At 43.4% G+C, this 57,671-nt stretch carries 49 protein-coding genes (2 of these 49 cut by a window edge); 28 read left to right on the top strand and 21 right to left on the bottom strand.

Annotation, left to right across the window (positions count from 1 at the left end):
- From clpB to PSV17_RS13140, 6 genes are all read left to right on the top strand, one after another.
- Nucleotides 1–1,847 carry the 3' portion of an ATP-dependent chaperone ClpB gene (gene clpB / locus PSV17_RS13165; RefSeq protein ID WP_300483415.1) on the top strand. It extends 745 nt beyond the left edge of the window, so only the last 1,847 of its 2,592 coding nucleotides appear in the window; its start codon lies off the left edge, out of view; the stop codon is at nt 1,845–1,847.
- Nucleotides 1,848–1,871: 24 nt separating this feature from the next.
- The gene (locus PSV17_RS13160; protein ID WP_300483413.1) at nt 1,872–2,831 is read left to right on the top strand and encodes a transglycosylase SLT domain-containing protein; all 960 of its coding nucleotides are present in this window, start codon (nt 1,872–1,874) and stop codon (nt 2,829–2,831) included.
- A gap of 17 nt (nt 2,832–2,848) precedes the next feature.
- The gene (locus PSV17_RS13155; RefSeq protein WP_300483410.1) at nt 2,849–3,421 is read left to right on the top strand and encodes a hypothetical protein; all 573 of its coding nucleotides are present in this window, start codon (nt 2,849–2,851) and stop codon (nt 3,419–3,421) included.
- Between the two features lie 49 nt (nt 3,422–3,470).
- Entirely contained in the window at nt 3,471–3,890 is a 420-nt protein-coding gene (locus PSV17_RS13150) for a secondary thiamine-phosphate synthase enzyme YjbQ (protein WP_300483408.1), read from the top strand.
- A 4-nt stretch (nt 3,891–3,894) separates the two neighbouring features.
- The gene (locus PSV17_RS13145; RefSeq protein WP_300483405.1) at nt 3,895–4,257 is read left to right on the top strand and encodes a DUF4157 domain-containing protein; all 363 of its coding nucleotides are present in this window, start codon (nt 3,895–3,897) and stop codon (nt 4,255–4,257) included.
- Nucleotides 4,258–4,637: 380 nt separating this feature from the next.
- Nucleotides 4,638–4,910, top strand: a complete 273-nt coding sequence (locus PSV17_RS13140; RefSeq protein WP_300483403.1) for a hypothetical protein — start codon at nt 4,638–4,640, stop codon at nt 4,908–4,910.
- A gap of 114 nt (nt 4,911–5,024) precedes the next feature.
- Here the strand turns inward: PSV17_RS13140 and PSV17_RS13135 are convergent, their stop codons facing one another.
- Together PSV17_RS13135 and gpmI are read right to left on the bottom strand one after the other, a co-directional pair.
- Nucleotides 5,025–6,296, bottom strand: coding sequence for a peptidoglycan DD-metalloendopeptidase family protein (locus PSV17_RS13135; protein WP_300483401.1), 1,272 nt, complete (start codon nt 6,294–6,296; stop codon nt 5,025–5,027).
- A 1-nt stretch (nt 6,297) separates the two neighbouring features.
- Nucleotides 6,298–7,854: a 2,3-bisphosphoglycerate-independent phosphoglycerate mutase gene (gene gpmI, locus PSV17_RS13130; protein WP_300483398.1), complete on the bottom strand. Its 1,557-nt coding sequence runs from the start codon at nt 7,852–7,854 to the stop codon at nt 6,298–6,300.
- 208 nt (nt 7,855–8,062) lie between these two features.
- On the opposite strand from gpmI, the gene PSV17_RS13125 reads away from it, so the two are divergent.
- The 7 genes from PSV17_RS13125 to PSV17_RS13095 all read left to right on the top strand — a co-directional run bounded on the left by PSV17_RS13125 (nt 8,063) and on the right by PSV17_RS13095 (nt 11,995).
- Nucleotides 8,063–8,557: a rhodanese-like domain-containing protein gene (locus tag PSV17_RS13125; RefSeq protein ID WP_300483395.1), complete on the top strand. Its 495-nt coding sequence runs from the start codon at nt 8,063–8,065 to the stop codon at nt 8,555–8,557.
- Complete coding sequence (grxC, locus tag PSV17_RS13120) at nt 8,557–8,814, top strand: glutaredoxin 3 (protein ID WP_300483393.1); 258 nt, start codon at nt 8,557–8,559, stop codon at nt 8,812–8,814. The genes PSV17_RS13125 and grxC overlap by 1 nt, the downstream gene beginning before the upstream one ends.
- A gap of 76 nt (nt 8,815–8,890) precedes the next feature.
- Nucleotides 8,891–9,370, top strand: a complete 480-nt coding sequence (gene secB, locus PSV17_RS13115; RefSeq protein ID WP_300483392.1) for a protein-export chaperone SecB — start codon at nt 8,891–8,893, stop codon at nt 9,368–9,370.
- Between the two features lie 32 nt (nt 9,371–9,402).
- The gene (locus PSV17_RS13110) at nt 9,403–9,861 is read left to right on the top strand and encodes an SH3 domain-containing protein (protein ID WP_300483390.1); all 459 of its coding nucleotides are present in this window, start codon (nt 9,403–9,405) and stop codon (nt 9,859–9,861) included.
- A complete protein-coding gene (locus PSV17_RS13105) occupies nt 9,862–10,854 on the top strand; it encodes an NAD(P)H-dependent glycerol-3-phosphate dehydrogenase (RefSeq protein WP_300483388.1) in 993 nt (330 codons plus the stop codon).
- Complete coding sequence (locus PSV17_RS13100) at nt 10,854–11,372, top strand: metal-dependent hydrolase (RefSeq protein ID WP_300483386.1); 519 nt, start codon at nt 10,854–10,856, stop codon at nt 11,370–11,372. Before PSV17_RS13105 ends, PSV17_RS13100 begins: the two co-directional genes overlap by 1 nt.
- A gap of 158 nt (nt 11,373–11,530) precedes the next feature.
- Nucleotides 11,531–11,995, top strand: a complete 465-nt coding sequence (locus PSV17_RS13095) for a tRNA (cytidine(34)-2'-O)-methyltransferase (RefSeq protein WP_300483385.1) — start codon at nt 11,531–11,533, stop codon at nt 11,993–11,995.
- Between the two features lie 107 nt (nt 11,996–12,102).
- On the opposite strand, the gene PSV17_RS13090 is transcribed toward PSV17_RS13095, so the two are convergent.
- Both PSV17_RS13090 and PSV17_RS13085 read right to left on the bottom strand, forming a co-directional pair.
- Complete coding sequence (locus tag PSV17_RS13090; protein WP_300483384.1) at nt 12,103–14,511, bottom strand: catalase; 2,409 nt, start codon at nt 14,509–14,511, stop codon at nt 12,103–12,105.
- A 244-nt stretch (nt 14,512–14,755) separates the two neighbouring features.
- Nucleotides 14,756–15,826 carry an aldose epimerase family protein gene (locus PSV17_RS13085; RefSeq protein WP_300483382.1) on the bottom strand — a complete coding sequence of 357 codons (1,071 nt, stop codon included), beginning with the start codon at nt 15,824–15,826 and terminating at the stop codon, nt 14,756–14,758.
- Nucleotides 15,827–16,148: 322 nt separating this feature from the next.
- Here PSV17_RS13085 and PSV17_RS13080 point away from each other — a divergent pair, with 322 nt between their 5' ends.
- The 4 genes from PSV17_RS13080 to galK are packed head-to-tail and all read left to right on the top strand — an operon-like array spanning nt 16,149 to nt 24,341.
- The gene (locus tag PSV17_RS13080) at nt 16,149–20,222 is read left to right on the top strand and encodes an NAD(P)-binding protein (RefSeq protein WP_300483380.1); all 4,074 of its coding nucleotides are present in this window, start codon (nt 16,149–16,151) and stop codon (nt 20,220–20,222) included.
- 32 nt (nt 20,223–20,254) lie between these two features.
- Nucleotides 20,255–22,072 carry a glycoside hydrolase family 2 TIM barrel-domain containing protein gene (locus PSV17_RS13075; protein ID WP_300483379.1) on the top strand — a complete coding sequence of 606 codons (1,818 nt, stop codon included), beginning with the start codon at nt 20,255–20,257 and terminating at the stop codon, nt 22,070–22,072.
- Between the two features lie 33 nt (nt 22,073–22,105).
- A complete protein-coding gene (galT, locus tag PSV17_RS13070; protein ID WP_300483378.1) occupies nt 22,106–23,191 on the top strand; it encodes a galactose-1-phosphate uridylyltransferase in 1,086 nt (361 codons plus the stop codon).
- A 31-nt stretch (nt 23,192–23,222) separates the two neighbouring features.
- Nucleotides 23,223–24,341, top strand: a complete 1,119-nt coding sequence (gene galK / locus PSV17_RS13065) for a galactokinase (RefSeq protein WP_300483376.1) — start codon at nt 23,223–23,225, stop codon at nt 24,339–24,341.
- A gap of 14 nt (nt 24,342–24,355) precedes the next feature.
- Here the strand turns inward: galK and PSV17_RS13060 are convergent, their stop codons facing one another.
- The gene (locus tag PSV17_RS13060; RefSeq protein ID WP_300483374.1) at nt 24,356–25,078 is read right to left on the bottom strand and encodes a ComF family protein; all 723 of its coding nucleotides are present in this window, start codon (nt 25,076–25,078) and stop codon (nt 24,356–24,358) included.
- 70 nt (nt 25,079–25,148) lie between these two features.
- On the opposite strand from PSV17_RS13060, the gene bioB reads away from it, so the two are divergent.
- From bioB to bioD, 5 genes are all read left to right on the top strand, one after another.
- The gene (gene bioB / locus PSV17_RS13055) at nt 25,149–26,174 is read left to right on the top strand and encodes a biotin synthase BioB (RefSeq protein ID WP_300483371.1); all 1,026 of its coding nucleotides are present in this window, start codon (nt 25,149–25,151) and stop codon (nt 26,172–26,174) included.
- A 14-nt stretch (nt 26,175–26,188) separates the two neighbouring features.
- Nucleotides 26,189–27,346, top strand: a complete 1,158-nt coding sequence (gene bioF / locus PSV17_RS13050) for an 8-amino-7-oxononanoate synthase (protein WP_300483370.1) — start codon at nt 26,189–26,191, stop codon at nt 27,344–27,346.
- Entirely contained in the window at nt 27,343–28,149 is an 807-nt protein-coding gene (gene bioH, locus PSV17_RS13045; protein WP_300483368.1) for a pimeloyl-ACP methyl ester esterase BioH, read from the top strand. The genes bioF and bioH overlap by 4 nt, the downstream gene beginning before the upstream one ends.
- 1 nt (nt 28,150) lies before the next feature.
- Nucleotides 28,151–29,062, top strand: coding sequence for a malonyl-ACP O-methyltransferase BioC (gene bioC / locus PSV17_RS13040; protein WP_300483366.1), 912 nt, complete (start codon nt 28,151–28,153; stop codon nt 29,060–29,062).
- A 68-nt stretch (nt 29,063–29,130) separates the two neighbouring features.
- Entirely contained in the window at nt 29,131–29,775 is a 645-nt protein-coding gene (gene bioD, locus PSV17_RS13035) for a dethiobiotin synthase (protein ID WP_300483364.1), read from the top strand.
- Between the two features lie 184 nt (nt 29,776–29,959).
- Here bioD and PSV17_RS13030 read toward each other — a convergent pair whose 3' ends face one another.
- From PSV17_RS13030 to lptD, 14 genes are all read right to left on the bottom strand, one after another.
- The gene (locus PSV17_RS13030; protein WP_300483362.1) at nt 29,960–30,619 is read right to left on the bottom strand and encodes a PAS domain-containing protein; all 660 of its coding nucleotides are present in this window, start codon (nt 30,617–30,619) and stop codon (nt 29,960–29,962) included.
- Nucleotides 30,620–30,653: 34 nt separating this feature from the next.
- Nucleotides 30,654–32,720 carry a diguanylate cyclase gene (locus PSV17_RS13025; RefSeq protein WP_300483360.1) on the bottom strand — a complete coding sequence of 689 codons (2,067 nt, stop codon included), beginning with the start codon at nt 32,718–32,720 and terminating at the stop codon, nt 30,654–30,656.
- Nucleotides 32,721–33,146: 426 nt separating this feature from the next.
- Complete coding sequence (locus tag PSV17_RS13020; protein ID WP_300483358.1) at nt 33,147–34,721, bottom strand: M48 family metalloprotease; 1,575 nt, start codon at nt 34,719–34,721, stop codon at nt 33,147–33,149.
- Nucleotides 34,722–34,822: 101 nt separating this feature from the next.
- The gene (nadD, locus tag PSV17_RS13015) at nt 34,823–35,476 is read right to left on the bottom strand and encodes a nicotinate-nucleotide adenylyltransferase (protein WP_300483355.1); all 654 of its coding nucleotides are present in this window, start codon (nt 35,474–35,476) and stop codon (nt 34,823–34,825) included.
- A gap of 15 nt (nt 35,477–35,491) precedes the next feature.
- On the bottom strand, nt 35,492–36,748 hold the full coding sequence (locus PSV17_RS13010; RefSeq protein ID WP_300483352.1) for a glutamate-5-semialdehyde dehydrogenase: 1,257 nt from the start codon (nt 36,746–36,748) through the stop codon (nt 35,492–35,494).
- 32 nt (nt 36,749–36,780) lie between these two features.
- Entirely contained in the window at nt 36,781–37,794 is a 1,014-nt protein-coding gene (gene holA, locus PSV17_RS13005; RefSeq protein WP_300483349.1) for a DNA polymerase III subunit delta, read from the bottom strand.
- Nucleotides 37,795–37,800: 6 nt separating this feature from the next.
- Nucleotides 37,801–38,301, bottom strand: coding sequence for an LPS assembly lipoprotein LptE (gene lptE / locus PSV17_RS13000; protein WP_300483346.1), 501 nt, complete (start codon nt 38,299–38,301; stop codon nt 37,801–37,803).
- Nucleotides 38,302–38,304: 3 nt separating this feature from the next.
- Nucleotides 38,305–40,746 (bottom strand): leucine--tRNA ligase, encoded by a 2,442-nt coding sequence (leuS, locus tag PSV17_RS12995; protein ID WP_300483344.1) that lies wholly within the window; start codon nt 40,744–40,746, stop codon nt 38,305–38,307.
- A gap of 573 nt (nt 40,747–41,319) precedes the next feature.
- Nucleotides 41,320–41,718: a hypothetical protein gene (locus PSV17_RS12990; protein WP_300483342.1), complete on the bottom strand. Its 399-nt coding sequence runs from the start codon at nt 41,716–41,718 to the stop codon at nt 41,320–41,322.
- A 216-nt stretch (nt 41,719–41,934) separates the two neighbouring features.
- The gene (adk, locus tag PSV17_RS12985; protein WP_300483340.1) at nt 41,935–42,588 is read right to left on the bottom strand and encodes an adenylate kinase; all 654 of its coding nucleotides are present in this window, start codon (nt 42,586–42,588) and stop codon (nt 41,935–41,937) included.
- A gap of 156 nt (nt 42,589–42,744) precedes the next feature.
- Complete coding sequence (gene rsmA / locus PSV17_RS12980) at nt 42,745–43,530, bottom strand: 16S rRNA (adenine(1518)-N(6)/adenine(1519)-N(6))-dimethyltransferase RsmA (protein ID WP_300483339.1); 786 nt, start codon at nt 43,528–43,530, stop codon at nt 42,745–42,747.
- An 8-nt stretch (nt 43,531–43,538) separates the two neighbouring features.
- Nucleotides 43,539–44,537, bottom strand: a complete 999-nt coding sequence (gene pdxA / locus PSV17_RS12975) for a 4-hydroxythreonine-4-phosphate dehydrogenase PdxA (RefSeq protein ID WP_300483338.1) — start codon at nt 44,535–44,537, stop codon at nt 43,539–43,541.
- A 40-nt stretch (nt 44,538–44,577) separates the two neighbouring features.
- Nucleotides 44,578–45,942, bottom strand: coding sequence for a peptidylprolyl isomerase (locus PSV17_RS12970; RefSeq protein WP_300483443.1), 1,365 nt, complete (start codon nt 45,940–45,942; stop codon nt 44,578–44,580).
- Between the two features lie 61 nt (nt 45,943–46,003).
- On the bottom strand, nt 46,004–48,478 hold the full coding sequence (lptD, locus tag PSV17_RS12965; protein ID WP_300483335.1) for an LPS assembly protein LptD: 2,475 nt from the start codon (nt 48,476–48,478) through the stop codon (nt 46,004–46,006).
- A gap of 193 nt (nt 48,479–48,671) precedes the next feature.
- Between lptD and PSV17_RS12960 the strand changes: the two genes are divergently transcribed.
- The 6 genes from PSV17_RS12960 (at nt 48,672) to PSV17_RS12935 (ending at nt 54,952) form a co-directional block, all read left to right on the top strand.
- Nucleotides 48,672–49,685, top strand: a complete 1,014-nt coding sequence (locus PSV17_RS12960; protein WP_300483332.1) for a phosphotransferase — start codon at nt 48,672–48,674, stop codon at nt 49,683–49,685.
- A gap of 21 nt (nt 49,686–49,706) precedes the next feature.
- The gene (murU, locus tag PSV17_RS12955; protein WP_300483329.1) at nt 49,707–50,396 is read left to right on the top strand and encodes an N-acetylmuramate alpha-1-phosphate uridylyltransferase MurU; all 690 of its coding nucleotides are present in this window, start codon (nt 49,707–49,709) and stop codon (nt 50,394–50,396) included.
- Nucleotides 50,397–50,420: 24 nt separating this feature from the next.
- On the top strand, nt 50,421–51,743 hold the full coding sequence (locus PSV17_RS12950; protein WP_300483326.1) for an aminopeptidase P N-terminal domain-containing protein: 1,323 nt from the start codon (nt 50,421–50,423) through the stop codon (nt 51,741–51,743).
- Nucleotides 51,744–51,757: 14 nt separating this feature from the next.
- Entirely contained in the window at nt 51,758–52,939 is a 1,182-nt protein-coding gene (locus PSV17_RS12945; RefSeq protein WP_300483323.1) for an FAD-dependent oxidoreductase, read from the top strand.
- Nucleotides 52,936–54,144, top strand: coding sequence for an FAD-dependent monooxygenase (locus PSV17_RS12940; RefSeq protein WP_300483321.1), 1,209 nt, complete (start codon nt 52,936–52,938; stop codon nt 54,142–54,144). Before PSV17_RS12945 ends, PSV17_RS12940 begins: the two co-directional genes overlap by 4 nt.
- A gap of 73 nt (nt 54,145–54,217) precedes the next feature.
- A complete protein-coding gene (locus PSV17_RS12935; protein WP_300483319.1) occupies nt 54,218–54,952 on the top strand; it encodes a DsbC family protein in 735 nt (244 codons plus the stop codon).
- Between the two features lie 106 nt (nt 54,953–55,058).
- Here PSV17_RS12935 and PSV17_RS12930 read toward each other — a convergent pair whose 3' ends face one another.
- Nucleotides 55,059–56,282 (bottom strand): type II secretion system F family protein, encoded by a 1,224-nt coding sequence (locus PSV17_RS12930; protein WP_300483317.1) that lies wholly within the window; start codon nt 56,280–56,282, stop codon nt 55,059–55,061.
- A 14-nt stretch (nt 56,283–56,296) separates the two neighbouring features.
- Nucleotides 56,297–57,671: the 3' portion of a type IV-A pilus assembly ATPase PilB gene (pilB, locus tag PSV17_RS12925; protein WP_300483314.1), read on the bottom strand. It continues 344 nt past the right edge of the window; the window shows 1,375 of its 1,719 coding nt (coding positions 345–1,719); its start codon lies off the right edge, out of view — the gene reads right to left on this strand; its stop codon occupies nt 56,297–56,299.

Below are 57,671 nucleotides of genomic sequence, written 5' to 3'. Positions count from 1 at the left end.
CTAAATATCGTGGTGACTTTGAAGAGCGTTTGAAATCAGTGTTAAAAGAGTTGGCGCAAGATGAAGGCCAAACCATAGTCTTTATTGACGAAATTCATACCATGGTTGGTGCGGGTAAATCAGAAGGCGCGATGGATGCGGGCAATATGTTAAAACCCGCTTTAGCACGTGGTGAGTTACATTGCGTAGGCGCAACAACTTTAGATGAATACCGTAAATATATTGAAAAAGATGCCGCTTTGGAGCGCCGCTTTCAAAAAGTATTGGTGGATGAACCTACAGTAGAAGCCACTATTGCGATTTTACGTGGCTTACAAGAGAAATATGAGTTGCATCATGGCGTGGAGATTACCGATCCCGCAATCGTGGCAGCGGCTGAACTTAGCCATCGTTACATCACAGACCGATTCCTACCTGATAAAGCGATTGACTTGATTGATGAAGCGGCTTCTCGCATTAAGATGGAAATCGATTCCAAGCCAGAGGTGATGGATAAGCTTGAACGCCGCATGATTCAGCTCAAAATTGAGCGTGAAGCAGTGCGTCGCGAAAAAGATGAAGGAAGTAAAAAACGCTTTAGTCTAATTGAAGAGGAATTTGCTCGCCTAGAAAAAGAATATGCCGATTTAGAGGATATTTGGAAAGCCGAAAAAGCCCAAGTTCAAGGCTCTGCACACATTAAAGAAGCGATTGAAAAAATCAAGTTTGAGATGGAAGAAGCCACGCGCAACGGAGAATGGCAAAAAGTTTCTGAGTTGCAATATGGCAAATTGCCAGCGCTCGAGGATCAGTTAAAACAAGCTTCTAGCTCTGAAGCGACTACCACTCAAATTAAACACAAAATGTTGCGTACTGAAGTAGGTGCAGATGAAATCGCCGAGGTTGTGAGCCGCGCGACAGGTATCCCTGTTTCTAAAATGATGCAAGGAGAGCGCGGCAAACTGTTAACCATGGAAACCAAGTTGCATGAACGTGTAGTAGGACAAGATGAAGCGGTGCGCTTGGTATCGGATGCGATTCGTCGTTCGCGCTCTGGCTTAGGCGACCCTAATCGCCCTTACGGTAGTTTCTTATTTTTGGGCCCAACAGGTGTTGGTAAAACTGAGCTTTGCAAAGCATTAGCAGGCTTTTTGTTTGATTCTGAAGACCATTTAATTCGTATCGATATGAGTGAGTTTATGGAGAAACACTCCGTTGCTCGTATGATTGGTGCGCCCCCAGGATATGTGGGTTATGAAGAAGGCGGCACGTTAACAGAAGCTGTGCGTCGTAAACCATACAGCGTCATTCTGTTAGATGAGGTTGAAAAAGCCCACCCTGACGTATTCAACGTGTTGCTACAAGTGCTGGATGATGGACGCTTAACGGATGGTCAAGGTCGCACTGTGGATTTTAAAAACACAGTGATTATTATGACATCGAATTTAGGTTCTCAGATGATCCAAAGTATGGCCGATCAAGATTACCAAGTAGTTAAATTGGCTGTAATGGGTGAAGTGAAATCACACTTTAGACCTGAGTTCGTCAACCGTATCGATGAAGTAGTCGTTTTCCACGCATTGGGTGAAGATAATATTAAAGCGATTGCAGAAATTCAGTTGCAATACTTAGCAAAACGCCTAGCCGCGATGGATATGCAAATAGAATTTACCGATGCTGCGATAGCCGAAATTGCCAATGCGGGTTTTGATCCAGTCTATGGTGCGCGACCACTAAAACGTGCGATTCAGTCTGAGATTGAAAATCCACTCTCACGTGAAATTCTGACTGGAAATTTTGCGGCTAAAGATATTATCAAGGTGGATGTTAAAGCGGGTAAGATTGTCTTCGCAAAATCTGCAGTTTAATGTGTCATAATTTAAGGGCTTTATTTGTCAAAAGAGCGACTGAAACCTAGTTTTATCAGTGCAATGCTTGCTGTATGTTTAATGACAGCAAGCATTGCACATGCCGCATTTAGCGCGCAAGAGCTCCAGGTTTTTGACAATGAGCCACCTATTACTAAAGATTTACTAATGCACGCCAATGTGCTGGCCGGTGATGAAGTCGATCCAGATGGTGCGTGGAAAGCCGCTGATATGTACTGCCAAGCGGCTCGCTATGGCAGCGCAGAAGCGGTCTACAGATTAGGTATGCTTTATGCATTTGGGCGTGGCGTGCCAGAAAACCGTGATTATGCGGCTAATTTATTTGGTATCGCCTCTACACATGGGCATTTCGAAGCGCAGAAAATGCTTGAAACGATAGAGATTAAAACCTCGGCAACACCGCCCTGTGTGCTCGCTGATGTTGCGCCAGAAAAAGGACTTTCATCTAACATTGCACTCACTAAAGAAACGCCAGAAATCGATCAATACATTGCCAATTTGCCAAAAAACAAACGCTGGGTATTGCGCTTGGTGAATACAATTTCTAAATGGTACAAAGTCGATGAAAAGCTAGTGTTATCGATTATTTCAGTGGAATCGAACTTCAATAATGTGGCTACGTCAAACAAAGAGGCGCAAGGTTTGATGCAGTTAATCCCAGATACCGCCGAGCGGTTTAACGTTAAAAATGCCTACAACGCCACACAAAATATTAAAGGGGGCGTTGCCTATTTACGTTGGTTATTAGCTTACTTTAAGGGTGATGTTGCGCTCACCGTGGCGGCCTATAACGCAGGTGAGGGCGCTGTGAACAAGTATAAAGGTATTCCACCCTTTGCTGAAACCAAGCTGTATGTGAAAAAGGTGCAAGCACGTTACCCGTTTAAAACGCATGCTTATGATGCGCAAATAACCGAACCTTCACCAGTTTTAGACGCTATTCATGCAAAGCGCCGTTTATAACGCGAAGGAGATTGAAGATGACTAAACTGCTCTCTCGCTGCAAACCCGTTTTTATTTTTGCAGCATGTCTGGTGTTAGCCGCTTGCGCAAGTAATAACCAATACTCAGGTGCTAACTCACAGAAAATCGACAGAATTTCTGAGGAAGAGCTTGCCAGAATTATGCCCAAACCAATTGCCACTTTGAGTTTAGATGATTTGGTTAGCCTGACAAAAAGTGGTCTGACCGCCGATGAGCTTATAGAAAAAATTCGCCTCAGCAATTCTTCATATGACTTAACGCCAAGTCAGGTTGTTAATCTGAATAAAAGAGGCGTTGATAACAAAGTGCTAGATTACATTCATACCAGCCGTGAACTTGCGCTTAAAAACAATGTGGCTGAGGAAATCAATCAACGTGAAAAAAACAAACGTGTTGAGTTGGAAAAACTTAAACGGCAACAATGGCAAGAAAGGCAACAGCGCATGTATGATCCATTCTGTGGGTACGGCTATTATGGGCGTCCCTACGGCTATGGAGCATTTGGATCACGTTTTGGTTATCGCTCAGGATTTGGCGCCAGCTTTGGTTTTCCGTTAGGGTGTTGGTAAAATAATCAAGTAATGATTAATAATCTAAATAAAAACTAGTAGAGATTTTATGCAACAAATTACCCATCAAATTAACGTAAGTACTAAAGGTAGAAAGCTTTACGATATAACTCAAGAGGTGACTTCTTGGGCCGAGCAAAGTGGTTTTCATACAGGGCTTATCACGCTTTATATTCAACATACTTCTGCTAGCCTTTTGATTAATGAAAATTACGATGATGATGTGCTGGTTGATATGGAGGCCTTCTTTAAGCGCCTAGTACCAGATGGCGATCCATTGTTTATTCATACCGTTGAAGGGCCAGATGATATGCCTGCGCATGTGCGTACGGCACTGACACAAACTAGCTTATCGATACCACTTATTGATGGGAAAGCCGCTTTAGGCCAATGGCAAGGCATTTTTTTGTATGAACATAGGCATGTAGCCAGTTCACGTAAAGTCATTTTACATTTGATTGGCGAGTAGCTTAATGCGAGAGCAAGGGCGACCATTAAGTCTGGCTGAATTTCAGCTATATAAGCCTTACTTCAAACATGAAACATTAATAAAGGCACGTCTAATTGAAGGTTACACACCTTTTTGGTTACGCAAAAGCATGTGTGCAGTTGTATTAGGTCATCGTATTTATTTTCGTCAGCATGCTTATCAATGCAATACGACTCGAGGAGTAGAGTTGTTAGCGCATGAGCTCACCCATGTAGAGCAATATTTATCCGGCATGAACGTATTTAAATATCTCTGGGCAGCGCGTAGAGGATATCGACAAAATCCATATGAGCTTGAGGCTTATGCTAAAGGCGCCGCGGTGAGGGCGCAAATGCCGTCAGCTTAGTATTTCCTTTGTAACGGTGCAGCACTTGGGGATTTACTTAATTAACTTCTTTAGTATGAATAAAATTTCAATCTGAAGTGTGCATAATAGAAAATTTACAATTCCCATTAATGACTATTTAATCACTATTTTAATCTCTATGGATTCCGTTAAAAATGATAAAAAAATACCAAATTTGAGAATCTTAGGTAAAATCTACCTCGATGACCTTTACGCCTTCTAGTATAAATTACTTTAATATGTAATTATAGTTAAGTATTTAATTACAATGAATTAAAGTTGCGATAGAATGTTTAATTATGAATTCAATGCAATTTTAAGTATTGAAGTTTTTTGTTCCAGAATTTTTGATTTTTTTAAATATAAAAAAAGGAAATACTATGTCAGTACTTTTACGTTCTTTATTGGTAGCAAGTGTTACAGGTTTATTGTTGGTTGGTTGTGGTGAAAAAGCGGCTGATCCAGTTGAAGCTCCTGCACCTGTATCTAACCCAGCTGTTGAGGCGCCAGCTCCAGTAGAACCAGCGGCAGAAGCAACATCAGGCCCAGGCGGTTATGAGCCAACAGCTGAAGAGCGTGTACCTGGTATTACGCTTGATGCAGCGGCTGTTGATGCAGCAGCCACTACGGAAGCTGCACCTGCAGCTCAGTAATAAATTTAAAAGTAGCATTCTCGCTACCCATTAAAAAAGCACGCATTGGCGTGCTTTTTTAATGGGATTTTTTTAGGTTCATGAGATGGATTTCTCATCCAAGAATAAAACTTCCTAATTTACTTTACTCCAACTTAGCGGATCAAAAGGTCGGCTCTGACTGCGTAACTCGTAATAAAGCCCATTAGTTTGATTGCCACCACTATTACCAACGGATGCAATCACATCGCCTGGCCGCACGCTGTCTCCCACTTGTTTTAAAACTGCCTGATTATTGCCGTATAAGCTCATAAAGCCATTGCCATGGTCTAAAATAATTAAATTGCCAAAACCGCGCAACCAGTCGGCAAATACTACGCGACCCGTAGCGACTGATTTCACTTCAGCACCTTCGCTAGCTTTAATAAATAAACCTTTCCATGAAATGCCGGTGTCTTCGCGGCTAGAACCGAAACGATTCGTCACATCACCCCGCACAGGCAGGCGCAGCTTACCTTTAAGTGCCGCAAAGTTTGAGTCGGAAAACTCCTGACTAGGTTCAATATTGTTGGCCAACACTTCTTTAGGAGGCTTATTATTGTTCGAATTTTCTGGCTTATTCGCGACTGATGTAGGTTCACGTTTAGGGCGAGCTTTTTTAGGGGGTGGCGGAATAATTTTCGCCAAGCGCGCAACTAATTCAGACAGTCTTTTTTCATCGCGCGTTAATTTCTTAATTTCGCTACGTTGCGATGCAATTTGTTGAGACAAGCTGCTGACTACCTTAGACTTTTCTTTCTTTTGACTTTCTAAAGCGCGTTTTTCATCGACTTGTTTTTGCTTTAAATCCGCGACTTGTTTTAGTGTAGAGGCTGTTGCATTATTTAATTTGCTAATTTTATTTAAGTTGCCCTGCATCTGGTTAATGAGAGTTGCCCGCGCCTTGGCGACGTATGAGTAATATTGCACATCGCGGGCGATCTCACTTGGGCTCTCGTTCTGCAAAACCATTTGTAAATAGCTTTGCTGGCCTTGAATGTATTGCTGATAAAGCTGCGCACTTAACAATTTTTGCTGTTGCGAAAGCGCTTGATTGGCACTGAAAGATTCAGACTTTAATTGCGTCAGTGTTTTTTTATTTTGTTGTTGCTTTTGGTTGATTTCGTATAATTTTTTGTTGGCTGCGCTAATCGCCTGCTCACTTTCTTTTAGAGCGTCAGCCGCGTCTTTATGCGCTTCTTGCGAGTTATCTAATTTCTTTTTTAGCGCTTCCAAACGTTGTTGCACATCGTTCAAATTTTGTTTTGATTGTTCTTTCTTATTCGCATTTGCACAAGGTACGCAAGCTAACATCAGCATCAAAAGTGATGCCCAAGCTAACCTAGATTTAACATGCTTATACTTCATCTTAAATTGCAAAAGTAATGATGTTCTTACCTGTCATTTCACTAGGTTGAGCAACGCCCATCATGGTCAACAACGTGGGTGCGAGGTCTGATAATGCGCCATTGGCTGAAAGTGTTGCGTTACGTCCAACATAAATCAACGGTACTTTGTTGAGCGTATGTTGTGTGTGCGGCTGATTGTTTTCCACGTCAAACATAGTTTCTGCGTTACCGTGATCGGCCGTAATAATCACTTCGCCGCCTATGCTTTGCATGGCATTCACAATGCGCCCAATGCAGGTATCTAAAGTTTCAATCGCTTTGATGGCTGCTGCTAAATTGCCTGAATGACCGACCATATCGCCATTGGCATAGTTGCAAATAATGGCATTATATTTTTTGCTTAAAATCGCTTCTTCAAGCTTTTCGGTAACTTCAAAAGCGCTCATTTCAGGTTGTAAGTCGTAGGTTTCTACCTTTGGCGAAGGCACTAAAATGCGGTCTTCACCAGCAAACACTTTTTCTTCTCCGCCGTTAAAAAAGAAAGTCACATGCGGATATTTTTCAGTTTCGGCAATGCGCAGTTGCGTTAAACCTTGGTTAGAAATATATTCGCCAAAGGTATTATTCACATCCACTGGTGGAAAAATCACAGTTGCATTAGTTTCATTTTTATCGTACATGGTGAGCGTGAAATAGCCTGCTAACTTAGGTACATGGCGTCTATGAAAGCCATCAAAATGCTCGGCTAACAAGGCATGTGTCAATTGACGTGCACGGTCAGAGCGGAAATTCATGAAAACTACTAAGTCGCCGTCTTCTAAATGGATTGGGTTGTCATCTATATTATGAATAGCCGTGGTTTTTACAAATTCATCATTTTCGCCGCGTGCATAGGCGTCGTTTAATCCTGCCATTGCTGATTCGGCAGCAAACTCACCTATGCCTTCGGTAAATAATTGATAAGCGGCTTCAACGCGAGGCCAGCGTTTGTCTCTATCCATGCCGTAAAATCGGCCACTGATCGAGGCAATTTTACCTACGCCAAGCTCAGTACATTTGTTTTCTAAGGCTTCAACAAAAGGCGTAGCGCTAATAGGCGGCGTATCTCTGCCGTCTAAAAACGCATGAATGTAGACTTTGCTTAAACCTTGTTTTGCCGCCATTTCTATCATGGCATGAATATGGTCTTGATGGCTGTGAACGCCACCGTCAGAAAGCAAACCAAATATATGCAATGCTTTATCATTTTGTTTGATATTTTTTAAGGCATTAGATAACTCTGGATGATTAAAAAACTCACCGTTAGCGATGCTATTGTTGATACGCACGAAATCTTGAAATACTACGCGACCCGCACCAATATTTAGATGCCCCACTTCTGAGTTGCCCATTTGACCGTCAGGCAAACCCACAAAATGCTCAGAAGCGTCGATTAATGTGTGTGGAAACTGCTTCCATAAACTATCCCAATTGGGCTTGTTGGCTTGCACTATGGCATTGTCTGAAGCCTCTTCACGATAGCCAAAGCCATCTAAAATGAGTAAGCATACTGGGGTGATATTTTGTGGTGCTGACATATATATTAAACCTAAATATTTGTTTGAATAATGTGCATGGAATGTCACTATTTTAGCGCAATTACACGTAAAATTACTTTATAACTGTGAGTATAAATGTCAGTAAAAGTTAGTCCATAAATATAGTGTTCCAATGGCGTTGAATTTGGCGGTCATTAGCCCCATATTCTGAGTGTTAATATGTGGGTAAATAATTGAGAGGAAATACGTGGAATTTTTTAAAAGTAATATCTTATTAATTGGTTTGGCTATTGGTTCAGGCTTTATGTTGTTATTGCCATCGTTTAGAAAAGGCGCTGGTGGCGTGCCAAATTTAAGTCCAGCAGAAGCGGTGACGTTAATTAACCGTTCTAATGCATTTGTGTTGGATGTGCGTGATGAGGCGGAGTTCGCCAGTGGGCACATTGCTGATGCAACAAATATTCCTCTGGCTGGTTTAGAAGCAAGAATTGGTGAGCTTAAAAAATATCAAAATAAAACAGTGTTGGTTAACTGCCAAAAAGGCATGCGTTCAGCTAAAGCTTGTGACATTTTACGTAAAGCGGAATTTTCACAGGTGAATAATTTACAGGGAGGCCTGTCAGCTTGGCTTGAGGCTAAGTTGCCTGTTGTGACTAAAGCTGTTTCAAAGAAATCAGCCGTTAGTAAGGTTGCGAGTAACAAAAAGGCTGCTAATGACGATGTCGAAAAAGAGGTAAATTAATGGCAAAAGTAACTATGTATTCTACTGCTGTATGTCCTTATTGCATTAATGCAGAGCGATTGTTAACTAGCAAAGGTGTCACCGACATCAGTAAAATTCGCATTGATTTGCAACCTGAAATGCGCGATGAAATGATGCAAAAAACGGGACGTCGGACTGTGCCACAGATTTATATTGATGACCGCCATATCGGTGGTTTTGATGATTTGCGCGCGCTAGATTTGGCTGGTGGATTAGATCCGCTATTGGCGATATAAAGACTATTGTCTAAACTCTGTTAAAATACAAAAACTATTCATTTAACCTTTAATTTAATTAGAAACTAAGAAAATCATGGCTCAAGAAGATATCGCAGCACAAGAACAAGCTCAACCAGGCTTCAGCATCGAAAAAATCTATGTGAAAGATGCATCGTTAGAAATTCCTAATGCACCACAAATTTTTACTGATCGTACGCAACCAAAAGTTAGCATTGAACTTGGTAACTCTGCACAAATGCTTGAAGAAGGCGTGTTCGAAGTCGCAATTAAGGTGACTGTTACTTCAAAAATTGAAGATAAAACTGTATTTTTGGTTGAAGTCACACAAGCGGGTATTTTCCAAATTCGCAACGTGCCAGAAGATAGTATCGAGATGATTGCAGGTATCACTTGTCCAAATATTTTATTCCCATATGCACGCGAAGCAGTTTCTGATTTAGTGGTACGTGCTGGTTTCCCATCCGTATTGTTAAATCCAATCAATTTTGAAGCATTGTTCGCGCAACAAAAACAGCAACAAGCAGAAGCGGCTTTGTCTGCAACTAAACAATAGTTTAATCACTGCTTCACTCTATGATATTTTCTATGTTTAGAAGCAGCAAAAATTTACTGTTGGTTTTATCTATTCTAGCGCTCATGCCAGCAACGGCATCAGCGCTAGATTTTCGTTCAGTCGCGGTTTCTAAAGCGGTGCTTTATGATGCGCCATCAAATGCTGCTAAAAAAGTTTTGTTGTTAAGCCAAAATTATCCCGTAGAAGTGATCGTTAATTTGGGTGATTGGCTTAAAGTGCGGGATGCGCAAGGTGCGCTTAACTGGGTTGAAGCTAAGCAACTTTCTAATAAACGCACGGTAATGGTCACTGCAAGCAAAGCTGAAATCAGACAGTCTGCTGATGCGGCTTCTAATTTAATGGCAACGGTCGAAAAAGATGTATTGCTAGAAGTGGCTGATACGAAACTTAATAACGGCTGGCTTAAAGTAAAACATCGCGATGGTGTTACAGGTTTTATTTTGCTGTCTGCAACATGGGGTTTTGAATAAATGGCTAAAATTGCAGTCTTAGGTGCTGGCGCATGGGGAACAGCGTTGGCAATGAATATCAGCCAACGACATCAAGTTTCTCTTTGGGCACGAAATGCGGGTCATGTTTCTGGAATGCGTAAAGCACGCGCAAATCCGCTTTATTTAGGTGACTTTAAATTTAACGATCAACTTCAAGTTGAAGATGATTTAGCCACTGCACTGCATGGTGCAGACTTAATTTTGTCTGTAGTGCCAACGGCTGGCTTCAGAGGAATCCTTCAAGACATTAAAGCGCTTGGATGCAAGCTGCCGATTATTTGGGCGCATAAAGGTTTAGAACCATTATCCGCCAAACTTCCCTATGAAGTAGCTTTAGAGGAACTTGGCCGTGAGCAAAAGTGGGGTGCGCTTTCCGGTCCAAGTTTTGCTGCCGAGTTAGTACGTGGATTGCCTACAGCCGTTACACTTGCTGCCAATGATAAAGCCTTTGCTAATGAAGCTGCTTTGCTGATTCATGGCGCTAACTTGCGTGTATATCACACCACCGACGTGATTGGCGTTTCCGTCGGCGGAGCGGTGAAAAACGTGATGGCTATTGCCGCAGGTATTTCTGACGGCATGGGATTCGGCAATAACGCTCGCGCCGCCATGATTACCCGCGGTTTGGCTGAAATGACGCGTTTTGGCGTGGCTTTAGGCGCTAGTCATGAAACTTTCATGGGTCTAGCTGGCGCGGGCGATTTGATTTTAACCTGTACAGGCCAATACTCCAGAAACCGCGAAGTCGGTTTGCAGCTTGCGAGTGGTAAATCTTTAGCAGATATATTGCAAGGTTTAGGTCATGTGGCAGAAGGCGTAAATACGGCGCGTGAAGTGATGCGCCGCGCCAATACTATAAGTGTTGATATGCCAATCACTTATGAAGTCAATCAAGCGATTTCCAACGGTAAAAGTGCTAAAGATGCGGTGACCGACTTACTTGGACGCGGGCAAAAACAAGAGGCATTTTAGTGCCGACCATCTTTTCCCACGCAGTCGCTCCTATTGCAGCTAGTTTAGGTTTAGGTAAGGTTATTAGCCGCCGCTTATTAGTGCTTTCGGCATTTTGCGCAATAGTGCCAGACTTGGATACGCTAGCTTTTAAATTCGGCATTCCGTATTCATCACAATGGGGGCATAGAGGTTTTACACACTCAATTGCCTTTGCCCTGTTTGTTGCTGCTGTGGCGATGTGCTTTAACCGTAAGCTTAAAAGTAAAGCATGGCTAGTTGGTTTAATGGTCTTTCTGGCCACAGTGTCACACCCCTTATTAGATATGTTCACCAATGGTGGCTTAGGCGTGGCACTTTACTGGCCTTATTCTAATGAGAGCGTATTCTTTGATTTTCGGCCAATTGCTGTTTCGCCAATAGGTGTAAGTCACTTCTTTACCGAGCGTGGATTAACGGTCATGAAATCAGAATTCTTATGGGTATGGTTGCCATCTATAATTTTATTATTTACCTTGCGTGGTATACGGCGCAAATAAGGGTGGCTTAAGCGCTCCTTCACTTTGACATACTCCCCCCGAACTGAAAGCCAGTCTGTCCTGAAGCTTCATACAATAATGTTGCAGCAAACATAGATCGCTTAACGCTCCGGTGATTATTTAACGCATCGGTTTTCTGGAAATTACAAAAATAAATTATGTTTAATATTGCACTTTTTGAACCAAAAATCCCACAAAATACTGGCAATATTATTAGGCTGGTTGCTAATAATGGCTGTCATTTACATCTGATAGAACCTCTTGGTTTTGATTTAACGGATAAAAATCTTAAGCGCTCAGGTTTAGATTATTTCGATTTAGCGAATGTACATACCTATCCGAATTACGAAGCTTTTATCACTGCCATGGCGGGTAATCGAATATTTGCTTTTACCACAAAAGGTACAAAAGCTTACAATTCTGTGAAATACATCGCGGGTGACGTTTTGCTGTTTGGCTCCGAAACGGCAGGATTAACAGCCTCCATTCATGCGAGCTTGCCTTTTGAAAACCAATTGCGAGTACCAATGATGCCAGCTAATCGTAGTTTAAACCTTTCAAATACCGTGGCTATAGTGAGTTATGAAGCTTGGGCGCAACAGGGATTTGTAGGCGGTTTATAAGGTTTATTAATCACAAACTCAACTAACAAAAAATTAAAGCTGTTCATCTAAGTTACGATGAACAGCTTTGTTTTACTAGATGTTGATTTTCTCTATAGTTGAAGTTGTTAAACCATAGGAGGATCAGTCTCCCGTGTAAAATCACGTGGTTGACCTAAGGCCGTAATAAATTTCATGATTCCGGCATCCCAGTCATTGGTAACAATCAGTGATGTATCTACTTCACCATTCGGTAAGGTTAAGTTGATATCAGCCTTTTCTAGTAAGATGTGGGCATCTCCCAATAGTAAGATGGGTTTGCAATGGCGATACTGGTCACGGAGAAATTCAACTGTGCGGGCTGATAATCCCAAAATCGCCATTGAATCAACGCCACTAGGAATTATCATGCCATCATAAAGAACTGATGGAGTAGTCTCCATTGTGGCTTCTACATCCAATTCCTCTCCATCTGCACTGAACACTTTACCTAAACGAACTCCAACTAAACGAGGTACGCCGCCTTCTAAAAGGATTGATTCATAAATACTCATCACGTTGTCAGCTTCAATGCCATCTGCAACAAGAATAGCGACCCGTTTGGTTTTGATAGAGCCACCTCCAGGATAATGCATTTCAGATAAGGCTAGGCTTGGTTGTAAATCTGGAAATACTCTGTCACTGGCCAGCGGGGCTGCCTCGGGCAGATCTAGACCCAAGTCGTCCGCTACAGTTTGAGCCAATACCTCATCAACATTCAGCAATAGAGATACCATGCGCTCACGAATGGCTGTAGTTTGTACACGTGTTAATTCAAACCGAAAAGCACCCATGATGTGATTTTTTTCAGCTAGCGATTGGCTATTCCAAAATAAGCGTGCTTGAGAGTAATGGTCGGCAAATTTTTCTGCTTTTCCACGTACCTTATCCTCAGTGTTGGCTTGCGATGACACAACTTCTGGAAAAGAGCTAAATCCATTTAACCCAGCTTGAAAAGGGCAGCCGCCTGCCAGTGAGTTTGGTTCATAAGCCACCCGGCCACGCGGTATAGCTTGCCGATGAAGGCCATCGCGTTGGTTATTATGCACTTCTTTTAGTGGGGCATTGATTGGAATTTCATGAAAATTAACGCCACCAAGTCGCGTGATTTGTGTGTCTAAATAAGAATGTATACGGCCTTGTAACAAGGGATCGTTTGTAAAATCTATGCCTGGAATAATATGTGCGGTACAGAAAGCAACTTGTTCGGTTTCTGCGAAAAAATTATCTGGATTACGATTCAGCACCAGTTTACCTACTGGCATTATCGGCACAAGTTCAACAGGGATTAATTTTGTTGAATCAAGAACATCGAAATCAAAACTTTCTGCCTGTTCTTCACTAAATATTTGTAAACCCAATTCCCACTCTGGATAAGCTCCAGATTCGATCGCTTCCCAAAGATCACGACGATGGAAGTCAGGGTCGGCGCCACTAATTTTTACCGCTTCATCCCATATCAAAGAATGTGTGCCAGCTAAAGGCGTCCAATGAAATTTACAGAAAACAGATTCGTTCGCGTCATTCACTAGTCTGAATGTATGAACGCCAAAGCCTTGCATCATGCGGTAACTGCGAGGTATGGCGCGATCTGACATTTGCCACATAACCATATGCATGGATTCAGGCATGAGCGATATGAAGTCCCAAAATGTATCATGTGCTGAAGAAGCTTGAGGCATTGCATTATGAGGTTCAGGCTTTACTGCGTGAACCAAATCTGGAAACTTCATGGCATCTTGAATGAAAAATACTGGAATATTATTTCCTACCAAATCCCAGTTACCAGCATCGGTATAAAATTTCACTGCAAAACCACGTACATCACGTACTGTGTCGGCAGAACCGCGTTCCCCAGCTACTGTGGAAAATCGTACAAAAACGGGCGTGCGTTTTCCAGCTTCAGCAAAGGGAGCGGCCTTGGTAAACTTGTCTAATGCTATATAGTTTTCAAAATAGCCATGCGCCGCAGAACCTCGTGCATGTACAACCCGTTCGGGTATGCGTTCATGGTCAAAATGCGTGATTTTTTCACGCAGAATAAAATCTTCCAGTGCGGTAGGGCCGCGCAGTCCAATTTTTAACGAACTTTGGTTGTCTGCAATTGATACGCCTTGATTAGTGGTGAGTTCTTGCTCTTTTGAATCCACACGCACTCGATCCAAGTCACCGCCTGCAAAATTTTCGCCTTCTGGTGGAATGCCTGAACCAGTTTTTTCTGAGCCATTAAACTCTGTTACGGTACTTGCGGTAGCAGAATTTGAATCCGAAGTTTGTGTTATGCCTGTAAATGGGCAACGCGAAGCCTCACCATATTCCTTTTCTTTGGTTGCGTTGAATTGTGTTTTTGATGCTAAATCAGCAGAGTAGGCTAATTTATCGACTAATTCTGCGGCTACCCCGTCATTTCGACTCAGTGATGACATGTCAGGCGTAGATGGCCCAGAAACGGTACTTAAAACAGAACCTAAGCCGATTTTATTAGTGAGTTTTGCCATTTACATGCTCCTGATAGTTTAATAAGTGAATTTGAAAAAAACACATAGTAGTGACGTAGCTTTGTCGAAACGAAGCTAATTCTAGCTATTTTAAGAAGGCGAAGTTGGGTTTGATGTAGGGCAAGCCCTGAATCGAATGTAGGAAATAACTTAACAGGGAAGTAACGTGCGGCGTATACACGTTCTTTTACATTTACTTAGTCTTTACCAAAAGCTAAGTCTTTTGAAAAACAGGCCCTGCTGTTTAGACGGGTTCGCTATCAAACTGGTAAGAAGTGGTCTGTCGGTAAACTGAACCTGGCTTCAACTCCGTGCTTGGAAACTCCAGATGGTTAGGTGCGTCAGGATAGTGCTGTGTTTCCAAACAGAAGCCAGCGTATTTATCATAGGGCATATTTTTCTTGCCTAAAACACTGCCATCTAAGAAGTTGCCAGTGTAAAACTGTATGGCGGGCTGAGTGGTATAGACCCTCATTCTTCGCCCGCTAATGGGTTCTTCAACTAATGCTGCGAGTGTTAAACCGCCTTTATTTTCATCGATTATCCAAGCATGATCATATCCGCCATTGGCACTGCGAATTTGTTCATTTGTGTTATCTAATTTTTCACCAATACTGGCTTGCTGTCGAAAATCCATGCAAGTGCCATCAACTTTCGCCTGCTCGCCTAAGGGTATTAAATTAGAATTTATAGGTAAGTATCGTGCGGCACAGAGTTTAATCCGATGTGCAAGGACATCAGACTGTCGTTCCATACCAGACAGGTTGAAATAGCTATGGTTAGTTAGATTGAGTATGGTTGGTGCATCAGTGCTAGCAGTGTAATCGATGTGAAGTTCTTGACTATCGCTCCACGTATAGGCAACTTCAACAGATAGTGTCCCAGGATATCCTTCTTCCCCATCACGGCTAATGTAACTAAGCACAAGGCGGGCTGCGTTCGTCGTTTCTTCGATGCGTGCATGCCATACTTTTTTATCGAAGCCTTGCATTCCGCCATGCAGATGATTGCAGCCGTTATTGGTAGCCAATTTGTATTCATTTCCCGCCAGACTAAATCTACCGTTAGCAATGCGGTTTGCATATCGTCCTATTAAGGCGCCAAAATAAGGATGCTCATTGAGATAGGGTTGTAAGGTATCAAAACCAAGCACAACGTCATCCACCTTGCCGTATCTATCGGCTACTTCCAATGTTTGGACAATTCCGCCGTAAGTTAAAATGCACACCCGCAGACCATCACGGTTAATAAGTTGATAGCGCTCTACAGTTTTTCCTTCTTTAGTGGCTCCAAATGGCTCTTTTCTGATAGGCATAATTGGTCTCTACGCTAATAGATAACTTCTGATTATTGAATGGCATTTAAGTTTATTTTAATTTGTAAGGACTAGGCAAATCGGCTGTTGATAGCGCCTCGGTAAGTTTGACGCATATCCTGCGAGGTTTTTCCTACAACTTTATCAGCATTATTCCTATACATCATAAAAGCTTGCTCTCATAAGCTGACTGTATCATTCGTGCCCGATGATATGCAGTCAGTCGCCATTGTGTTTAATGAGAGCTAATAATTTCTTATGTAACACGACATATCTGCCAGGAGCAACGTAACGAAATTTAACTTAATTCCATAAAGTGGCTATGTCTCTAACTGAACATAATAATATTGCCAATTCGAAGGTAGACGCTCAATCTGCCAATACGTTTGCCTCATTTTGGATGGCTGGCTATGAAGGTGCAGACCATATAAATGGAGCTGGTATCTCACTGGCAATGAATGAAGCTAATCGCCATGCCAGCCGCGCCTATGACGATTACTTACTACTCAGCGAGTTAGGTATTCGCACCGTGCGCGAAAGTATTGGTTGGCGATTGGTAGAGAAAAATGGACACTTTGATTTCTCTTCAATCTTATTGCGCGCTAAGGCGGCTAAAGAATTGGGCATACAAATCAACTGGACATTCTGCCATTATGGCTGGCCTTTGGATATTGATGTTTACTCCCCACAGTTTATAGAACGCTTCGCTCAATATTGTCGTCACGCAGTGACTTTTTTGAGCGACTACATTGGTGAGATCCCCATATATTCACCCATTAACGAAATTTCATTTGCCAGCTGGGCTGCAGCTGCCAACAAATTCGCTTGTATTCATGCCGAAAATGATGGTGGGGCAAGATTAAAGCGTCAATTAGTGCGAGCGACCATTCGTGGCTGTGATGAAATTTGGAAATTGCAGCCTAAAGCCCGCATATTGCAGTGCGATCCGCTGATTAGGGTCGGCGCTCCGCAGGGTTGGCCGGTAATGGAAGGCACCGCAACTTCTTATAACCTATCGCAGTATGAAGCTTGGGACATGATATGCGGCAAATTGGAACCAGAGTTGGGCGGCGCTCCGCAATACCTAGATATTGTGGGTATTAATTACTACCATAATAATCAGTGGGGCGTAGAAGCTCAATTTCCGTGGCATCTCGGTGACACACGTCGTATCCCATTCCATCAAATGCTGATGGAAGTCTACCAGCGCTATCAACGTCCCTTAATCATTGCTGAAACCAGCCACGTAGGAAGTGGAAGAGGGGCATGGATACGCGAAATCGCTCAAGAGACCATTCTTGCCAAACAACATGGGGTGAATATTGACGGAATCTGCCTTTATCCTGCTTTAGACCGTCCAGACTGGGAAAATGAACACCATTGGCACCATAGCGGAGTTTGGGATATTGAACCATCATCGAAAGATTTGTCTAGTGACGCTGAATCGGAATCTTCTGATTTAACTAGATCTGATTTAGCTACATCAGACTTTAAGCGCATCCCTTGTGCCCCTTATATTCAAGCGATTCATAACGCGCAACGTCTAACAAAGCATTTTTCAAATTTACTTGTCAATCAAGCCATGTCTATACCTATGTATACAGGCGCTTCATCCTCGAAAGGGAATAAAATGTCTACCATCTTTGTGTTCTCGCACCTGCGCTGGAATTTTGTATTTCAACGCCCACAACATCTACTTTCTCGTCTTGCAGAACACTACCAGGTAATTTTTATCGAGGAACCAGTATTCGATAATCGAGATTGTTTCTTCTCTACCTCAACTCCAGTGCCGAATGTCACTGTGTGTACTCCGCATGTGCCCGTGCAAGCGCATGGTTTTCATGATGACTATTTACCCTACATGAAAACGCTTATCGCTGAGCTGGTGGAGGATTTTGAAGATTATGTTGTTTGGTTTTACACCCCAATGGCCTTACCCTTACTTCAAGGCATGAACCCCAGTGTAGTGATTTATGATTGTATGGATGAGCTCTCAGCATTTGCAAATCCGCCCAAGCAACTATTGCAGCGTGAAAATGCATTATTAGGCATTGCGGATATTGTATTTACTGGCGGCCCTAGCTTATATAACGCTAAAAAAGAACGCCACAATAACGTTCATTGTTTCCCAAGCAGTGTCGATGTTATCCATTTTCAGCAGGCATTAGACCGCAATAATGGACATCCCGCTCAGCATGCCATTTCTGGACCGAAATTAGGCTTCTATGGCGTTATAGATGAACGGTTTGACGCCGATCTAATTGCTTATGTGGCAAAAGCGCATCCTGAGTGGCAAATTGTACTGGTTGGTCCAATCGTTAAAATCAATCCTTCAATATTGCCCAGGCAAGCCAATATTCATTACATTGACCAGCAACCCTACCAAGCCTTACCCCAGTTTCTAGCTGGATGGGACGTTTGTTTGCTGCCGTTTGCATTGAATGAATCCACACGTTTTATTAGTCCGACCAAGACCTTAGAATACATGGCAGCTGAATTACCAATAGTCAGTACTCCCATTAAAGATGTGATTGATCTTTACGGTAGCGCAGTAGCTATAGCCGAAACTCATCAAGATTTTGTTCTAGCCTGTGAAAAACTTTTGGCGGAAACGGAGTATGCAAAACAGCAACGCATTGAAAATATGCGAGGTATAGTTGCCCAAACGTCATGGGAAAGTGCTGCATTATCTATGCATGAAATGCTTCAGAAGCTTATATGCCCAGATGAAATTTACCCAGATGAGCCGCTAATAGCTGACAATCAAACAGCTCAAATTAATACGCGACAATATAACGATGTTGTAACTTCGCAAGGTTTACCCGAATCGATATTGGGGGGCGATGATAGAAATAAATCTAGCGCAAACTTAGTGCATATTTCAGCTCCTGCTCAGCATGTGTGTAATGTCATCATCGGGGCTGGCCCCACTGGCTTAAGCGCAGCTTACCATTTGGGTAAAGATACCGTATTGCTGGATAAAAACTCCCATGTCGGAGGCTGGTGCCGCTCAATCGAGGATAAAGGATTCACCTTCGATTATGCAGGTCATATTATGTTTTCCAATGATGAATATGTATTGCAGCTGTATAAAACCTTACTTGGAGATAATATCCATTGGCAGAATAGAGAGGCGTGGGTATACAGCAAAGGTGTGCATACGCGTTATCCATTTCAAGGTGCCTTATACGGCTTGCCGCCTGAGGTCATTAAAGAATGTATCGTTGGCGCTGTAGAAGCCCGTTATGGCGCGGTGAAAGAACAGCCCTCAATGAAAGATAAGTCATGCAATATGGCCGTTAACCAAAAAGAAATAAGTGATTGCTGTGCAGATGGAACAGTAGATGTTCCAGCTTCTGTGTCTGGCAAAAACCTGATGGGAGATAAGTCCGCAAATTCTTCATCCAACCCTATAACCAATCCTACATCCAACCTCACAAGTACTCCTGAAAATTTTGAGGATTTCATTTACAAAGTTTGGGGCAAGGGTATCGCCAAACATTTTGCCATTCCATATAACAAGAAAATATGGACAGTCCCTCTTACTGAAATGGAAACGTCTTGGTTGGGCGGTCGAGTGCCTTTGCCCGATATCGAAGAGATTATCAGCGGCGCCCTAGAGCCTTCTGGTAAGCCTATGGGGCCAAATGCCCGATTTGGCTATCCATTGCATGGTGGTTTCCAAGCCATCATGGATGGGTTTTTGCCGCACATAAAAGGTACGTTAGAACTTAATGCAGATGTCAAACACATTTCACCTAAGCAACGCACGGTTGAATTGGCCGATGGCAGACGCTATCGTTATGAAAACCTTATTAGCACCATGCCATTGCCGCAATTGATTCGCATGATAGGCGACGAAGCACCGCAAGTTGTTATCGATGCCGCTAACGGACTTAAGCATATCTCCATTCGCTGCGTAAACTTAGGTATTGCACGCGAAAATATTACGGATAAACATTGGATTTATTATCCTGAAGATTCCATTTTCCATCGTATTTTCTTACAAGGAAATGCAAGTCCAGGTTGTAATCCACCAGACGGATTCGGGCTGACCTGCGAAATATCTTACTCCCCTTGGAAACCACTGCCGTACAGCGGGCAACAGCTCATTGAGCGCTGTTTCCAAGATTGCATTGATGTGGGATTGTTAAACGAAACCGACAGATTAATTACTGCTAACGAGGTTGATATGCCTTACGCATACGTAGTGTACGACCATGCCCGAACCCGCAACGTCGCTATCGTTAAACAGTGGCTGGCTGGGTTTGGAATTACCTTAGCAGGTCGCTATAGCGAATGGGAGTACTACAACTCTGACCATGCATTTTTGGCAGGTAAAAAAGCGGCAGAGGCGATGGGGTGCGAAAGTCAGCAAAGTGCTCCTGCAATTTAAGCAAGATTCCTTTCCTATATAAGGAGACATTAATGACAGCTTATCCGCGCCCTCAACTGGTACGTAAGCAGTGGACTTCATTAAACGGACAATGGCAATTTCTATTTGATGACGCTGGCGTCTATAAACAGCCTGATGAAATAGCTTTATGGCCATTGCATATTGAAGTCCCATTTCCACCAGAATCACAGGCCAGTGGAATTGGTGACAGAAACTTCCATCGCGCTTGTTGGTATCAGCGGGAATTTGATATGTCCATTAACGACGATAAAAAAAATAAAGCTGAGCCAAAAGGGGGCTGTCAACACCATATTTTGCTTCATTTCGGCGCAGTGGACTATCACGCCACGGTATGGGTAAACGGCCTTTTGGTGGCAAAACATGAAGGTGGCCATACGCCTTTTACCGCCGATATCACATTTGCTTTAAATGCTAGTGGAAAACAAGTAGTCACAGTGATGGCAGAAGATGATCCACATGATCTGAGTAAGCCCAGAGGCAAGCAAGACTGGCAGCTTGAACCTCACTCCATATGGTATCCGCGAACTACAGGTATTTGGCAAACCGTTTGGTTAGAGCGAGTCGCAGAAACCTATATAAAAACGATACGTTGGACCCCGCATATGGAGGAATTTTCTCTACAGTTTGAAGCGACCCTTTCCAATATTTGTTACGAAGAACTATGGCTTGAAATTACATTACGTCATGGGGAACGCATACTTGCGAGTGATAGTTACCGCATTTTAGATGAACAAATCGATCGCCGTATTATCCTTTCCGATCCTGGTATTGACGACTTCCGCAACGAGTTACTTTGGAGTCCAGAGCGTCCTACCTTGCTGGATGCAGAAATCACCTTAAGAAATGGCACTCAAATACTCGATCAATTTACCTCATATACTGCACTTCGCTCGGTCAATATATTGCGTGACCGATTCATGCTTAATGGCAGACCCTATATGTTACGCATGGTGCTAGACCAAGGGTATTGGCCCGATACTTTGTTAGCAGCTCCAAATGATGATGCTTTAAGGCGCGATGTTGAGTTGGCAAAAGCTATGGGCTTTAATGGTGTACGCAAGCATCAAAAGATTGAAGACCCGCGCTACTTATACTGGGCAGATAAGCTTGGCCTGCTAGTGTGGGAAGAAATGCCTTCGGCTTATCGATTCACCCGCACTGCTATCACGCGCACGGTAAGAGAGTGGGGCGAAGTAATAGAACGAGATTACAGCCACCCTTGCATTATTGTATGGGTACCGTTTAATGAATCATGGGGAGTGCCAGAACTCACCTCCATTCGCGAACATCGCCATGCCGTAGAAGCGCTTTATCACTTAACCCGCACGCTAGACTCTACGAGACCAGTGATTGGTAATGACGGTTGGGAAAGTAGCGCCACGGACATCATCGGAATTCATGATTATGATGCGAATGCCGATCAATTGCGAAACCGTTATTGCGTGGAAGCTAATATGGGTCTGTTGTTTGATCGTCGCCGTCCAGGCGGGCGTATCCTCACTTTAGACGGCTATCCACATAAGGGGCAGCCTATTATGCTGACAGAATTCGGCGGTATTGCTTATGCCAAGTGTCCGCAACCTGGCGTCAGTCAAACTTGGGGTTACTCCTCAGCCAAAGACGATACAGATTTCTTAGCTTTATATAGAAGTTTGATGGAAGTTATCACGAGTGCTTCGCTATTCAGTGGTTTTTGTTACACCCAATTTGCCGATACTTTTCAAGAAGCAAACGGTTTGTTATGTGCGGATCGCACTCCAAAAATACCATTGGAAGAGATTGCTGCCATTACTCGGGCCTCGAATATGTATATAGGCTTAGCCGTATGATGTTTCTTACAATCGAAATGTTAAGAGGTAGTCATGTATACGCTTAAATTGCTTAAACCGGACGGCAGACAGTTATGGCTTTATAGTGAAGCACCATTGCAAGAAGACATGGTCGCGCCTTCGCCGTTTGCGGAACCGTCAGGCGCGAACCCTCATCTGCGCTGGCATCCTTTACGTGGGGAATGGGTTGCTTACGCAAGCTTTCGGCAAAATCGCACTTTTTTGCCTCCACCTGAATACAACCCCCTAGCGGTAACTACAGATTTAGCTAATCCCACCGAATTACCACAAGGTAATTGGCAGATTGCCGTATTTGATAATCGCTTCCCTTCACTAGAGCTAAATTCTCATCAACCGCCAGATATCATCATTCCCACAATTCCAGCCACTGGGAAATGTGAAGTGGTGGTGTTTACCCAAGATGCTCAATCCTCATTAGGTAATTTGCCGCTATCGCAAATCGAGCTATTAATCGAAGTCTGGGCTGCGCGTACAGAAGAAATCGGAGAGTTGCCTGAAATTCGCTATGTGCTTCCTTTTGAAAATCGCGGCACCGCCATGGGCGTTACCCTTAATCACCCGCACGGGCAAATATATGCTTATCCAGTGATTCCCCCAGTGCCAGCTCGCATGCAGTTGCAAGCCCGCGAATATTTTTCTGAACATGGTTGCGGACCTTTGGAAGCCATGATTAATAGAGAGCTCCAAGACGACAAACGCATTATTTATCGTGGCGAACATGCAGTTGCATTTGTACCTGCTTGCGCCCGCTATCCTTATGAAGTTTGGGTTGCTCCAATTAAGGCAACGCTTACATTTAGCGCATTAACTGAAGAGCAGCGGGTTGATTTAGCTCGCGCACTTAAGACTGTTCTCATGAAATATGATGCGCTATGGAACCGACCCTTTCCATATTTAATGGCCTGGTATCAAGCGCCGACCGATGGCGAATCACATCCTGAAGCACATCTTCATGCCGAATTTTATCCGCCATACCGCACCATGGATAAACTTAAATACCTAGCTGGCACTGAATTAGCAGCTGGGCTATTCGTCATGGATGCGTTACCAGAAGATAAAGCTTTAGAGCTTCAAAATGTCATCGTCGACATAGAATGAACTGACATTTAGATAATTATTTGAGACTGCAATGAAGACATTTGAAGAAATTTTTAAAGCTGCGCCAACAGTGATGGCAGAAGCTCCGGGTAGAGTTAATCTGCTGGGTGAACACACTGACTACAATGGCGGATACGTGCTACCTACTGCTATTTCGCAAAAGACCTGTGTGCTTTTGCATCCAAACAAACGGAAGTCGTTTCGATTATATGCTGCAACTTTGGACGAAATTGTATCGTTTACAATGGAAACTCCGCCAAAGAAACATTTTGCCAGTTATATCTACGGTTGCCTGCACGAAGTTAAAGCGATAGGCGCTGATATACCTTTTATGGATATTTACGTTCATTCCACCGTTCCGATAGAAGTAGGTTTATCTTCCAGCGCCGCATTAGAAGTGGCTACTTTACGTGCCTTGCGCATTCTTCTTCAATTACCCGTTGAAGATATCATGATTGCAAAAATGGCGCAGCGCGCAGAAGTCAAATATGCAGGCGTAAATTGCGGCATTATGGATCAAATGGCTTCTAGTTTGGCTGATGTTGAGCATATGTTATTTATTGACACGCGCACGCTGGAAACAGAAGTTTTGCCACTACCAGCTGACGCTGAAGTGCTAGTCATCGATTCTGGTATAAGCAGAACTTTGGCTGCTAGCAAGTACAATGAGCGTCGAGCAGAATGTATCGTCGCTGCTCAGCAGCTTGGGGTAGAAGAGTTGCGTGATATTACTGATCCGAACTTGACGAATGAATTACCGTCACCATTTCGCGAGCGTGCGCGCCATGTGATTAAAGAAAATAACCGAGTGTTGGCTGCGCGTAAGGGTATTAGCGCTGTGGATTTCGGGCAATTAATGAATGCATCGCACACTAGCCTAAGCCAAGATTATGAGGTATCAATCCCTGAGTTAGATTTGCTGGTAGCGCTCTTGCAGAAAAATAAGGATGTCTATGGAGCAAGATTGACTGGAGCAGGTTTTGGAGGTGCTTGTGTTGCTTTATGCAAAACTGGCACCGTGTGCAACGTCAGCGATGCTGTCCTCAAACTATATAATGAAGCTGGAAATCATGGCAAACGGCTTGTGCCCGCGCAGGAATTAATCGCGGAACAAATTACAACTGAGCAATCTGCCACAAAAATTCACTAAGTTTCTTAAAGTACTTACTTCTGCAACGTTCTTGCTATTACCCAACACTCAATATGGATTGCACCAGCCTGTTTTAATGTTTTAGCTAGTTCGTTAAGGCTGGCGCCAGTTGTCATCACATCATCCACCAATGCGATGCGTTTGCCATTCAACTGCTTGTCCACTTTAAATGCCCCTTTGATATTTCTGACGCGTTCTTTCAATGGCAAGCTAGCTTGTGGCGGCGTGAGTTTTTGGCGTTGTACGGACTGGTAATCTAATTTTTCAGGATTGTTCTTAGTGATAATTTTTGCGATTTCGAGCGCTTGATTAAAACCGCGTTCTTTAAGTCGCGCAGGGTGCATGGGCATGGCTATCACTAAGTCTATATCGGCTAGATTGGTTTTATTGCTCAACATCTTGCCGAAAATGTGTCCTAAATTAAGCATGCTGCCATATTTGTAGCGTTGCATCATGACATCTAACGGAAAGTCATAGGTCAACAAACTGTGAGTCGCGTCAAAATCAGGTGGTAAGTTTAAGCAACTACCACAAACTAAACCATTGGAAGACAAACCGCACTGTGGGCATTGTGGCGCGGTGTGCCAAGGCAGGTCGTTGTAACAAGGCACACACAAGCCAAAATTTCCACCGTCCTCGGCAGTGCATAACAAACAACGCTGCTTAAATAACCTATCTAACAGTTTGGTGGGAAGGCCGTTATGGAGAAATTGCTTAAATTTTAATCGAATGTTCAATATTTGCGTCCCATTTCATTGACAAGGTATAATCGCACCATAAATTAAGCCTCTTTAAAAGGAACTGCACATGCTCGAAACCTCTCAACAAGGTCATACACATGCCGTGATTAATACGGATGGCCTAAAAGCCAATCTTAACTCTTCCTCTGAAACCAACACAGTTAACCGTTGGAGTGTAGCGGATATTGTCGCATTATTTGAGCTGCCTTTCAGTGATTTAATGTATCAGGCGCAAACTGTGCATAGGGCAAATTTTAATCCGAATGCAGTTCAGGTGAGCACTTTGCTTTCAATTAAAACAGGTGGCTGTTCAGAGGATTGCGGTTACTGCCCACAAGCGGCGCGTTATCATACTGAGGTAGAAAATGAGCCTTTGATGAAGCTAGAAGATGTTGTGGCGGCGGCGCAAGAAGCTAAAGACAATGGTGCCAGCCGTTTCTGCATGGGTGCTGCATGGCGCGGGCCTAAGCAGCGCGATTTAGAGCCTGTGTTGAAAATGATTGCCGAAGTTAAAGCAATGGGTTTAGAAACCTGTGCGACTTTGGGCATGTTAAAAGATGGTCAAGCTGAGCAGTTAAAAGAAGCAGGTTTGGATTATTACAATCATAACTTGGATACCGCGCCAGAGTTCTACGGCGATGTGATTACCACGCGTACTTATCAAGACCGTTTAGACACATTGGATCGCGTGCGTAGCCAAGATATTCATGTATGTAGCGGCGGTATTATCGGCATGGGCGAAACGCGGAACCAACGCGCTGGCTTGTTAGCGCAATTGGCAAATATGGAACGCCCACCTGAAAGTGTGCCAATTAATTTACTCACACAAGTCGAAGGTACGCCATTGCACGGTACCGAAGAGTTAGATCAATTTGAGTTTGTGCGGACTATTGCCGCGGCGCGTATTACTATGCCGAACAGCTTCGTGCGTTTATCAGCAGGCCGCCAAAGTATGAGTGAGGGCATTCAAAGTATGTGCTTTTTAGCTGGTGCAAACAGTATTTTCTACGGTGAAAAGTTGCTGACCACAGCCAATCCTGAAGCTTCGACTGATAAGAAATTATTCGAAAAATTAGGCATTAATAAAATCTAGGGTAACAAACTAACATGCTGGCTTCATTACAAATCGCATTAGATAAACGCAAAGCGGATGGCTTACTGCGCCAACGGCGTTTGCTCGACTCGCCGCAGGCTGAGCATATTGTTGCGAATAGTAAGCCGTATCTGTCATTCTGTAGTAATGATTATTTGGGTCTAGCGAACCACCCAGCACTAATTGCGGCTATGCAAAAAGCGGCTGGTGATTCTGGTGTTGGTAGCGGCGCGTCTGGTTTGGTGACAGGCCACCATCGTTACCATGATGACTTAGAAAAGCAGTTAGCCAAGTTTGTAAATATGCCTGCCGCATTGTTATTTTCCGCAGGTTATATGGCAAATATCGGTGCGTTGGGGGCGTTGGTTGGGCGCGGCGATGCGATTTTTGCCGACAAGTTGAATCACGCTTGTTTGAATGATGGTAGCTATTATTCGCTTGCCGAGTTCAATCGCTTTGCGCATAACGATGTAGCTGCACTTGAAAACTTACTTAAAGCCAGCAGCGCACGACATAAGCTCATTGCCGTGGATGCGGTATTTAGTATGGATGGCGATATTGCGCCATTGGCTGAATATTTAACGCTTTGCGAGAAGTACGATGCTTATTTATACATTGATGATGCGCATGGCTTTGGTGTGTTGGGTGAGCATGGTCAAGGCTCGCTAAATCATCTAAAACTGAAATCTCCTCGCATCATTATGATGGCAACATTAGGCAAAGCTGCGGGTGTGGCAGGCTCATTTGTTGCGGGTGAAAGTGTGGTGATTGACTACCTGATTCAAACTGCTAAAAGTTATGTATATTCAACACCAGCGCCGCCAGCACTTTCTGCAACTTTATCCGCTTCGGTGAGTTTGATTGAGCAGGGCGATGACTTACGCACACATTTACACAGCCTGATTAATTACTTTAAAGACAATCTGCAATGCAAAAGATGGCAGTTAATGCCGTCTGAAACATCAATTCAACCGTTAGTGGTTGGCGATAATCTTGAGGCATTGGCGTTAAGTGAGTACTTACAAAGCTTAGGCATATTAGTGCCAGCCATTCGCCCACCCACTGTGCCCGTTGGTACTGCTAGGTTGCGCATTTCTTTATCAGCCGCGCATTCGCTAGATGATATTAAACAACTTATTTCGGCAATCCAACAAGCGGAGCAAGTTCTATGAAAATTGTTCCCGCTAACATTTATATGGAAACGACGGGCACTGGGCCAAACCTAGTACTGTTGCATGGTTGGGGCATGAGTGGCGCGGTGTGGCAACCGATTATAAAAAGCTTGAGTAAATTATTTACGTTACATATTGTTGATTTACCAGGCATGGGCTTGAGTCGCCCAACTGAGCCGTATCACTTGCATATCATTGCGGAAAAAGTGGCAGAAATGCTGCCAGCGAATGCAGATATGATTGGCTGGTCGTGGGGCGGGCAAGTCGCCATGCGCATTGCGCTAGATCAGCCTGATGCCGTTCGCAGATTGGTCCTGGTCGGCTCTACGCCGTGTTTTGTGAATAAAGAAGAATTCATGACGCAAGCTAAATGGACATCAGGCATTGCCCCAGAAGTATTTGAGCGCTTTGCTGACAGTATGGATGCGGATTACCATAAAACGCTTACGCAGTTTTTAACACTGCAATGCATGGGCGATAAAAGCGCAAGGTTAACGGTAAGATTATTGCGTAGAAAGCTGGAAGAGCGCCCCGCACCAACATCACAAACGCTACAACGCGCCTTGGGCATATTGCTGGAAAGCGATTTACGTTCAGAAGTTAACCGCCTAAGAAAACCAACCCTATTGATTCATGGCGATAGAGATACGCTCGCGCCAGTGCAAGCCGCGCATTGGATGATGCAAAACTTACCAGTGGGTTACTTACGCGTGATTTCTGGTGCTTCGCACGCTCCCTTTCTATCGCATCAAGAGCAGTTTGTGGATGCAGTCGTTCAATTCCTAGAACCTACAAGCGCTTAATATGGAAGCCAAATTGCCCGATAGTTACCATATTGATAAAGCGCGCGCACGCGCTTCATTTGGCCGTGCCGCTAATACTTACGACGCAGCTGCAATCTTGCAGAAACAAGTGCGTGAAGAAATGCTCAGCCGGCTAGATTTAGTGAAGTTAAACCCACACACCATATTAGACGCGGGTTGTGGCACAGGTTTAGCTAGCCATGCTTTGCAAAAACGCTTTGCAAAATCACAAGTGATTTCACTAGATTTTGCGTTACCTATGCTGCAGAAAACACGCAGTACCAATCCAAATAATGGCTTTGTTGGTCAAGTAAGGAGCATGCTCGGTGGTGTTACACAAAATCTATTGTGTGCGGATATTGAATCACTGCCTTTGGCGAGTGCCAGTGTAGGTTTGGTGTGGTCAAATTTGGCGATTCAATGGTGCAATGATTTGGATGCGGCTTTGCAAGAGTTTCATCGCGTGTTGCAGCCAGAAAGCTTGCTCATGTTCAGCACTTTTGGCCCCGATACGCTCAAAGAGCTTCGCGTTGCCACCAGCGGACAAAACGGCACAACCAGTGTGAGTAGATTTCTAGATATGCACGACATTGGCGACGCGATGGTGCGGGCTGGGTTCAGTGCGCCAGTGCTGGATGTCGAGAGATTCACCCTGACTTACGATGACGTTAAAAGTGTGATGCGTGACTTAAAAAGCATCGGTGCGCATAACGCGACAGATGGTCGTGCGCGAGGCTTGCTAGGGCGTGGCTTTTTACAAAACCTAGAAGCGAACTACGAGCAATTTCGAGTAGATGGGAAACTGCCTGCCACCTTTGAAGTTGTGTACGGGCATGCTTGGCGCGGTGCAGATAAAGCAAAGTTTGAAGATGGCGTTTCACCTATCACCTTTAGGAGTAGGAGCGGCTTTTAGCCGCGAATTGTGCGTACACTTATCCTCATTTCGCGGCTAAAAGCCGCTCCTACAAAAATAATATCACCATGAAAAGTTACTTTGTCATTGGCACCGATACCAACGTAGGTAAAACCTATGTGGCAAGTGCCTTAGTGAAGTACTTTGCGGCGCAGGGTTTTAAAACGGTTGGTATGAAGCCTGTTGCCTCCGGTTGTGAGCTGAATGAAAAAAACGAACTGATTAACGAAGATGTCACCGCTTTAATTTCAGAGAGTAACGTTAATGCTGACCTAGATTTAGTTAATCCCTATCGTTTCGCGCCCGCCATTGCGCCACATATCGCCGCTGAACAAGCGGGCATTACCATAGAGTTAGGGGTAATTAAAAGCGCATACGAACAGCTAACGGATTTAGCAGATGTAGTAATAGTTGAAGGTGCAGGCGGCTTCTGCGTGCCTTTGAATAACACCGAAACATTGGCGGATTTAGCTTCACAGTTCAATATTCCAATGATTCTAGTGGTTGGTATGCGTTTGGGTTGCATTAATCATGCATTATTAACGGTAGAAGCTATTCAGGCGCGTGGTTTGAAGTTGGCTGGTTGGGTGGCAAACGAGATTGAACCAAACTTTGCCATGTTTGATGAGAACTTAGTTAGCTTACAGCAGCGCATTGCTGCGCCGTGTATAAGCATAGTTAAGTGGAACGACAGCGCGCAATTTCAGTTTTAAAAGCGCATCTAAAAAGCTTAAAAATCCTTCGATAATTTTTCTGACATTTCAGTACGAATCAAGACTGGATTGTATAGCCCAGATTTTGTAGCGTAATACCTTTATTTATTGAACCTTACGTGCGCTTTCCTTGTGGCTGTTCTTAAATTAAATGTATGGAGTATCTACAATCAAATAGTTAAACCTAACACATGGAAACGCCGACGATTGATCCAATCACCTCTTTAGGTGCACCAGATTCATTGGCGATTAGTTTCAACTCCTCCCGGACTAAAAGCCAATTCCCACTTTCTGTTAAAAACCGATACTCATGGTTTAAAGTTTTATCTACATCTAAAGTTTTTAAGCGTTCAACGACTTGGGCTAAGTCGTTTTCATGGATGTGTGCATGCCAAAAACCACTATGAGCCATGAAGTTATCTCTGTCATAGCCAAATAATTGATTGATATTTTTGCTGACAAAGGTTGCCGCGTATTCTGGCATTGGCGTTCTAGCAAAAAAGATAATCGGCATGGAGTTCATAATCTGGTCTATTCGCGTCTTCTCACGCTCCAACTCCAAGGCATCAAATAGACGCTGATCTTCTGCCACATCTGAAAGTGGGGTCAATTCGCTATACGCCTGATGAATCGCATGTTCGGCCATATGTAACAACTCATAACTCTTCATGCCAACTGCGTGAGCAAGACTGCTAATCGTCTTAAGGCTAGGTTGTTTAATGCCACGCTCTAACATGGAAATAAAAGTGCGCTCCAAGCCAGATTTTGAGGCCAGTGACTCTTGAGTAAGACCATGCTCTAAACGAATTTTCTTAACGACCACACCAAATAGGGATTTATGCATGTACTTCCAATAATTTAAGGCTGTTTGGTGACAATTAGGCGCATATAAACTTATTTTTACCCGCGTCCTTAGCTCGATATAAGGCGTCATCCGCACTGCTGATCAATAGTTTTGGGTTATCACCAATCATGGATGAAAGTGCAATTCCAACACTTGCTGTCACGGTCATTTTATTGACGCCCATCACAATAGGTTGAGATATTTCTTGAATCAACTTATGTGCAATATCCGTAGCACCTGTAATTTCCATAATATCTTCTAGCACCACGACAAACTCATCACCTCCTAAACGGGCAACGGTATCTTCACTGCGGGTATTAGCAAGCAAGCGCTCCGCGACTACTTCTAGCACGCGGTCTCCTGCCTGATGACCAAACTGATCATTAATGAATTTGAATCCATCCAAGTCAATCATTAACAATGCCACATTATCACCAGTACGTTTAATTCGAGAGAGGGAGTGTGACAATCTAGCATTAAATAACAAGCGATTTGGCAACTTGGTCAGTGGGTCATGATGCGCTAAAAACTCGAACTCGTCATGCGCTATTTTGGATGAGGTAATATCGGCAAAAACTGCAATATAGTTTTTCACTTTGTCATCCGCGTCGAGAATAACACTTATCGTTAGCCACTCAGCATAGGTCTCGCCACTTTTACGCCGATTCCACAACTCTCCTTGCCAATAGCCACTCGTCTGTAGGGATTCCCATAACCGTTTGAAGAAAGCGTTATCTTGCCTACCCGAGCTGAGTATATTTGGATTTTTACCGCGAACTTCCTCTTCCTCATACCCAGTAATTCTAGTAAATGCAGGGTTGACTGACAAAATGTTAACATCCGCATCGGTAATGATAGTGCCTTCAATCGTATTTTCAAAAATTGAGGCGGCCTGTTTTAGCTTACGTTCTGAGAGCTTTTTTTCAGTCTCATCCTGTATGGTTTGTACAAAGCCGAGTAAATGATTATTTTGATCTTGAATAGGCGCAATACGCACATGCAGGTGAACGATGTCGTTTCTTATTTGATGTGTAATGTCGAATTCATAAATGGTGCCATGTTTTGCTTTATCTAAAGCAACACGCAACTCTTCTGTCGCCATACCAATTTTATCGAACAGCAACTCAAGATGCTCACCAACAATGCTTTCATGCGTCAAGCCAAATAATGCAGAGGCCGCTGGATTCAAATAGCGCACATTATTCGCTGGGTCTGCAATAATCAGACAGACCCCTAAAGACTCATGCAATACCGCAGATAGCACATGTTTTTCATCCAACTCTTGGCGAATCCGCTCAATATCATGTGCTTGTCTTTTAATGATTGTATTTAATATACTTACATAGCGATTTTCAATTTTCTTAACCACATCATGCTCAGTGAGAAGCCCCTGAAACACCCCATCTTCATCCACTACGGCCAGTGTGCGAATTTGATGTTGCCGCATAAGTTCAATCGCAAAATAGGTAGAGCGACTACGTTGCACCGTGACCACTACGTTAGACATCACATCAGCCAATAACGTATTGCTAGCTACATGATTTCGACCTAAGCGAACTAAATCTCGCTCAGTGATAATACCGACTGGTTTGCCTGCATCTGTGATGACAACTGCGCGAGCATTAGATTTAACCATCAGGACAATGGCATCATTAAGCGAGGCATGCACTGAGAGTGAACTTGCATCAGTGCTCATGACATTTTCGACTTTCTCCTGACCAGAGAATACATCCAGCCCTAGCACTTTCATAAAGTCTGTGTCAGAGGCTATGCCATGCAAATCCCCCTCATCATTCACAACAATAAGATGACGAATATTCTTTTGGGCACAGATGTGATAGGCCTCAAATAAATCAAGATGCTTGGGAGCAACAACAGGATTGCCACTCATCAGACTGCCAACCTTGGTCACGCTAGGGTCAAGTAGTTCAGGAATAATGCGTAGTGCATCTCTTTCAGTAAATATGCCAACGGGGCGCCTACCTTCAACCACCACTACAGAGCTAATAGTCATGTTAGCCATGACCTCAAGTACATCCGATAACATCGTATCTTGAGATACGCTGATCGGGTTACTTGAACAGATTTCATTTAGCGACATTGACGTGTACATAAGGTCACAGTATTAATTGATTAAGATTTTTATATGGTTTCAGCAGCCATATAAATCGAACCTTTAATTTTATAATGTTTGATCTCGGCACACTATAGACTATGGTATACACATGACCTGCCTAAAATAACACTAACTCATCGGGGATTAGAATTACCCGTTGAATATATGCATTAATGTGCATTACTCACACGTCAAAGGCGCTAAATTCTAGGTCAATGTTTTAACTGAATTACAGAACCTGGCATGGCTGACATATTCATTGCCTGTGTGTATGTAAGACTGGGATTTATACCAGCTATGTAAAGTGTATTAAGTAGTCTGGTAGTGTGGGCATATTTCTGCCCATGTGAATGTTGGAGTATCGGAAGTATTAAAGCGCGAAACGAGTTGCCCACGCTACTTTGCATTTAATTATTGGGCGAGTTCTGCCGCTTCCACCACTACTTTATACAGCTGTAATTCTTGCTGAGTTTTAACCCGAACGCCATTCACCGCTACTTGCCCACGTTTATTTGGTGCAATGCCACCACTAATCAACATAGGCTGACTTTGGGCAACTGCGCGGCCAGTTTTTGCATCATATTGAATCACTCTCACTTGCACGCGGTTAACGGCTATTGGCGTAGGGTTGGCGACTACTGCGAATAAATTACCAAGGTTATCTGCTTGCGGCGCTGCTTGTAGATATTTTGCAGGGTGCTGAGGTAAATCCAAACGTACGTATTCTGCGCTGGATTTTTTGCCGATTTCAGAGTTTGAGTCTGCGGCAACTGCATAGTTTTTAAGGGCGCTTTGCATATCGCCGCGCTCTTCGGCTATTTTACCTAACAGAAAGTGGCTAGGCGCTGTGGGTAGTAAAGTATTGCTCTTAGCAAGATATTGTTCCGCCTCGGATTTACGTCCTAAGTCGAACAAAGCAATGCCGCCTTGGACGTGCGGTTTAAAGTAATCGGGTTGCATTTGAATGGCTTTGTTGTAGTAAGTTAACGCCTCGGCTGGTTTCTTTTGGGTTAAGGCAATATCGCCTAGTAACTCTTGAAACCGTGCTTCACGAGGCTCGCCTGCAATGGCTTGTTTAGCCAGTGTTGTTGCCTTTGCTGTGTCTTTTGCAGCTAGCGCTTTTACGCCATCATCATAAGCTTTATAAGCCGCTTGTGTTGATTTTAACTTTCTTACTTTTTGCGCGTAGATTTCTCTACCCCATTCACCACCGGCACCAACTTTGGCTAGCGTTGCTTTGTTGTCATTTACACGAATCATAGAGGGTGGATGGCTGGCAAATAAACCTTCAATAAAGTTACTTTTACGGTCAGCGCTTAATCGCACAAACGTTTCTTGCAATGTAACCGCTGCGGTAGGGTCATAGCCCGCTTTTTTCATATACTGCATGCCGTATAAATCTGCCTCGCTTTCGGCATCGCGCCCATACTTACTCGTGGCAAGTTGCGCGCCAACTTGTGCGCCACCTACAATCAAATTTGCGTAATCAGTATTTTGCGTGCCTATACCAACAGCAATCATCGCACCTTGCATGAAAATGCCACGTTCCATGTTTTTTGCACCATGACGTGCCGCGGCATGTACCATTTCATGCCCCATTACAGCGGCGAGTTCGGCCTCGCTATTTAACTCATAAAGCAGGCCGCGATTAAAAGCGATTTTGCCCCCAGGCATTGCCCAAGCATTGGGTACGGAATCATTCAACACGGTGAATTCATAAGGGAGTTTTCTGTCAGAAACTGCGGCGAGTTTTTTGCCAACGCTTTGGACATAAGCGGTCAATTCAGGATCGATAATGTAATCGCCGCCCTGAGATTGTCTTGCAGGGCCGTAGTTTTGGGAGCCCATTGAGATTTCTTGCGACTCTGAAACTAGCTGAAACTCTTTTTTATGCGTCACTGGGTTAGTGCCGCAAGCTGTAACGAGCAAGCTGATTGCGGCCACAAACATTAACCTTAAACTTTTAGTGCGTGGCTGTTTCAACATGAATGTATCTCCTTGAAGTAATTGCATTTAACACTATTACAAGCATAGCGCAGAAATGTCAGAGCGTTAATAGCTTCGGCTAGGCGGTAGGTTAAGTTTGATTAAGCTGAAACCGTGCTATATAGTTGCTTAGACAGAATATAACTCAACACGTTTTCTGGCATTAAATAACGCGCAGAATGCTTGAGTTTTAAAGCTTGCCGGATCGCGGTAGAAGATATTTCTAGCGGGGTAATAGCTTGCATGGTGACTAATCCAGCGCTTGTTTCATGCAAATCGTCCACATTTTCAGTGTAATGATTATGCAAGAAAATTTCTAACTCTTTGTTTAAAATATCTTTATTTGGTGACGCAGGTCTCTGCACCAAGGCAATGTGGCACAGTGTAATAATCTCTTGCCAGCGATGCCATGTATTAAACTTAGTAAAAGCATCGCTACCCATGATTAGTATCAGGCTTATGTCATTACCAAGTTCGCTGCGCAAACTCTCTAAAGTGTCTACCGTATAGGAAGCGCCAACTCTATTTAACTCTCGACCATCAAAATGAAATTGTGGGTTATCAGCAATGGCTATTTGCACCATGGCGGCGCGGTGTTCGGCAGAAACTAGCGGTAGTGGTTTGTGAGGGGGGTTGGCAGATGGGATGAGTTTTACGGTGTTCAGACTCAATGATTCTGCCAATTCTTGCGCTATACGCAAATGACCGAAATGAATGGGGTTAAACGTGCCGCCCAGCAAGCCAATTGTTTGCACTTTTTTTTTCGACCTTTAAGCTCTTACGTGACCGTCGCCTAACACAACATATTTAAGCGAGGTTAAGCCATCTAAACCAACAGGGCCACGTGCATGTAGCTTGTCTGTAGATATGCCAATTTCAGCGCCCAAGCCATATTCAAAGCCATCTGCAAAGCGAGTAGATGCGTTCACCATCACGCTGCTAGAATCGACTTCACGTAGGAATCTACGCGCTTTAGTGTAGTTTTCCGTCACAATCACTTCGGTATGTTGGCTTGAATGCTGGTTGATGTGTGCAATCGCTTCATCTAAACCATTAACCACTTTGCAAGAGATAATGGCCGCTAAATATTCAGTGTAATAATCTTCTTCTGTAGCTGCTTTTGCATTTTTAACAAGCGCTAATGTTTCTGCACAACCACGAATTTCAACACCGTGTGAAATTAACATATCAGCCAGTTTTGGCAACATTTCCTTAGCCACAGAACGCGCTACTAATAATGATTCGGCCGTGTTACAAGTGCCTAAACGCTGGGTTTTGCTGTTTTCAAGGATACGTAGTGCCTTCTCAAAATCGGCATCATCATCTACGTAAACATGGCAATTGCCATCTAAATGTTTAATGACTGGGATACGAGCATCGTTAGAAATACGCTCAATCAGACTTTTGCCACCACGTGGCACAATCACGTCTACATATTGCTTCATGGTAATTAACTCACCGACTGCGGCGCGGTCTGTGGTTTCAACCACTTGCACGGCAGAAGTCGGCAAACCAGCCGCAGCCAAGCCTTCATGCACGAGTTTTGCCAAAGCTTGGTTACAATGAATGGCTTCAGAGCCACCACGTAAAATTGCGGCATTGCCAGATTTAATGCAAAGCCCAGCCGCATCCACCGTAACATTCGGACGCGCTTCGTAAATAATGCCAATCACACCAAGTGGCACACGCATTTTGCCAATTTGAATTCCGCTTGGGCGATATTTAAAGTCAGTCATTTCGCCAATTGGGTCTGCCAAGCTGGCAATTTGGTTTAAACCTTCTACCATAATGTTGATAGATTTCTCGGTGATAGTCAGCCTATCGAGCATAGCGTCATCAAGACCCGTGGCACGGGCTGCATCTAAATCCAACTTGTTTGCAGCGAGCAGGGCGGTTTTTTCACGCAAAATTGCTTTGGCAATATGCGTAAGTGCTAGATTTTTAACATTGGTATCGGCACTCGCCATTAAGCGTGAAGCTTTGCGGGCTTCAACACCCATATTTTGCATATAATTTTTAATGTCCATAAGCGATTATACTTTTTTATTGTGATGATGTACTAACGTGAGCGCACTCGCGCTAGCCCAAAACAAAGTCGTGAAATTTCCAGCCAAGCATCACCTAGCATTACACCTTTGGCGGTTTTATCTATATCGGCGAGTTTTTGCAAAGCGGCTTCCAGTTGCTTCAGGTTTAATCTGGCCAAGGCGCGTTTCACTAAAGCTTGTTTATCACCATAAATACGGGCGCTTGTCATGGCGTTATTAATATTATCACCGCGCATTTCAGCTTGCTTGATACGCACTAATGGGCGTAAGACCCACATAAGTGGACTCATCACCGCAACAGCATTTTCACCTTCGTCTTGTAGGCCTTGCAATATGCGCACAGTTCTTGCCGCATCGCCCGCCAGAACCGCATCGCCTAATTGAAATGCATCGTAGCGCGATACGTTTAGCACAGCCTCGCGCACAGTCGCATCGCTTAATTCACCTTGCGGGTATAGCAATCCTAACTTTTGCACTTCTTGATTTGCTGCTAGCAAATTACCTTCCACCTGATGCGCCAAAAATTCTAATGTTTGCTGGCTGGTGTGCTGACCTTGCAATGCGAGCCTGCTGGCAATCCATTTTGGCAGGTTTGCAGCGTCCACTTCGTTTAAAGTGATAGTCACAGCATTTTTCTCTAGAGCGCTATACCATGCGCTATTGGCTGCATCACGCTCTAGTTTTGGCAGAATAATTATTACACAAGTATCGGGAATTGCTTTGTTGGCTAAAGCTTGTAGTGCTTTGCCGCCATCTATGCCTGGTTTGCCAGAGGGAATGTTGATTTCTAGTAAACGCTGACTAGCAAACAGCGAAATAGATTGCCCATAAGATTGAATTTGTTCCCACTTGAAATAGCGCTCAACCGTTAAACTGGTGCGCTCATCATAGCCTTGCGCACGGGCGGCGGCTCTAATAGCATCTAGGCTTTCACGCTGCGCAAGCGGCTCATCGCCCACTAAAATATAAAGCGGCTTTAAGCTTTGTGTGAGGTGTTTTTCTAGATGAGCTAATGCTAATTGCATGTGAAGCTATTGTTCGGCAGCTGGCTTAACGGCCGTTAATCGGCGCAGTATTTCGCGTACTGCATCTTTGTGCATATCAACATTTAACATGGCTTCTTCTTCAGCTTTACCAAGTAAGGCGCTATCGTTATATGAATAGTTGCGACGCGTTTGCACGGTTTGTGGTTGACTCCAAGTTGGGCTGGTTGGCGCACGCGTTCTAAAACTAGCGCGATAATTTAGCTCGTATTCACGCACCACACCCGCTCCGCTCAGCGATAGAATCCGCTTTTCATTAGTTTCACTTAATAACTCAAGTAGTAGATCAGCTTCTTCCACTTCGTTGACTAATTGAATGCCATTAGCTGTAAAAGACCTTTTCAAATCTTTTGAAATGCTCAAGGAAGCACCTTGAATATAAAGTTTTTTGAAAGCTAAATCGGTCATGCCACGCAATTGATACCCACATGCTGAGAGTACTAACGCAAATAAAAATACAACACTGAAACGGCGTACGATGTTTTGCATAACTTACCCCACAACTACGTTAATGAGTTTATTTGGCACGAGAATCACTTTGCGAACTGACATGTTTTCTTCAATGAATTTTTGCACAAAAGGCTGTTGCAATGCTAATTTCTCTAGCGCATCTTTCGTTTCAGTTTTCGCGACGTTAATGCTGCCACGCAATTTTCCATTCACCTGAATCACGTATTCTACGCTATCTTGCACCATGGCAGATTGATCTGCCACTGGCCAGCCTGCCTCTAAAATATGACTTTGTGGACACAACTCAGCCCAAATCGCTTGGCAAATATGCGGTACGATAGGCGATAGTAATAACGCGACATTTTGCAACACTTCTTGGCGCACGCTACGGGTGACATTGTCTGTGCCTTCAAGTTTCGCCAAAGCATTCATCATTTCCATCACAGACGAAATCGCCGTGTTGAAACTGTGACGGCGACCGTAATCGTCTGCCACTTTTTCAATGGTGCTATGCAATTGTAAACGAATGCCTTTAAGCTCGGCGGATAAATCACCTATCGTATAAGCGGCAATTTGCCCTAATTCAAGATGGTCATAAGTCGCTTTCCACAGCCTGCGTAAAAAGCGATTTGCGCCTTCCACACCGCTGTCAGCCCACTCTAGACTTTGCTCTGGTGGCGCAGCAAACATCATGAATAAGCGTGCAGTATCAGCGCCGTAAGTATCAATCAATTCTTGCGGATCAACCGTGTTGCCTTTAGATTTACTCATTTTTGTGCCTTCTTTCAGCACCATACCTTGTGTGAGTAAGTTTGTGAAAGGCTCATCATTCTTAAGTAAGCCAATGTCACGCATTAATTTGTTAAAGAAGCGTGCATAAAGCAAATGCAAAATCGCATGTTCAATACCGCCCACATATTGGTCTACAGGCAACCAATAGTTCGCACGTTCATCAGCCATGGCTGTTTTGCTATCAAAGCTTGCATAACGCGCAAAATACCAAGAAGATTCGAAAAACGTATCTAAAGTATCAGTCTCACGCGAGGCTTTACTGCCACACGTTGGGCAAGTGGATTCGTAAAAGCTTGGGTCTTTTTTGATTGGCGAACCAACACCATCCATCACTACATCTTCTGGTAATACCACTGGCAATTGTTCTGCAGGCACTGGCACTTCACCACAATTTTCGCAATGAACAATAGGAATAGGGCAGCCCCAGTAACGTTGGCGTGAAACACCCCAGTCGCGCAGGCGATATTGAGTGCGACGTTTGCCAAGGTTTTTTGCAGATAAGGCAGCAGCAATCGCCGTACTGGCAGCGTCAAAATCTAAACCGTCAAACTCAGATGAATCAAATAACAAGCCATGTTCTGTCATAGGTAATGTATCAGTGTAGGTGTTTTTAATCACAGCTTTAATCGGTAAGTTGTATTTACCTGCAAACTCAAAATCACGCTCATCATGTGCTGGCACAGCCATCACAGCGCCTTCACCGTAGCTCGCTAATACATAGTTAGCCACCCAAACAGGCAGTTGCTCGCCATTTAATGGATGTGTGACAAATAAACCCGTTGCCATACCTTTTTTCTCCGCAGTTGCAACGTCAGCTTCTGCCACACTGCCGCGTTTACATTCTGCGATAAAGTCAGCCAATGAAGGGTTGTTTTGCGCAGCTTGTGTTGCAAGTGCGTGCTCTGCCGCAACCGCTACGTAAGTTGCACCCATTAAGGTATCTGGGCGTGTGGTGTACACTTTTAAATTACCAGCTTGACCGATAATCGGAAACTCAACTTCGCAACCAAAGCTTTTACCAATCCAGTTGCGCTGCATGGTTTTTACTTGCTCAGGCCAGCCGTCTAGTTTGTCGAGATCGTTCAATAACTCTTCGGCGTAAGCCGTAATTTTCATGAAATATTGAGGAATATCGCGCTTCTCAACCAACGCGCCACTGCGCCAGCCACGACCATCAATCACTTGCTCATTCGCAAGCACAGTGCCATCAACAGGATCCCAGTTCACTGTTGAAGTTTTTTTGTAGATAAGCCCTTTTTTGAAAAGCTCAGTAAATAACCATTGTTCCCATTTGTAGTATTCAGGCTTACACGTGGCGATTTCACGGTTCCAATCCACACCTAAACCCAACTGTTTCAGCTGAGTTTTCATGTGTTCTATATTTTCATAGGTCCATTTTGCAGGCGCGGTATTATTTTTAATCGCAGCATTTTCAGCAGGCAAGCCAAACGCGTCCCAACCCATTGGTTGCATCACGTTAAAGCCTTTCATTTTATGAAAGCGGCTTAATACATCGCCAATCGTGTAATTACGCACATGCCCCATGTGCAAGCGTCCACTAGGGTAAGGGAACATGGATAAACAGTAGTATTTTGGTTTATCTGATTGCTCTGTAGCGGCGAAGGTTTGGTTTGCTTCCCAGTAAGTTTGGGCAGATTGTTCGACTTCTTTGAAGGGGTATTGTTGTTGCATGAGGGTAGCTTAAGTGTTTATTTGGATGCGTAATTATACATTGTAGGGGGTTAATAAGCGAAACGCATTGCACCTAAGTGAATTCCCATGCGGTGCAATGTCTTACAGTTATTGAGGCTTACACAAAGTTGATTAACATTTTTGGTCATTCCGACGAAAGTCGGAATCTAGTGGCTTTGAATTTTTGGATGGAGCGTATTGGTAGCTTGTCGCTTTCGCGCGACTGACGAGTTTCTTTCTTTTGCTTAGCCAAAAGAAAGAAACCAAAGAATACCCGCAAGGGGCATCCCCAACCTCGCTAAGTGCTGAAGCACTAAGTCGGTTGTGAAAGGCTACCCCCTACCGCTTGTTTCCTGAGGTTTAGCTTATTTGGGACGCCAATCGGAAACTCGCATTCGCTCAAACAGCCGCTTGCCGAAACCCTCCTAAAATAAGCTAAACCTCATGCGCGGCAGCAGGGGATTGGGCGCTTAATACGAGATTTTGTAGGGTGGGCAAAGTCTTTATTGCCCACGCGGTTGCAGATTTAGGTAATTGGGATACGTGGGCAAACAAGTTGCCCACACTACTTGGCTATTCCCTAATAAAACTAGGGTCACGAACAATAAAGTTATATTCATAGCCATTTTTGTCATGCCATAAATCTTTTTTAAGTTCGATATTGTAGCTTTCAAACTTCCATGTATTTGGTTTGCCATTTGATACCCCCAAGGATATCTCTCTAGGCATTTCTTGGTTAAAGGCAGACTTGAAGAGTGCCTTAGTAGCATTTAAAAGTTCATCTTTTACTTCTTTGGGGTTGTCTTTGTTAAATACATAAACATAAATTTTCAACTTCCTTACCAGTCTTTCATCTCCACGAGCAAAGTAAGTCATACCATTTTTAGGCTGAGAGTAGCCAAAACTGCTGTCATGCGAGTAACAGTAAAAGTCACCAGAAGGGAGGATCTTGTAATTAACAGCAGGGGTCATTCCTTGAAAAGACGAAAGAAATGAACATGCTTTATTAGGAGAAAAACCAACTTCCGTAGCACTAGCGTTGCTTGGAGGTACTATAAACTAAATAAATTAGTAGAAAGTAGTATGAGATATTTATTGTTTTCATGACTTTGCTTACTCCCAAAATTAAAAGTTATAGCACAACGTGCAAACTCAATTTATTTTCACTCCATTTATAGAAAGCGAGCTTTATTTCAAAGCCGCGAAAATATTAGCTTTAATTGTTTCAAGTTCACCCAAACCATTAATTTTCACATGCTTCGGTGCGCCAACTGCACCACTTTTTGCCCAGCTGCCGTAGTATTCAACTAAGGGTTCTGTTTGATCGTGGTATTCAACTAAGCGTTTATTCACTACGTCTGGCGCTTCGTCTGCGCGTTGTACTAGGTCTTCGCCTGTGATGTCGTCTTTGCCTTCCACTTTTGGAGGGTTGAATTTTACATGGTAGGTGCGGCCGCTGGCTGGGTGGCTGCGACGACCTGTCATGCGTTCCATAATCGCGCTGTCTGGTACGTCGATTTCTACTACGTAATCAATCGTAACGCCTGCGTTTTTCATCGCTTCTGCTTGTGGAATGGTGCGTGGAAAGCCGTCAAATAGAAAGCCGTTTGCACAATCTGCTTCTTTAATGCGTTCGTTTACCATGCCGATAATGACTGCATCTGGCACTAAGCCGCCGCTATCCATAAAGCTTTTTGCTTCTAAGCCTAATGGCGTGCCTGCTTTTACTGCGGCACGTAGCATGTCACCCGTTGAAATTTGTGGAATGTTAAAGTGTTGTTTGATAAAGGTGGCTTGTGTGCCTTTGCCTGCGCCTGGTGCGCCTAAAAGAATAATTCGCAAAATTGCTCCCTGAGAGATGGTTAAGTTTATTTAAATTTTATTCATAAATTATAACAGCACTCAACCTAGCTAAGATTCGGTAGCTGTCAAAATTTTATTGTAGGAGCTACGCCCCGTCGCGAATTGCAGCATTGCCTTCGCGACGGGGCGTCGCTCCTACAGGGTGCTTAAGTAATTTGCAATGGCGACAAAGTCTGAAACGGCTAAATTTTCTGCACGTTGTTGTGAGTCAATATTGAGGGCAGCAAAACCTTCGTCATTTAATAGTTCTTTCAGCGTGTTGCGTAAGGTTTTACGGCGTTGCCCAAATGCAGAGAGTACAACTTTTGCGAACATGGCTTCATCTTTTGCCACAAAAGGTAATGTGGCATGGGGCACACAACGCACAAAGGCAGACTCTACTTTTGGTGCCGGTTCAAAAGCCTCTGGCGGTACGGTGATTAAATAATCCATTTGCAATCGATACTGCAACATGACGCTAAGCCGTCCGTATGCTGCCGTTGAAGGGGATGCTACCATGCGCTCAACTACTTCTTTTTGCAGCATAAAGTGCATATCGGTAATGGCACTTACGTTATCAAGCAGGTGAAATAGAATGGGCGTTGAGATGTTATAAGGCAGGTTGCCCGTGACGCGCAGATTCTTACCTAAGCTGGTGAAGTCAAACTTGAGCGCATCGGCATTGTGAATGTTAATGGCGTTGTTGGCGTAGGTTGGTTTGCCGTATTCTGTTTGCATCCACGCGATGATGTCGCGGTCTACTTCTACTACGTGTAAAAGTTTTAATCTTTGCAATAATGGCTTGGTTAACGCGCCTAAGCCTGGGCCAATCTCCACCATCAAGTCATCCGCTTTGGGTGAAATGGCTTCTACTAAGCTAGAAATAACGCCTTGGTCAGTGAGGAAGTTTTGGCCGAAGCGCTTTTTTGCAATGTGTTTCATGGATTTAATTAGCTTCTTGATTTGTTATTCGCCAGCGTAATCGCTAACTCAATGGCGGCTAGCATGCTGCCAATTTCGATATTGCCTGTTCCCGCTAAATCGAGAGCTGTGCCGTGGTCAACCGAGGTGCGGATAATCGGCAAGCCTAGCGTTACATTTACGCCTTCGCCAAAGCTGGCGTGCTTGAGCACTGGTAAGCCTTGGTCGTGGTACATGGCAAGTACGGCATCGGCTTTGCTGAGATGGTGTTTTGCGAATAGGGTGTCTGCTGGAAGTGCACCTATTAGCTGCATGCCTTCAGTGCGTAATTTCTCTAGCACTGGGTTAATTATATCGATTTCTTCACGACCCAAATAGCCATCCTCACCTGCGTGCGGATTTAAACCTGCCACCAAAATGCGTGGGTTGCTTAAGCCAAACTTATGAACTAAATCATGATGCAAAATGCGAATAGTGGTTTCTAAGCTACTTTTGGTGATGGCGGCTGGTACATCTTTTAGCGCCAAATGCGTAGTGGCAAGAGCAACGCGTAAGCCGCTACCTACTAGCATCATCACGACTTGTGGCGTATTGGTTAACTCAGCTAAAAACTCAGTATGACCGCTAAATGCAATGCCAGCATCGTTGATAATGCCTTTGTGCACGGGTGCCGTGACCATGGCATCAAATTCTTGGTTTACGCATCCAAGCGCTGCAGTTTTTAGCGTTTGTAATACATATTGGCTATTGCGTGCATCTAATTGACCTGCCACTGCAGGCTGGTTCATAGCTTGATGTAACACAGTAATAGTGCCGTTGCCGAGATGTGCTGTGTGCGAGTCAACAGAATAGGCTTGGATTTTAATATCTACATTAAGTGTTTTAGTACGTTCTTGTAGCATATTGGCATCCGCAATCATGACCACTTCGGCGTTAAGTGGCTGATGTGCTAGCAATACGCAAAGGTCTGGGCCAATGCCAGCAGGTTCGCCAGCAGTGATGGCAATGCGTGGAAGTGGTTTTGTCACGTTAACTAAGCGGAAAAATGTACGTGTAAATTAGGGTGACCTAAAACTTATCTTCAAGTCTAAGCTCAACGAAAGCGCGGTCGCGCAACTCACGAATCCAGTCTTGATAAGCTTCATCTGCTTTTCGTGCACGAATTTCTTGACGTGCTTTTAAACGGGCAGATTCTTTACTCATGTCTTGTGAGCGACGTTCCATTACTTCAATAATATGCCAACCAAACTGGCTACGCACTGGTGCGCTGATTTGTCCATCTTTTAGCCCATTCATAGCGTTCTCAAAAGGGGGTACCGTGTCGCCTGGGTTAACCCAGTTTAAATCGCCACCATTTGATGCCGTGGAATCTTCAGAAAATTGGCGAGCCAATACTTCAAATTTCTCACCATTATCTAACCGCTCTTTAATGGCATTAATTTTTGTTTCAGCTTCTAAGTCTGACATTACCTCGGTAATTTTAATAAGAATATGGCGGGCATGCGTTTGTTGAATAACTAGTGGAGAGTTGCCACCGCGCTTATTCGTTAGTCTGAGCAAGTGAAAACCATTAGGGCTGCGTAACGGTGCTGAAATCTCGCCTGCCTGCATATTTTTTAGAGCATCTAAGAACAATGCTGGCAATTGAGAACCTTTTTTCCAGCCTAAGTTACCGCCTTCTAAAGCGTTTGGCGCATCAGAAAAGCTGGCGGACACTTTAGCAAAACTGACGCCAGAAGTTAGTTGGCTTACGGCATCATCAACTTTTGCTTTCGCTTTTTGAATTTCCTCTGTAGCGCCTTCTTCAGGCGTGCGAATTAAAATGTGCGAGATTTCAAATTCATCAGTATTTTCGTTAAGTGAGGCTTGTGAAGTTAAATAGTTGTCAATCTCAGATTCGCTTATATTCACACGACCATCGACTTCACGGTCACGTAATCGTGCAATGGTTATTTCACTGCGTATGTCAGATCTAAATTTCCGCATGCTGACCCCATCTTTAGCTAACGCCTCGCTAAACTCAGTCAGTGTTAACTTATTTTGGTCCGCAATTCTTTCAATTGTTTTGTCCAATTGGTTGTCATCAACTTTAAGTCCGATTTGCGCCGCATATTGAATTTGCAGCGTATCTGTAATTAAGCGTTCTAGTATTTGCTTGCGTAAGACATTTTCATCTGGTAACTCGGTGCCTTGTTTTTTAAATTGTGCTGTGACAGTGGCGATGCGGCTTTCCAGCTCTTGCTCAGTAATCACCGTTTGGTCGACGATGGCAACAATGCGATCTAACTTAACAATATCTGCTGCTTGCGCATTGAATTGATTGGCCATAAAAAAAACGCTAGCAAGCATCACAAATTGAATGGCACTTTTAACGGCCGAATGTTTAATCGCTAAATGTTTAATTACTCTGTTTTTCATCGCTGTAGTTTTCATCACTGTATTTTCATCATTGTATTTTTTATTACTGTATTTTTGATCAAGGTGCACAAAATAGTTACTCGTAATAAGGTTGTTGGTAGGTATCAGGAATTAAGCCTGTATTCACATAGCCTGGAATGTTACGTTTGATGACCGATAAGGGGTTAGAACCAATTGAGGCTAATCCGCCGAGTTCAAGTTGAACGAAGAACGCATAGTTGGCGTTAGCCGTTGCCGTGCTTACGCGTTGAATAACCGTTCTGGTTTGCCAGCAGCCTGCATCATACTCTAAGCCCGCGAGTGTTTCGATGATACTGCTTTCGCGCATGGAGTAATTCATGCGGGCAACGCCATACCAGCCTTTACCCAACGGCCACTGGCCTGATACGTCAAACTGATCTAAACCTGTATTAGTGACTGCACCTGGGGTATCGCGTCTATAACTATAGCTTAAGTTAAGCGCTTTGCCTGGCTCAGGAGCGTAGTGGCTAGAGATAGTTGTGCGCACAGCCTTTGCGTCGTCGGTGTTGTATTGCCAAAATGCATCGATATTCCAACTGGTTTTAAGGTACGAACTAAGCCCAGCAACAATGTCGGAGCTATTGCTTTCTCGTAAAGTCTCGCCTGGAAGAGATACTGTTTGATCTGTGAAGTAATAACGCTGACCGATAGAAGCTGATAAGCGCTGTATGCCAGTTTCAGACTCAATCAAACGGGATGTTAATGCCAAGCTCAGCTGATTCGCATTATTAATACGGTCATTCCCCGTATATTGGTTATCCCTAAATAGAGAGCTAAAATTCAAGTCTGTCAGAGTGCTGTCAAAAATAGGAATATCCGACTGCTTGGCTTTTGGAATGTAAACGTAATACATTCTAGGTTCTATAGTTTGCGTATAGTGACGGCTTGCAATTTTGAAGTCGCGATCAAAAAATAAGCCGCCATCTAGGCTTGCAATCGGTAAAGTACGGTCATGTGAGCTGTTGTTGTTCGGGTCGTTTTTCAGGCTATAACTAGTATGATGGATCCCGATTTTTGGCGTTAGGTAGCCATAGGTTTTATTCATTGGCAGGCTGATGCTTGGGTATACTGTAAAACGTGTTCCTGTGACTTTGGTGGGTGCGCTTTTATTTGTATCAAATGCGACTAACTGAGTATATAAGTTTGCATTTAAGTCCCCATAGTCTTTATTGCCTTTCAATGTCATTTGTGGCAAACGTTCGTATGGATATGAAATGTTATCTAAAGTCTGAAATTTTTGCGCAATGCCATTAAAATTCCAAATGTCGTCAGCGTAATCTACATTAAATTGTTGCGGTAAATTAATGCGGCTCGTTGTTACGATTTTTGTTGATAAATCAGAAAAGTACTCGTCGTCAGATACTTTCTCAAGACTAAAGCCTGCAGACCAACCTTTACCGAAAGTTTGTTGATGTTTTAGATTGGTGTAATAACGATTTCTTCCAGTTTGATCATCACTTGGCAGGTATTCAAGTTGATCAATACCAGAGAAAGTATCCTCTAAATATCTAAACTCACCTTGTAATTGCACGCCACGCTTACTTAAAGCTCTAGTCGCAAATGTTGCATCCATATTAGGTGAAATATTCCAATAAAACGGAACTGTTAACTCCAAACCGCTCTTGGTTGTTGTGCCGTAGGTTGGCGCTAGCAATCCACTTTTACGTTGATTGTTGTATGAGAAGCTAATCCAAGGCGTGTAAAGGAAAGGCACCCCTTTAAATTCAATATAAGCATTCTTAGCGACACCCGACTCACTATAATCATTTAATTTTATCTCTTTGGCTTTAATGTACCAGTCATCCACACCCACTTCGCAAGTGGTATAACGTGCGTTTTTTAAGGTTTTTCTATCTTGGCCTTCAAAAATAATGGCCTTTGCATCGCCCCGAGCATTGGATGATTGAGATGAGTCGTTTTCATCTGAATCAACCCCCGCCCGCCCTTGCGTCTGATTGCCTTCAGACACTTCGGTTGCTACTGAGTATGAGCTTGCACCGCCAATTTGTTGACTTTGCAAGTTGCCTAAGCTTTTCGAGAACTTTTCAGAGCTTTTAACATTTTCTTGGATGTTATTAGGATTTACTTTTCCACCGTCTTTAATCAAGCTTATTGACGCATCTTTAATTTCGCCAATGTTGTCAGATAAATGCATTTGTAGCTCTGGCCCCGTCAGTTGGGCATCGCCGACATTAATGCTGGTATTCCCCGTGACATGCAATTCGTCATTTTGGACGTTATAGTGGATTAAATCGCCAGTGATGTTTTGCTTACCACGGGTGATTTTGGCGTTACCAATCGCTCGCATCTCTCTATCAAGGTGCAATTCTAGTTTGTCGCCTTCTATAACGAGTGCGTCGGCATCTGCTTCTACAGTATTAGTATTCGCTTCGCCAGTGGTGTCAGTAACACCTAGGGAGTCTCCGATAGTTGCAGATTCAACAGGAACGACTTCACTTTCGGCATGTGAGCGTAAGCTGCATAGTAATAAGGCTGCTGTTAAGCCACTTAAGAAACGGCTTTTTAGCATGAAGTTAACATATTGATGACGATTGGAATGTAAGGCACGAGTATATAGGCAGACGGTTTTATTTTATCAGTGATAAAATCTCATAAATTAGAGTTTTTGGCAATCAATAAATCGTTTTAGCAATTTAAATACCTTGTACTTTTAAAGAGCAAAACGCAATAAAGCAACATTATATAACATTGGATAGATAGCTGTGGATGATAGACAACAACAACTCAATGCTTGGTTAAGCAAGACTTTACCCGATGCAAACTTCAAACTCACACCTGCATCTGCAGATGCAAGCTTCAGGCGTTATTTTAGAGTAAATTTAGCCAACGCATATTTAGGAAATAAAACCTTAATCGCGATGGATGCACCAACGCCACAGGAAGATTGCACACCATTTGTAAAAGTGGCTAAGCTGTTTCTAGATGCAGGCTTGAATGTACCTAAAGTGATAGCGCAAGATTTAGCCAATGGTTTTTTATTACTCAGCGACCTAGGCAATGACACTTATTTGCAGCATTTGAATAATGAAACTGCGCAGATGCTCTACGGTGATGCCACGAATGCACTCATCAAATTGCAATTGGCGAGCAAAAGCCATGATTTACCTGCTTATGATGAAGCTCTGTTAACGCGTGAGATGCAATTATTCCCTGATTGGTATGTGAATAAACACTTAGGTCAAACGCTCAATGCCGAGCAGCAAGGTTGGTTACAACAAACCTTTGCGGCGTTAAATAGAAATATCTTGTCGCAAGGGCAAGTCACCGTGCATCGCGATTATCACTCGCGCAACCTGATGGTGACGCATGAAAATACGCCTGGCATATTAGATTTCCAAGATGCGGTACATGGCGCCATTACTTACGATTTAGTTTCTTTGCTTAAAGATGCTTATATTCAGTGGGATGAAGAGCAGATTATCGATATGGCGGTGCGCTATTGGGAGCCTGCCAAAAAAGCGGGTCTGCCTGTCGCCAATGACTTTAGCGAGTTCTATCGTGACTTTGAATGGATGGGCGCGCAACGTCACATTAAAGTGCTGGGCATATTTGCAAGGCTTTACCATCGCGACGGCAAAGATGGCTACCTAAAAGACATGCCATTGGTCATGCATTATTTGCGCAAAGTCTGCGAGCGTTATGTTGAGTTGCGCCCAATGTTGAGACTGTTAGATGCGCTTGAAGGACGAGTGCCGCGTCCAAAATACGTGGTTTAACTTTTGCGGGAAAAATAAGCCATGAAAGCCATGATATTAGCCGCAGGACGTGGCGAACGCATGCGTCCATTGACCGACCACACACCTAAACCATTGCTAAAAGTAGGTGGAAAACCACTAATTGTTTGGCACTTGGAACGTTTAGCCAAAGCGGGTTTCAAAGAAGTTGTGATTAACCATGCTCATTTGGGTGAGCAGATTGAGCAAGCGCTAGGTGATGGCAGTCAATGGAATATGCATATTCAATACAGCCCTGAAAAAACAGCGCTAGAAACCGCGGGTGGCATTGCCAATGCTTTGCCTCTGCTGGGATTTGAACCATTCTTAGTGGTGAATGGTGATACATTCACCGAGATTGATTTTGCTGTTTTAAAGCATGCCCTAAAACCCAATAACCACGCGCACCTCGTGTTGGTGGATAATCCGCCTCAACATCCAAATGGCGATTTTGCAATAGAAGCTGGTAAGCTTAAAAATACGGGTGCCAAAAATAATATTGGGATGCTCACATTTTCTGGAGTAGGTGTTTATCACCCCGATTTATTTGCCAGCGTAACGCGAGGTGAGCCAGCAAAACTTGCACCTTTGTTAAGAAGTGCAATTGCTGAAAATAAAGCAAGCGCTGAACATTATCAAGGCGTATGGCATGATATTGGTACGCCAGAACGCTTGAGTAGGTTGGATGAAGCGTTAAAGCTACGAGCGAGTTAACGAATGAAAAAAGGAATCGACTCAATGAGTCATATAGTTGAATTTCAACAACGTAGATCTAGGCTGCTGAGTGCGATGGGCGAAGGAATTGCCATTATTCCAACCGCGCCAGAAAGCATTCGCAATCGCGATAGTCACTACCCCTATCGGTTTGATAGTTACTTTTATTACTTAACAGGTTTCAACGAGCCTGAATCAGTCGTGGTGTTAGTGGCTGGTGCCGAGCCAAAAACAATATTATTCTGTCGCGATAAAGATATGGAGCGCGAGATTTGGGATGGTTTTCGTTATGGAGCCGAAGCTGCTAAAGCGGAGTTTGGTTTTGATGAAGCATACTCAATCAATGAGTTAGATGCAGTTATTCTAAAGTTGTTGGCGAATCAACCTAAGCTATTTTTTAGTTTAGGTGAAAGTAGCAGTTGGGATGCGCGTGTTCTGGGTTGGATGAACACCCTGCGCACGCAGGCTCGCAGTGGCGTTCGTGTGCCTGATGATGTGAGCGACATACGTCAATTAGTAGACGAAATGCGTTTGATTAAATCTCCGTTCGAGATTGATTTAATGCGCCGTTCAGCCAATATTGCCGCCGCCGCGCATAACCGTGCTATGAGGTTTGTCGGGTCAAATTTTACTAGTCCCAATATCATGGAATATGAAGTAGAAGCGGAGTTTTTGCACGAGTTTTACCGTAATGGCGCACAAGCGCCTGCGTATACCAGCATCGTCGCAGGCGGTGCCAATGCTTGCACGCTGCATTACAACGCCAATAATGCTAAGTTGAACGGTGGTGACTTATTGCTGATTGATGCGGGTTGCGAATTGGATGGTTATGCCTCAGATATTACGCGCACTTTTCCCGTGAATGGTAAGTTTAGCGCTGCACAAAAAGATGTTTACGAGCTAGTGCTGGCTTCGCAAGCTGCTGCGATTGCAAAGGTTAATATAAGCAATCATTGGAATGCGCCACATGAAGCGGCACTAGAGGTATTGGTGCAAGGCTTTATTGATTTAAAATTGTGCAAAGGTAGCAAAGAAGCAGTGTTGGAAAATGGCGATTACCGCCAGTTCTATATGCATCGCACTGGGCACTGGTTAGGTTTGGATGTGCATGATGCAGGCGAATATAAAGGTAAAGCGGGTAATTGGCGTATGTTAATGCCCAATATGGCGCTGACAGTTGAGCCTGGCTGTTATATTCGTCCTGCTGAAAATGTACCAGAAGCTTTTTGGAATATTGGTATTCGTATTGAAGATGATGTGCTGGTGACGAAAGACGGTTGTGAAGTGTTGACTAAAAATGCACTTAAATCAGTGGCGGATATTGAAGCCTTAATGGCCAATCAGTAGGCATGAAAGATTAAATGAGCGACATTGTAGAAAATATTGTCATCGTGGGTGGCGGGCCAGTAGGTGCGACCTTAGCGCTATTGCTGGCAAAACAAGGCGTGGCTGTGACAGTGCTTGAGGCGCGTCAACAAAAGGCTGCTTATACTGAGAGTAGGGCACTGGCTTTGTCATATGGCAGTAAGCGCATTCTAGAAAAACTAAGCGTTTGGGGAAGTTTGGCCACAAGCGCTACCGCTATTAATACCATTCATGTTTCACAAAAAGGTAGCCTTGGTCGTTCAAAACTACAAGCACATGATTACAAGCAAGAAGCGCTTGGCTATGTATTGTCTTACGGAAAGTTAAGTGAGGCGTTGGATGCAGCGCTTGCAAGTCAACCTTTAGTAAACTTTGTATTTGAAGCTTCAGCGGAACATATCGCTCATACCTATGCTCATGCTAGCGTGACTTATTGCCACCAAGGTAATTCTCAAACTTTAAATAGCCATTTAGTGGTGCTGGCAGATGGTGGTCGAAGCTTAGACGAAATTGCTGGGCTAGTTAAAGAAACCAAAGAATATGGCCACGATGCGCTGATTTCTAAAGTCAGGGCGGAGTTGCCACATAATAATATTGCCTATGAGCGCTTTACTGCGAACGGCCCAATGGCTTTATTGCCTAATGGAGCGAGCCAAAATTCAAACGACTTTTCATTGGTCTGGACGGGAAAAAAAGAATACATAAATACATTGCTAGCATTGAGTGATGCAGAGTTTTTGGCACAGTTTCATGAACAGTTTGGCGATAGAGTAGGGCAATTTCTAAGCGTAGAAAAACGTATGGCATTTCCATTAAAATTATCGCAATTAAAAACAACTGAAACGCCGCACTTGGTGGTTATTGGTAATGCTGCCCAAACCATGCACCCCGTTGCTGGGCAAGGCTTTAATGTTGGTTTGCGGGATGCAGAATCTCTCGCGCAAACAATTGCGACTACCGCGCCAGCAGATTTTGGCAATCAGAAAATGTTGGACGAATATCTTGCCAGTCGTCAATCTGATACTAAAAACGGTTTGTTGTTTACTGATTTTCTGGTGAATATTTTCTCTAATGATATTGTTGGCGTCAATGGCTTAAGAAGTGCAGGGCTAGGCCTGTTTGATATGATTAAGCCAATCAAGCAGCATTTAGTCAGCAAAATGAGTTACGGAAAATGAGTGAAATATTGCGTACCGATGTGGCGGTTGTTGGCGCTGGTTTAGTAGGTCTAGCCGCGGCTGTTGCGATGCATCAAGCAGGTTTTTCTGTAGTATTGATTGATAGTAAAAATCCATGGGATGCCAATTTTGCAGACGAAACGTGGGATGCAAGAATTTATGCGATTAGTCCAAAGAATGCACAATGGCTACAAGACTTAGGTATATGGTCATTAATGAATCAATCGCGTATTGGCCTAATGCAAGCGATGGAAATCTTCGGTAATGCTGATAGCTCAACAGGCGAGCAGAGGCCAATCACGCTCTCATCTAGCGATGTGAACGCAGATTGTTTAGGCTATATCGTCGAGTCTAAATTGCTTATGCAGGCATTGCTTAACCAAGTTGAAACTTTAGGCATTCAAACGCGATTTAATAGTCAATGTGAAGCGGTGAGTAACACGCCAGATAAGGCTACATTACAGCTATCGGATCAACTATCGATTGAAAGTACTTTGCTGTTAGCCGCCGATGGCAGTCATTCTTGGGTGCGACAACAATTGAACATGCCCATGCAGCAAAAGTCTTATGAACAAACAGCGATAGTCGCGAATTTTACTGCGACTAAGCGGCATGGCAATATTGCTAGGCAGTGGTTTCTACAAGATTCCGAAAATCATCCGAGTATTTTGGCATGGCTGCCGCTGTCTGATAATACAATTTCTATTGTTTGGTCTGTATCAACCGACTATGCTGATACATTGTTGCTCTTAAGTGAAAATGAGTTTACCAATGCAGTGAAGTTGGCTGGCAATAGCACCTTAGGTGATTTTAAGTTACTCAGTCCCGCGGTAAAGTTTCCATTGAACTTACAAAAAACGAATACATTGGTAAAAGATAGCGTGGTTTTGATCGGCGATGCAGCGCACCAGGTTCATCCGATGGCTGGTCAGGGCGTTAATTTAGGTTTCAGAGATGTAGTGGATTTAGTGGATGTTTTCAAAACTAAGCATCAATATCAAGCATTAAATGATAGTAGTTTGCTCAAGCAATATACGCGCACAAGAAAAGTTGATATTTTGAATATGGTGTTGTTAACAGATAGCCTTTATCATTTGTTTAACACTCAAAACTCAGCAATAAAAACAGTGAGAAACTGGGGATTATCTGCAACTAAGCATCAAGCAATCAAAAAACTGTTAGTTTCAAATGCAGTATCACTTTAATATATTGTGATTAAGCGCTAACAGATATTATTAAAACCAATTAAATAAGTTAATTCAAAATCAAGGAAACTGCATGTTAAAGAAATTAATCAGTCTTACCTTTTTAAGTGTTGCATTCGCTGGAATTTCAACCTATGCAATAGCCGATGAAGCCAGTGTTAAAAAAGCGGTGGAAGCGGCTTACCCAAAATTCAAAGTTGATAGCGTAACAAAAACACCTTTTGCTGGTTTGTATGAGGTTTTTATGGGTGGCCAGATTATTTATACCGATGAAAAAATGTCTTTTTTAATTGCAGAAGGCCACCTCGTTGACCCGAAAACAAAAAAGGATATTACAGGCGAGCGTATGGAGGAGTTAAATAAAATTGATTTCGCTACTCTTCCTTTAGATCAAGCGATTAAAGTGGTAAAGGGTAATGGTAGCCGTAAATTAGTTGTATTTTCGGATGTAGATTGCCCGTATTGCAAACGTCTAGAGCAAAATGAGCTAAGCAACATCACTGATGTGACTGTTTATACTTTCCTTTATCCGATTCAGCAATTACATCCAGATTCTGCCAATAAATCTAAAGCAATTTGGTGCGCAAGTAATCGGGTTAAAGCATGGAATGACTGGATTCTAAATGGTAAGTTGCCAAGTTCAGTCGGAAACTGTGAAGTGCCAATAGAGCGAATTGGAGAGCTTGCGAGAAAAATCGGCGTTACTAGCACTCCTACATTGTTCTTTGAGAATGGTAAACGCATGCTTGGTTCACAACCTTATAAGGAAATTGAACAGGCTTTGGTTTCGGCTTCTGCTAAGAAGTAGGTATCAACTAAGTTTCTTGATATTAAATTAAATAGAAAAATAGCGACTAAATTAATCGCTATTTTTTCTTAGGAACAACCTTAAGATTTTATTTTATAGCTTTGTTTTAACCTGCAACTACTGATCCTAGTTTAAATATCGGAAGATAAAGGGCAACAACAAGCCCGCCAATCAAGGTGCCAAGTACAACCATTATCATTGGCTCCATTAAACTTGCTAGTGCATCAACGGCGTCATCAACCTCTGCTTCATAGAAGTCAGCTACTTTGCTTAGCATTGAATCTAAAGCGCCAGATTCTTCTCCAATAGACGTCATTTGTAATACCATGTTTGGAAATACGTCTGAATTTTGCATGGCTACGGTCAAGCTAGTACCAGTGCTTATTTCACTCTGTATTTTTTTAGTGGCGTCATAGTAAACCCGATTACCCGATGCACCTGCAACTGAGTCTAATGCCTCTACAAGAGGTACCCCCGCAGTGAACATCGTGGCTAAAGTTCGCGCCCATCTTGCAATGGTTGCTTTACGAATAAGTGGCCCAAAAACTGGAACTTTTAAAATCAATCTATCCATAGTGGATTGCATACTTAAAGATCTTTTCCAACTGTAAAAGAAAAACCAGAGACCAAATCCAATAGATCCAAAAATCGCCCACCACCACTCTACGAATATATCTGAAATAGCCATTACTACTAAAGTCGGTCCTGGAAGTTCTGCACCGAAGCTGCTAAATAAATCCTTAAAAGCTGGAACCACGAAAATCATAATAACCGCAACGATGATAAATGCGACGACTATAATAGAGGCTGGGTAAAATAGGGCAGATTTAATTTTTGATTTAATGGCTTGAATTTTTTCTTTGTATGACGCTAATCGATCAAGAAGCGTATCTAGAATACCTGCGGCTTCTCCCGCACCAATTAAATTACAGAATAAGGCATCAAAATAAAGAGGATATTTTCGGAAGGCAGCGCTCATACTGCTACCAGTTTCCACGTCAGATTTGATATCAAATAAAAGCTTTGCAACGGCTGGATTACTATGGCCTTTCCCTACAATGTCAAAAGATTGTAACAATGGAACGCCTGCTTTCATCATGGTCGCAAGTTGACGAGTAAACAGCGTAATATCTTTATCTGATACTTTCCCTTTGCTAGTGAAACTACTTTGCTTTTTAATCTTTGTAACAGTTATACCTTGACGTCGCAGAGTGGCGTTAACAAAAGACTCACTAGTGGCGCGTATCTCACCTTTTATGACTTTACCTTTTTTATCTTTGCCCTCCCAAGAATATGTGATTTCTTTCGTGGCTTTAGTATTTGCTGCCATAGTGATTCCCTATATTATTCGTTCGTACAAGCTTCGACTTCTTCGATCGAAGTTAATCCTTGCATTACTTTTATTAAACCCGATTGGCGTAAATCTTTCACGCCTTCAAGTTTTGCTTGATCTGCTATATCGTGTGCGGTTCCACTTTTCATAATAATACGGCTAATCGCATCTGTGACAGGCATCACTTGATAAATACCAACTCGACCTTTGTATCCATTGTTACAGAGTTCACAGCCACCTTCTTTGGGACCATAAAGCTGCCATTCTTCTTTAAAGTCTTCTTCCGTAAAGCCTACGCCGAATAAAGCTTCTTTTGGTATATCTAAAGGGACTTTACAGTTTTTGCACAGTCGTCTTGCTAAGCGTTGTGCGGTTATCAATGAAACTGCTGAAGCAATATTGAATGGCGCCACCCCCATATTGAGTAATCGAGTTAAGGTTGATGGCGCATCATTGGTATGTAATGTAGATAGCACCATATGGCCTGTTGACGCAGCCTTAATCGCCATGTCTGCGGTTTCTAAGTCGCGAATTTCACCAATCATGATGATGTCGGGATCTTGGCGAAGGAATGATTTCAATGCAGCAGCAAAGGTTAACCCCTGCTTGTCATTTACATTGACTTGATTGATACCCGCTAGTGGAATTTCACAAGGATCTTCCGCTGTCGCGATGTTAACATCAGGCTTATTTAAGATATTTAAACAGGTATACAGCGAAACAGTTTTACCAGAACCTGTAGGTCCTGTGACTAGTACAAGGCCATAAGGACGGCTGACTGCGCTCAGTAAACGTTCTTTTTGAATGGGCTCATATCCAAGTGCTTCAATTCCAAGTGTGGCGCTTGATGGGTCTAAAATACGCATCACAATTTTCTCGCCATTAATCAGAGGCAATGTGCTGACACGAAAATCGATAGTTCGCGTTTTAGATAACACCAGTTTCATGCGTCCATCTTGCGGGATGCGTTTTTCTGAGATGTCCATGCTAGAAATAACTTTAATCCGCGAGGCAAGCTTTTCTTTAATGGCAAGTGGAGGCTGGGTAATTTCACGCAATATGCCATCTACACGATAACGTACGCGGTAGAATTTCTCATAAGGTTCGAAGTGCAAATCAGACGCACCCATATTGATAGCGTCTATTAGCATCTTGTTCAAAAATTTAACTACTGGAGCATCATCGACTTCTTGAGTCTGAACTTCGTCTTCAATTTGCGCTCCGACTTCACCTCCTAAGTCGTAGTCATCATCAAGATTCATTGACTTCATGCTGGTATCACCAGCTTCAACTATCTTATCAATCCAGCGTCCGAGCTTGTCATCTTCTACGATAACGGGAGACAAAGCTAGACCCATTTGGAATTGCACACTATCTAACGCATGC

Origin of the sequence: Methylotenera sp., assembly GCF_029946165.1 — a bacterium.
Taxonomy (GTDB): domain Bacteria; phylum Pseudomonadota; class Gammaproteobacteria; order Burkholderiales; family Methylophilaceae; genus Methylotenera.
The sequence above is the reverse complement of the archived record's forward strand: the minus strand, read 5'-3'. Positions and strand labels throughout refer to the sequence as shown.

What these genes read in the sequence shown, in the direction of transcription:
- PSV17_RS13155 (WP_300483410.1), top strand. Translation starts at nt 2,849, where the DNA reads ATGACTAAACTGCTCTCTCGCTGCAAACCCGTTTTTATTTTTGCAGCA.
- PSV17_RS13150 (WP_300483408.1), top strand. Translation starts at nt 3,471, where the DNA reads ATGCAACAAATTACCCATCAAATTAACGTAAGTACTAAAGGTAGAAAG.
- PSV17_RS13145 (WP_300483405.1), top strand. Translation starts at nt 3,895, where the DNA reads ATGCGAGAGCAAGGGCGACCATTAAGTCTGGCTGAATTTCAGCTATAT.
- PSV17_RS13140 (WP_300483403.1), top strand. Translation starts at nt 4,638, where the DNA reads ATGTCAGTACTTTTACGTTCTTTATTGGTAGCAAGTGTTACAGGTTTA.
- PSV17_RS13135 (WP_300483401.1), bottom strand. Translation starts at nt 6,296, where the DNA reads ATGAAGTATAAGCATGTTAAATCTAGGTTAGCTTGGGCATCACTTTTG.
- gpmI (WP_300483398.1), bottom strand. Translation starts at nt 7,854, where the DNA reads ATGTCAGCACCACAAAATATCACCCCAGTATGCTTACTCATTTTAGAT.
- grxC (WP_300483393.1), top strand. Translation starts at nt 8,557, where the DNA reads ATGGCAAAAGTAACTATGTATTCTACTGCTGTATGTCCTTATTGCATT.
- secB (WP_300483392.1), top strand. Translation starts at nt 8,891, where the DNA reads ATGGCTCAAGAAGATATCGCAGCACAAGAACAAGCTCAACCAGGCTTC.
- PSV17_RS13110 (WP_300483390.1), top strand. Translation starts at nt 9,403, where the DNA reads ATGTTTAGAAGCAGCAAAAATTTACTGTTGGTTTTATCTATTCTAGCG.
- PSV17_RS13105 (WP_300483388.1), top strand. Translation starts at nt 9,862, where the DNA reads ATGGCTAAAATTGCAGTCTTAGGTGCTGGCGCATGGGGAACAGCGTTG.
- PSV17_RS13095 (WP_300483385.1), top strand. Translation starts at nt 11,531, where the DNA reads ATGTTTAATATTGCACTTTTTGAACCAAAAATCCCACAAAATACTGGC.
- PSV17_RS13090 (WP_300483384.1), bottom strand. Translation starts at nt 14,511, where the DNA reads ATGGCAAAACTCACTAATAAAATCGGCTTAGGTTCTGTTTTAAGTACC.
- PSV17_RS13085 (WP_300483382.1), bottom strand. Translation starts at nt 15,826, where the DNA reads ATGCCTATCAGAAAAGAGCCATTTGGAGCCACTAAAGAAGGAAAAACT.
- PSV17_RS13080 (WP_300483380.1), top strand. Translation starts at nt 16,149, where the DNA reads ATGTCTCTAACTGAACATAATAATATTGCCAATTCGAAGGTAGACGCT.
- PSV17_RS13075 (WP_300483379.1), top strand. Translation starts at nt 20,255, where the DNA reads ATGACAGCTTATCCGCGCCCTCAACTGGTACGTAAGCAGTGGACTTCA.
- galT (WP_300483378.1), top strand. Translation starts at nt 22,106, where the DNA reads ATGTATACGCTTAAATTGCTTAAACCGGACGGCAGACAGTTATGGCTT.
- galK (WP_300483376.1), top strand. Translation starts at nt 23,223, where the DNA reads ATGAAGACATTTGAAGAAATTTTTAAAGCTGCGCCAACAGTGATGGCA.
- bioB (WP_300483371.1), top strand. Translation starts at nt 25,149, where the DNA reads ATGCTCGAAACCTCTCAACAAGGTCATACACATGCCGTGATTAATACG.
- bioF (WP_300483370.1), top strand. Translation starts at nt 26,189, where the DNA reads ATGCTGGCTTCATTACAAATCGCATTAGATAAACGCAAAGCGGATGGC.
- bioH (WP_300483368.1), top strand. Translation starts at nt 27,343, where the DNA reads ATGAAAATTGTTCCCGCTAACATTTATATGGAAACGACGGGCACTGGG.
- bioC (WP_300483366.1), top strand. Translation starts at nt 28,151, where the DNA reads ATGGAAGCCAAATTGCCCGATAGTTACCATATTGATAAAGCGCGCGCA.
- bioD (WP_300483364.1), top strand. Translation starts at nt 29,131, where the DNA reads ATGAAAAGTTACTTTGTCATTGGCACCGATACCAACGTAGGTAAAACC.
- PSV17_RS13030 (WP_300483362.1), bottom strand. Translation starts at nt 30,619, where the DNA reads ATGCATAAATCCCTATTTGGTGTGGTCGTTAAGAAAATTCGTTTAGAG.
- PSV17_RS13025 (WP_300483360.1), bottom strand. Translation starts at nt 32,720, where the DNA reads ATGTCGCTAAATGAAATCTGTTCAAGTAACCCGATCAGCGTATCTCAA.
- PSV17_RS13020 (WP_300483358.1), bottom strand. Translation starts at nt 34,721, where the DNA reads ATGTTGAAACAGCCACGCACTAAAAGTTTAAGGTTAATGTTTGTGGCC.
- PSV17_RS13010 (WP_300483352.1), bottom strand. Translation starts at nt 36,748, where the DNA reads ATGGACATTAAAAATTATATGCAAAATATGGGTGTTGAAGCCCGCAAA.
- holA (WP_300483349.1), bottom strand. Translation starts at nt 37,794, where the DNA reads ATGCAATTAGCATTAGCTCATCTAGAAAAACACCTCACACAAAGCTTA.
- lptE (WP_300483346.1), bottom strand. Translation starts at nt 38,301, where the DNA reads ATGCAAAACATCGTACGCCGTTTCAGTGTTGTATTTTTATTTGCGTTA.
- leuS (WP_300483344.1), bottom strand. Translation starts at nt 40,746, where the DNA reads ATGCAACAACAATACCCCTTCAAAGAAGTCGAACAATCTGCCCAAACT.
- PSV17_RS12990 (WP_300483342.1), bottom strand. Translation starts at nt 41,718, where the DNA reads ATGACCCCTGCTGTTAATTACAAGATCCTCCCTTCTGGTGACTTTTAC.
- rsmA (WP_300483339.1), bottom strand. Translation starts at nt 43,530, where the DNA reads ATGAAACACATTGCAAAAAAGCGCTTCGGCCAAAACTTCCTCACTGAC.
- PSV17_RS12970 (WP_300483443.1), bottom strand. Translation starts at nt 45,942, where the DNA reads ATGAAAACTACAGCGATGAAAAACAGAGTAATTAAACATTTAGCGATT.
- lptD (WP_300483335.1), bottom strand. Translation starts at nt 48,478, where the DNA reads ATGCTAAAAAGCCGTTTCTTAAGTGGCTTAACAGCAGCCTTATTACTA.
- murU (WP_300483329.1), top strand. Translation starts at nt 49,707, where the DNA reads ATGAAAGCCATGATATTAGCCGCAGGACGTGGCGAACGCATGCGTCCA.
- PSV17_RS12950 (WP_300483326.1), top strand. Translation starts at nt 50,421, where the DNA reads ATGAGTCATATAGTTGAATTTCAACAACGTAGATCTAGGCTGCTGAGT.
- PSV17_RS12945 (WP_300483323.1), top strand. Translation starts at nt 51,758, where the DNA reads ATGAGCGACATTGTAGAAAATATTGTCATCGTGGGTGGCGGGCCAGTA.
- PSV17_RS12940 (WP_300483321.1), top strand. Translation starts at nt 52,936, where the DNA reads ATGAGTGAAATATTGCGTACCGATGTGGCGGTTGTTGGCGCTGGTTTA.
- PSV17_RS12935 (WP_300483319.1), top strand. Translation starts at nt 54,218, where the DNA reads ATGTTAAAGAAATTAATCAGTCTTACCTTTTTAAGTGTTGCATTCGCT.
- PSV17_RS12930 (WP_300483317.1), bottom strand. Translation starts at nt 56,282, where the DNA reads ATGGCAGCAAATACTAAAGCCACGAAAGAAATCACATATTCTTGGGAG.